Below are 55,639 nucleotides of genomic sequence, written 5' to 3'. Positions count from 1 at the left end.
GTTCACGTCGTGGCGGACGTTGCGCGGGGGGTGGGGTCGCTCGCCGGGTGCGCTCACTGTCGCGCTGGTCGGCGGGGGTGGCGATGCCGCGACTCCAGGGCGGGGTGCCCGCCCGGACATTGCGCGGATTATGTCGACCGGACCGATCAGACGGCGACTCGTCGTCGGGCCGCGCGTGCCGCGATCGACCGCTGCCGGCGCGGGGATCCACCACCGGGATCGGTTCGGTTTCGTCGTTCATTTCGCCGTTCAGTCTTTCATTCCCGGGTATGGGAAAGCTGAGAATGAGCTTTATCGGGTTGTGACATCCTGCACGATGACGGCCACGAATGCATACCCGCCGCGCGGGCTAGTCCGCTGCGGCAGCGCGGAATCCGAGGATCGCGCACAGGTTGTCGAGGTGGATGTCGAACACCTGGGCGCGGTCGGTGAAGGTCTGCGCGCCGTACATGTCGAAGACGTCGAAGCTGACCGCCCCGAACAGGCCCGTCCACACCGTCAGCGTGCGCGCCATCGCCCAGTCCGGCATCTCGAGCCCGAATTCGGCGCGGATGCGTTCGATGTCGGCCGCCAGTTCGGCCGGGGCCGCCGGGACGGGCTCGGGGGTCGCGAGTTCGCCCGTGCGGCAAGCGGTTTCGACGATGGTCAGCAGGGATCCGATCACCCGGGTGCCGGGGGCGGTGGTCTCCTGGGCGGGCGCGTCGTAGCCGGGGACGGGGGTGCCGAACAGCAGTCCGTAGCGGGCCGGTTCGGCCAGCGCCCAGTCGCGCACGGCGTGAGCCAGCACCCGCAGCCTGGCGGCGCCGTCGGCCGGGGCGCCGGCCAGGGCGGCGTCGACGGCGTCGGCCAGTTCGGTGTAGCCGTCGACGACGAGCATGGTCAGCAGTTCGTCGCGGCTGCGCACGTAGCGGTACACCGCCGAGGAGACCACGCCGAGATCGCGGGCGACGGCGCGCAGCGACAGCGCCGCGGCGCCGTGCACCGCGAGATGTTCACGGCCGATGCGCACGATTTCGTCCATCGTGCGGGCCCGGGCGCGGGATCGGGGTGTGCTCATGCTCCCAGCCTGCCATATAGAGAGCGGTGCTTACCAGAGTGATCGGCGATCTGGCGATTCCGGTCATACCCGGATCTGCACGCCGACCAGGCGAGACACCATTTAGGGGTACCGAGAGACACACCTAAAATACTCGGTAGTAGCGTTGATATTCGTCACCGGCGACACACACTCACGGAGGCCCGATGAGACACCATGCGCAGCCCGTTCCCGGGGCCGACCGGTTGCGGATGGCCCGCACCCCGCAGGAGCGGCCATGACCGCACACGACACCGATTTCGACGTCCTGATCGTCGGCTCCGGATTCGGCGGCAGCGTCACCGCGCTGCGCCTGGTCGAAAAGGGCTACCGGGTCGGCATTCTCGAGGCAGGTCGCCGCTTCGCCGACGACGAACTGCCCGAAACCAGTTGGGACCTGCGCAAATTCCTGTGGGCGCCCGCGCTGGGCTGTTACGGCATCCAGCGCATCCACCTGCTGCGCGATGTGCTGATCCTCGGCGGCGCGGGCGTGGGCGGCGGCTCGCTCAACTACGCCAACACCCTCTACGTTCCGCCGGAGCCGTTCTTCCAGGACAATCAGTGGCGCGACATCACCGATTGGCGCGCCGAGCTGACCCCCTACTACGAGCAGGCCACCAAAATGCTGGGCGTGGTGCGCAACCCGCACATCACCCCCGCCGACGAGGTGTTCAAACAGGTCGCCGACGACATGGGTGTCGGTGACACCTTCGTGCAGACCCCGGTCGGGGTGTTCTTCGGCGAGCCCGGCAAGACCGTGGCCGACCCGTATTTCGGCGGCGTCGGCCCGCAGCGCACCGGCTGCCTGGAATGCGGCGAATGTATGACCGGTTGCCGCCACGGCGCCAAGAACACCCTGGTGAAGAACTACCTGTATCTGGCCGAGCAGGCCGGAGCGCAGGTGCTGCCGCTGACCACGGCGACCGCGGTGCGGCCGCTGCCCGACGGCAGCTGGCAGGTCGACACCCGCCGCACCGGCGCGAAGATCCGCCGCTCACCGGCCTCCTACACCGCCGGGCACGTCGTCCTCGCCGCCGGCACCCGCGGCACCCAGAAGCTGCTGTTCGACATGCGCGACAAGGGAATTCTGCCCAAGTTGTCGCCGCGGCTGGGCGAGCTGACCCGCACCAACTCCGAATCCATTCTCGGCGCGGCGACCCGGACCGTCGATCCCGGCCGCGACTTCACCCGCGGTGTCGCGATCACCTCCTCCATCCACCCCACCCCCGACACCCACATCGAACCGGTCCGCTACGGCAAGGGATCCAATTCGATGGGGCTGCTGCAGACGCTGATGGTCGACGGCGGCGGCCGGATCCCGCGCTGGCTGCGTTTCCTGCTGGAGGTGCTGCGCCATCCGCTGACCCTGCTGCGCATGCTCAGCGTGCGCGACTGGAGCGAACGCACCGTCATCTCGCTGGTGATGCAGCATCTGGACAACTCCATCACCACCTACACCAAGCGGGGCGTGTTCGGCCGCAAGCTGACCTCCAAACAGGGCCACGGCGAACCGAATCCGACCTGGATCCCGGCCGGTAACGATGTCACCCGGCGTGTGGCGGAAAAGATCGGCGGCACCGCGGGCGGCACCTGGGGCGAGGTGTTCAACATCCCGCTGACCGCCCACTTCCTGGGCGGTGCGGCGATCGGCGCCGACCCCGAACACGGTGTCATCGACCCCTACCATCGCGTCTACGGCTATCCGACGCTCAGCGTCGTCGACGGAGCGGCGGTATCGGCGAACCTGGGTGTGAACCCGTCGCTGACGATCACCGCGCAGGCCGAACGCGCGGCCGCGCTGTGGCCGAACAAGGGCGAAAACGACACCCGCCCTTCGCAGGACAGCCCCTACCAGCGCATTTCCCCGATCGCGCCGCGCCGGCCCGTAGTTCCGGCCTCGGCGCCGGCGGCTTTGGTGTTGCCGATCGTCGAAATCAATCGCGACAGCGCCTGATTCATCCGCGCGCCCTCGATCCGGCCGCCGTGGCGATATCTCGCCACGGCGGCCGGATCAGTTCGCGGAGATGTGCGCGAAACCCATCGGCGAGGTCGGCGGCGGCGCGGACGTGAGCGGTGCCCGGAATTCCTGCAGCGCGGCGAGCACGTCGACGTGCCGCCCGGCATAGCAGCGCACCTGCGGTAGCGCGTGGGCGACCTCGCTGCGTTCCATCGCCTCGGCGTCGATATAGCCGATCGCGTCGAGTTCGATCCGCAACTGGGCCGCGATCCGGGTGATCGCCGCCGATTTGCGACCCCACCCGACCTCGACAGCGGCGAACAGCCCGTGCAGGCCGTGACGTTCCAATTTGTCGGTCGTCCAGGACCATTCGCCACGGCTGGCCACGGCGTGCATCACACCCCGGCCGGTCAGGGTGTGCAGCGCCCGCACCGCGTCCGGGCGTAGCGCACCACTGGTCGAATCGCAGACCACACCGTCCCACATGGTGTTGTCCAGTTCCCAGACAAGACATTTCACTGCCGGTGCTGTCATCTCGCCCCTACGGTCCACTCTCCTCAACACCCACCTCGGCCACGCCCGCGGGCACGGCCGATGGGTACACCGCCACCATCCAGGTACCGATTGTGCCGGACAAGCCCCCGCTTTCCTGGGCCGGTCCCGCGAGAGGTCATAGTAGGGATGCGGGGCCGCGCACACCAGCCCTGGCAAACCACTGGCTCGCGGCGCGGCTCACAGCGTCGGGATCACCAGCGGGACGGCTTCCACCGGATGCCCGGCCTGGATCGGCTCGCCGATCGAGGCCACCCGCCAGATGCCGCCGTCGCGATACACCTTCGCCACCACCATGCCGGTGTGTGGCCCGCCGCCGCGCAGATTGCCCCGCGCCAGCTCGGCGGTCGAGGACCCGTCGATCATGCGCCAGTAGCCGTTTCGGATGCGTTCGAAGGTGTGCCCCGCATACGAGGTGACCACGAAGACCACCGACGTCACCTGCGCCGGCAGCCGGGCCAGGTCCACGGTGATGACCTCGTCGTCGCCCTTACCGTCACCGGTCAGGTTGTCCCCGGAGTGGCGCACCGCACCGTCGCGGGAGGAAAGCTGCTGGTAGAACGCCACATCCACGAGTGTCTGGCCCACAAACAGCAGCGCCGAGGCGTCCAGGTCGATCTCGAGGGCGCGCAGCCCGCGCGGGCCGTGCACCTTCATCGGATCCCACCCGACCCCCATCTTCACCATCGACAGCTCACCCTTGCGGATCTGGTTGAGCGCCACCTCCTGGCCGGGCGCCAGCACCGCCGGGCCGCGATAGGGCAGATCGTCCGCCCCGCCGCCCACCGAGACCCCGTGCGCGGTCACCAGTGCCGCGAAGCCGGCCGGGAATCCGTGCCCGAGGGGGCGCACCTGCCAGGTGCTGCCGACACGGTCCAGATCGGCGACGATCACCGCCGGTTCCTCACCGAGGCCGTCGACGGTGTACTCGTACACCGCATTTCCGCTCGGATCGGCCACGATCAGCTGCGGCGGCGCGTGGTCACCGAAGCGATCCTGCTGATCCTCGAGCGAGGCCACGATCCGCACATGCTCGATTTCCGGTGGGAGCGAACGCAATCCGATCGACAGCTCCGGCCGCCCGGAGGCCAGGCGCACCCCGTGCGCGGCGGGCTGGTTGTAGAAGATCAGATCGGTTTCGTCACGGACCCTGCCGGCCGAATTCAGCAGCAGCGCCGAAACATCGACGGGTTCGCTGTGCCGGACGGATACGACGACCTCGTCGTGGGTCAGACGGTCCACCTGTCCCTTGGTCAACTGAGCGGCCACCCTTCCACTCTACGTCGAGTTCCCGCGGTATTCGGGCAACACGGGCGCGTCCGCCCCGCCGATTCCGGTACGCCCGGGCGTGGCGGGTAGCGTGAGCAGCGACGGTGGAGCGCGACGTCGAAAGGGACACGAATGAGGTCGGGGGCGCGACGAGCACCCGCTCGCGGGCCGCGGTGGGCCACGGCGGCCGCGGTGGTCTCGGCCGTACTCGCGGTGGCAGGATGCGGCAGCGACGACTCCGCGATCACCGAATCCGCCGGGCCCGCAACCACCACGGCCACACCGACCACCACGGCCACGCCGACACCCTCCGAGGCGCCGACCGGCCCGAGCGGCGGCGCGCCGACCACCGAACCCACCACCGATCCCTTCGCCGGCAGCCCGCTGATCGATCACACCGAATGGACCGACGATCCCGACGGCCGCCGTCTGCACGTCTACCCGACCGCCGCCGGGCGCGCCGACCAATTCCCCGCCGCCCTGGACCGCGCCTGGTCGGAGGTGCTCGCCGACTCCCCCGACGCCGATTCGCCGGGTATGTACGACCAATTCGAATGTCATTGGGTGTGGGCGCGAATGGTCGCGCCGAACAAGCCGAGCTGGAATCTGGAGCCGTGGCGCCCGGCCGTCGGCTACCAGGCCACCGTCCAGGCGATGTGCAATCCCGGCGGCCCCGATCCGGCCGGTAACTGACCGCGAAACTCTCCCGCTCCGACCACGTTCCGCGCTCCTGGACGATCGACCGGTGAAATGCGTTGTCCGCGATCGGGTTCGAAGGCCTCCGCGGCGATAGGTATCGTGGATATGGTCGCCAGCGTACGAGCCGAAGGGAGCGTCACGTTGCGGTCGCCGACCCCTCGGCCCGCGCACGCCCACCCGGCGAGCGCCCCGGCCTCCGCGCACACTCCCGCGCACACCACCGCCCGGATCCCTTCGCCCCCTGCGGGTGAACCGTCCGGCCGGGCGCACACCGAGACCGCCGCAGCGCGCGACCCGGCAGCCGTGCGCGACCTGTTCCCCGCGCTCACCGGCGACGGGCCCGTCTATCTGGACAGCGCCGCAACCACTCAGAAACCGCTGCCGGTGATCGAGGCGATCGAGGGCTATCACCGCCGCCACACCGCCAATTCCGGACGCGGCACCTATCCGTGGGCGACGACGCTGACCCGCGCGATCGAACAGGTCCGCGCCGATACCGCCCGCTTCCTGCACGCCGAGCCCGACGAGGTGGTGTTCACCGCGGGCGCGACGGCCGGCCTCAACGCGGTCGCGGTCGCCTGGGGGCTGACCACCCTCACCGACGGCGACGAAATCCTCTACAGCCCAAGCGATCACGCCTCCAACGTGTATCCGTGGCTGCAGTTGCGGGCCACGCTGGCCCATTTCGGCCGCCGGGTGCGGCTGGTCCCCTACCGGACCACCGCGCTGGGCGAGGCCGATATCGACGACATCGCCGCCAAACTCGGGCCACGTACCCGGCTGCTGACCGTCAGCCACCTCCACCACGTCTACGGTGCCCGCAACACCCTCGAGGAGTTGCGCGGCCGGCTCGACCCCCGGGTGTCGGTGTGTTTCGACTGCAGCCAGAGCGGCGGGCACATCCCGGTCGACGTGCGGGAGCTGGGCGCGGATTTCGCGGTGTTGTCGGCGCACAAGATGTTCGCCGCGCCCGGCACGGGAGTGCTGTTCTGCCACCGCCGCATCCACGACCAGCTGGGCCCGTTCCTGCCGGGCGGCAACTCCGGTGTGAGCGTGCGGGATTCGGCGCTGCTGCCGGCGCGGATGCCGCATCGCCTGGAGGGCGGAACCCACAACATCCCGGGCATCCTGGCTCTCGGGGAGGCCCTGCGGGTACTCGATTCGATCGGTATCGACACCGTCGAACAGCACAACCGGATGCTGACCCGCCGCCTCGTGGACGGTATGCGCGCACTGCCCGGGCTGCGCCTGCTGCCCGGACCCGCACACGCCCCGTGCGATACCGGATACGGCATCGTGTCGTTCACCCTCGACGGCATCACCGCCACCGACCTCGGCTTCGTGCTCTCGGAACTGGGTTTCCTCGTGCGCACCGGCGCGCACTGCGTCCCCTCCGGCGCCGCCGCCTCTACCGACGACGCCGAAGTGGTTGCGGCCGAAGTGGATTCGGTACGCGTGAGTACCCATGTCTACACCACGACCGAGGAGATCGACCGGTTCCTCGCTTGCCTCACCACCATCGCCACGGAGGTCCGATGACCACACGCCGCGAATCCGCCGCGCCCGCCGTCTCCACCGCCGATCCCCGCCCGGACTCCGGGGCCACCGTGGACACGGCGGCGGAGGGCAGCGCGTCGGATTACGATCGCCGCACCGCGTCTCGGATCCTCGCCGAACTGGCCCGTCCCGGTCTGTTCACCGCCGCCATACCCACCGCGGCGCGCACCGTCGCGGTCACCCGCACACCGTTGCGGCCCGAACCGGGCAGCCATCTGACGTTGTCGCAGCGGCTGTATCTGGAGTCGTTCATGCGTCCGTGCCGCGCCGATCAGGTCACCAGCGCCACCCATCGGGTGGTGTGGACCGACAGCGACGGCATTCCCAACACCGGCCACGTCCGCGCCGGCGGTCTCGGGCCGATCGTGCCGGTCGCGGTCCGCGAAACCGTGCTCGCCCTGTGGCACAGCCTCGACACCGATACCGCGCTGGCCGAACGGATCGCGGCGCTCGCCCCGCACGACCGCGCGGTTCTGGGCGCGACCACCACCGATCAGGATCCGATCGACGTTCTGCGCGTGGGCATCGAAGCGACCGGCCGGGCATTGGCACAGCACGCGCTGCTGGCCGAGTCCACACCGTATCGGACTGCCACCGAATTCGCTTGTGGGCTACGCGATTCCGGCATCTTCGCCGCGGTCGCCACCCGCTGGTACTGGGAGCAGCAGGCCTCCACCTATCGGCGCGGCATGATCGCGGCCGCCTTCGACAACCAGCCCGACGGCACCGTCCGCTACACCGCCGACACGATCGCCACCCTGCGCGCGATGAAGGACGCCACCATCCACGACGCCCACACCGTGATGCGCCGCGCCACGACCGAGGAGGGCCTGTCGGTGGAGGCGGCCATCGCCAGATATCACGATGAACTCGACCTGATCTCACGCCAATACGCGCTGCTGCCGCCGGGGGCGCGCCCGTCGTGCCTGGCGGCGATGCCGCATCGCGTCGACGGCGAACACTACAGTCTGCTGCCCGAGGTGGTCGATCGGTTCGTGGATCTGTTCACCCAGACCGTGTCCGGACTCGACATCATCGAAACACCCGATGCCACCGGCGATCTCGCGGGCACGGCCGGCCATCTGTTCTATGTGCCGGATATGAATTGCAAACACTGTGTGCGCACCATCGGCGGCGTACTGGAATCGATGCAGATCGCGGTGCACGAGATCGATCTGATCAGCAAACGGGTGCGCGCCGAATTCCGCAGCGCCCGCAACCGGCACCGGGCCTTCGAAGCGCTGCGCGACAGCGGTTACAACCCGACCCTCGCGGCCCCGGGCCCGGCCGAATGAGCGCACCGCCCGCGTTACCGGCGCTGCTGCATCCGCTGGTCCGCGCCTATCTCGACTGCCCGCATGCGCTCACCGCGGCCGTCGCCCGGTTCGGCACGCCGGCGCATCTGCTGTTCCCGCAGGTCTACCTCGACAATCTGCGACGGCTCCGAGCCGTAGCGATGCGGCATCGGCTGCGCCATCGAATCTGCTACGCGCACAAGGTGAACCATTCCCGGGCGCTGCTGGCGACCGCGCACCGTGCCGGAATCGGTGTCGATGTGGCCTCCGCCCAAGAGCTCGCCGCGGCCCGCGACGTGGGATTCGCACCCGCCGACATCGAGGTGACCGGGCCGAAGGGCAGGCGGCTGCTGAGCGCACTCGCCGGATCCGGTGTGACGGTGAACGTGGACAATCCGTGGGAGTTGCGCGAGCTGACGGCTCTGGCCGATCCGTCGGCACCGATCCCGGTGCTGTTGCGGCTGAGCGGATTCCCCGGCCCCGGCGGGCAGGTGGCGGTGAGCCGGTTCGGCATCGGCCCCGGCGAGGTAGCCGAACAGCTGACGCTGCTGACCCAGTGCCGGGATCGAATCAGCCTGCGCGGTTTCGCTTTTCATCTCGATTCGGGCGATATCGGTGAACGGGTGCGCGCGATGGAGGCGTGCCTGGGCTGGATCGAACGCGCCTACGCCCACGGCCTCACCCCCACGGTGCTCGACATCGGCGGCGGGTTCCGCCAGGTCTTCACCGCCGACGCCGACCGCTTCGACCATTACACGCTGGCTCTGCGGGAATCGCTGATCGGGCGCGGCGAGCCCATGAGCTGGGCAGGCAATACCTTCGGCTACACCGTCGACGACACCGGCGCCCACGGCATCCCGATCTTCCACAAATACGCCAACACGATGTCGGGGCCGCGGATGCTCGACGACCTGCTCGCCGCACCCCTGGCCGCGCACGGCGGGCAACCGCTGGCGCGGGTACTCGCCGACAACCTGCTGGAACTGTGGTGCGAACCGGGCAAGGCGCTGGCCGACCATGCCGGAATCACCGTGGCGGGCGTGGAATTCGTCAAACGCACAGTCGACGGCAGCATCGTGGTGACCGTCGACATCGGACGTGACACGATCACGCCCGCCGACCAGGAGGTGATGGTGGATCCGCTGCTGCTGCCCGGACCCGAATCCGCGGACCGCGCCGCCGACGATCCCGGCGGTCCGGTCGGGGTGTACATCGGCGGGCATCTGTGCCTGGAACGCGATCTGATCAGCAATCACAAGGTGTGGTTGCCGCGCCTGCCGCAGCCCGGTGATCTGCTGGTTTTCCCGAATACCGGCGCCTATCACATGGATTTGTCGGCAGCGCGCGCATCGATGCATCCACTGCCACCGAAGTTGGCCGTCACTTACGGCGACGACGGTTTCCACGTGGTGCCCGACGCCGACTATCGTCCCGGGAGGTCGTGATGCGCTACGACGACATCACCGGCCTGATCGGCGATACACCGCTGCTGCGGCTGGATCCGGCCGTGCACCGGCTGCCCGGGGTGGAACTGTATGCCAAGCTCGAGTTCTACAACCCGTTCGGTTCGGTGAAGGACCGCGTCGCCTGGGGCATGATCCGCGACGAGCTCGACGAGATCACCGCCCGCGGGCAGACCCTCATCGAGGCCTCCAGCGGCAACACCGCCAAGGCGCTGCGGTTGCTGGGCGCCCGCCACGGTGTGGGCCTGCACGCGGTCACCAACCGGATCAAGGTCGACGAGGTGCGCGATCTGCTGCAACTGTTCGGCACGCGCATCGAGGAGTTGCCGGGGCTGTCGGAATGCCCGGATCCGACCACCCCCAACGACGTCTACTCGGTGATCGAGACGACGATGGCGAAAAACCCCGGCGCCTACCATCATCCGTCGCAGTACACCAACGAGAAGAACATCGACGCCCACTACCACGGCACCGGGCGCGAGATCCACGACGATCTTGCCGCCGCCGGCATGGGCGCCGACTACCTCATCGGCGGACTCGGCACCACCGGATCCACCCGCGGCACCGCCACCTATCTGCGCAAACATCATCCCGAGCTGCGCACGATCGCGGTGGTGTCGCAACGCGGCGATTTCATTCCCGGTATCCGGTCGGAGACCGAGATGTGGGATGTGGGGTTGTTCCAGCCGGAGTTCTACGACCGGATCGTGACGATCGACGCGGCCCGGGCGATCGAGGCCACCCTCGAATTGGCCACCGGCTACGGCATTCTCGCCGGCCCCACCAGCGGCGCCGGATACGCCGCCGCGCTGGAGGTGTTGCGCGAGCTGCCGCCGCGACCGTCCCCGGTCGTGGCGGTGCTGATCGTGTGCGACCGCATCGAACCGTATCTGTCCTACATCAAGAAGCGGCGCCCGGACCTGTTCGGCCGCACGAGTTCCGTCGTGCCCGCACCCACCGACACGGAACTGGACGCCGTCCGCGAATTGTCCCCGGGCGAGTTGCGTGAACTCGACGCCACCGGCCGCCCGACGATCGTCGATACCCGCGGTGCGATGGCCTACCGGATCGGGCACATCCCGGGCGCGATCAACATCCGCGACGACCAACTCGACGACATGTTCGCCCACGGCGTGCCGTTCTCCCGCTCGCGCCCACTGGTTTTCGTCTGCCCCGTGGGTGATCTGTCGCGCCGCTTCGCCGCCGCGGCCGCCCGCGCGGGCTACGATGCGGCAAGCCTGGCGGGCGGCATCGTCGCCTGGCGCGACGCCGGGTTCGACCTGGAAAGCGCGGCGCCACCGGCGATCTGAGCATCGGCGTCCGGACGCTGCCCGCACACCGCCTTCCCACCGCCACCGCCCCCGCACGCGCGTGAAGGGGGCGGTGAGCACGGCTACCGTGGTTCGGTATGGCGGTGACGGTGCTGGTACCACACGAGATCGGGGTGGCGGCCCTGGCGCATCTCGACGGTGTGACCGCCTTGCGCTATCGCCACGGTGTGCTGCCGCCGGGCGCCGAGGCGGCGCGGGTGCTGATTCCCGATTTCCCGGCCCGCGCCGACACGGTCGCGCTCGCCCACCGGCTTCCGGAACTGGGTCTGGTGCAACTGCTCACCTCGGGCGCCGACGGCTGGGTGGGCGCACTGCCCGAGGGGGTGCTGCTGTCGAACGCGCGGGGCGCGCACGGCGACGGGGTGGCCGAATGGATTCTGGGCGCGCTGATTGCATTGTGCCGCGATTTCGCGGTTTTCGCCCGTGCCCGGCAGGAACGCCGCTGGGCCACCCGCCCCACCGGCACCCTGTACGGGAAGAAGGTGCTCATCGTCGGCGCCGGCGATCTCGCCCGCGCCCTGATCCGCGCGCTGGCGCCGTTCCGGACGCCGGTGACGATCGTGGCGAGGACTGCGCGGGCGGGAGTGCACCCGGTCGGTGAGCTGCCCGCACTGCTGCCCGACCACGACATCGTGGTGCTGGCGGTACCGGCGACCCCCCGCACCCGTGGGCTGGCCGATGCGAGGATGCTGGCCCGCATGCCCGACGGCGCGATTCTGGTGAACGTCTCGCACGGGCCGGTGGTCGACACCGCAGCCCTTGTCGCCGAACTGTATTCGCATCGGCTGCGCGCCGCGCTCGATGTCACCGATCCCGAACCGCTGCCACCGGATCATCCGCTGTGGGGTGCGCCGGGACTGTTTCTCACCCCGCATGTCGCGGGCGCCGGCAGTCACAGCACGAGCCGCGCCTACGCGGTGGCCGCCGCCCAGATCGAGCGGTTCCTCACCGGACGGATACCGGACAACCTGGTGAGCACACGGTAATCGGATGTCGTAAGTGGTTGCCGCGCATCGGCTTTCATCGCGGGCGCGGCCGGCGGATGTGTTCGGTCATGGCCTCGGCGATCGGCGCCGGCGGGGGCGCGGCCGGCGCGGCCTCGGTGCGGGCGTCGTGGGAGATGCGGATCAGCAGTGCCACGATCACATAGTTGGCCAGCAGCGACGATCCGCCGTAGGACATGAACGGCGTGGTCAGGCCGGTCAGCGGAATCAGCTTGGTCACACCGCCGATCACCACGAACAGCTGCCAGCCCACCGAGAACGCGAGCCCGCCGCCGAGCAGTTTCCCGAACGCGTCACGCGTGGCCAGGGCCGCGGCGAAACCGCGCACGGTGATCACCCCGAACAGCAGGATCACCGCCGTCAGCCCGAACAACCCCAATTCCTCACCGATGGTGGAGATGATGAAGTCGGTTTTGGCGAACGGCACCTCCTGCGGCCGGCCCGCCCCGAGTCCGGTCCCCCACAATCCGCCGGTTCCCAGCCCGAACAATCCCTGCGCGATCTGATAGCCGTTGGTGTAGTAGGTGGCCATCGGATCCTCCCAGACCCGCACCCGCACCCGCACGTGCGCGAACAGGTGGTAGGCGACCACGGCGCCGACCGCGAACATCGCCACCCCGATCAGCAGCCACGACGCCCGCCCGGTCGCGATGTACACCATCGCCAGCACCGTGCCGAACACCAGCAGCGAGAAACCCAGATTCTTCTCGTACACCAGCACCAGCACCGACACGAACGTCACCACCAGCAGCGGCCCCAGATCGCGCAGCCGCGGCACTGTGAAACCGAGCACCCGCTGCCCGGCCGCGCCGAACAGGTCCCGGTTGGCGACCAGGAACGCCGCCACGAAGATCAGCAGCAGCACCTTGGCGAATTCGCCGGGCTGAATCGAGAACCCGGAGAACAGGATCCAGCTCTTTCCGCCGTTGACCTCGCTGAAGCGGGCGGGTAGCACCGCCGGGATCAGCAACGCCACCACACCGGCCAGCCCGCACGTGTAGGCGTAGCGGGCGGGCTGCGTATGGTTGCGCACCACCACCAGCACCAGCGCGAACAACGCGATACCCGCTGCGGTCCAGATCAATTGGTGCGCGGCGTCCGACGACGGCGCGGCGACGCCCTGGGCTGCGGCGCTCGCGGCCTCGGCCCGGTCGAGCCGGTCGATCAGCACCAGCCCCAGCCCGTTGAGCAGCACCACGCACGGCAGGATCACCGGATCGGCGTGCGCGGCGAACTGCCGCACCGCCACGTGCGCCAGCAGCGTCAGCGCCGCGAACACCAGCAACGACCACTGCAGCGATCGGCCGTCGTCACCACCGGCGGCCGCGGACATGATCCACGCCGCGATACCCACCACGACCACCGCCGCGATACACAACATCAATTCCGTACGCCACGGCCGCCCGCGCACGATCGGTCCCGACGACATCCCGATCCGCAGCGCATTCATCGTGTCCAGTATGCGGATCACCGCCGCCGCGCGCCGCCCGGCCGTGCCGCGCCCGGACCGGCCGCGGTGCCCGGTTGCGCGAACTACCAGGATCGACTGGCACGATGAACGGGTGCATATCGCGTTCGGGGTTGTGGCCGTGCTCGCCGTGGCGGTCGCGCTGGCGGCGCTGGCCCGCCGCATCGGCATGGCCGAACCACTGCTGCTCACCGTCGCCGGGGTCGTCGCCTCCTACCTGCCGTTCGTCCCGCAGATCGACATCGATCCGGAGTGGGTGCTGCTGGGTCTGCTGCCACCGCTGCTGTACACGGCCTCGATCAGCACCTCGCTACTGGATTTCAAACCGAAGAAGGTGTCGATCACGCTGCTGTCGGTCGGCCTCGTGCTGGCCACCACCTTCGCGGTCGCGGCGGTGGTGTGGCAACTGCTGCCGGTGCCGTTCGCGGCCGCGGTCGCACTCGGCGCGATCGTCGCGCCGCCGGATGCGGTGGCCGCCATCGCGGTGGCCCGCCGGGTCGGGATGCCGCGGCGCATCGTCACTCTGCTCGAGGGCGAATCGTTGTTCAACGACGCCACCGCGCTGGTCGCGTTGCGCACCGCGATCGCCGCGATGGCGGGCAGTTTCAGCGTGTGGCAGGCCGGCGGCGACTTCGTCTACGCAGCCGCCGGTGGCGCGGTAATCGGCATCGCCGCGGCCGCGGTGCTGGTGCTGGTGCGCCGCCGCATCACCGATCCGGTGCTCGACACCGGCATCTCGTTGCTGGCGCCGTTCGCGGCGTATCTGCCCGCCGAGGCCGCCCACGCCTCCGGCGTGATCGCGGTCGTGGTGTGCGGGCTGATCCTCGGCCAGGGCGCCCCGGTGTGGCAGTCGGCGGCCTCCCGCGTGGCCGAACGCACGAATTGGCGGACCATCCAATTCCTGCTGGAGAGCGCGGTCTTCCTGCTGATCGGCCTGCAGGTCCGCCATATCGTCGACGACGCCTGGAACAGCGGACTCGACCACGCCACCATCGTGTTCACCGCGGTCGCCGTGCTGGTCACCGTCATCGTGGTACGACCGATCTGGGTTTTTCCCGCCACCTACTTCTCCTGGTTCGTCGAAAGCCGTCCTCGCGGCAAGCCCAAACCCACCTGGACCGGTCCGGCGGTGGTGTCGTGGGCCGGGATGCGCGGTGTGGTCACCCTCGCCGCGGCCACCCTGCTGCCCGACGACACCCCGCAGCTGGCGACGCTGAAACTGCTCGCTCTGGTCGTGGTCGGCGGAACGCTTCTGCTGCAAGGTATTTCGCTGCCGGCGCTGGTGCGGGTGCTGCAACTGCGCGGTCCCAGCCGCGCCGAGGACGCGCTGCAGGAGGCCGCGCTGTTGCAGCAGGCCACCACCGCCGGACTCGAGGCACTCGACGAGGCGGTCGCCCCCGAAACCCCGCCCGAGGTGGTGACGAGCCTGCGTGACCGGGTGGCGCGGCGCAGCCACGCGGCGTGGGAACAGCTCGGGCGCGCGGAATCGGTGCGCGTCACTCCCAGCGGCGAATACCGGCGGCTGCGGCTGGTGATGCTGCACGCCGAACGCGAGGCGGTGCTGCGCGCCCGCGACGGCGGCGGGATCGACCACGAGGTCCTCGAACAGGTGATGACCGCGATCGATCTGGAGGAGTCCACGATCGACCGGATCAGCGAGGCCGACGACGACGAGGCCGCGGCTCCCCTGTCCGCCCCGGTCTCCGGCGGCTGCGAGCACCTCGTCGCCGCCCCGCACACCCACACCCCCGACCACCCCGACTGCTGTTCCGAATGCGTCGCCGAGGGGCTGACGTGGGTACATCTGCGCATGTGCCTGACCTGCGGGCATATCGCCTGCTGCGATTCCTCGGTCGGCAACCACGCCACCAAGCACTTCCACGCCTCGACGCATCCGGTGATGCGCAGCGTGGAGCCCGGCGAGAAATGGCGCTGGTGTTATGTCGACGAAATCCTGGGCTGAACCCACCCGTTAGGCTCGGGACCGTGCGCACAGGTCAGGACTCCACCGACAACGACACCCGCATCTGGGGTGGTACCACGCTCACCGAGCGCCGCGAGGCGCGCCGGACCGCGTTGCTGGAGGCCGCGTTGGACCTGATCGGCGAGGCCGGGGCGGGCGCGGTCACCATGCGCGCGGTGTGCCGGCGCGCGGGGCTCACCGACCGCTACTTCTACGAAAGTTTCACCGGCCGCGACGATCTGCTGGACGTGCTCTACCGGCAGGTCGCCGACGACTTCCGGGAACCGATGACCTCCTTCGCCGCGGCCGCCGATCCCGACCGCGACCGCGAACTGGCCACGGTGCTGGTCGACAAGGTGCTCGCCGATCCGCGCAAATCGCGGCTGTTCCTGGTCGAACCGTATTCGAGCACCGGTTTGGGCCAGACCACGATCGCGGTGATGCCGACGTTCACCCGGCTCATCCAGGATCATCTGTTCACCGATATCGATGATCCGATGCGGCGGCGGATGGCCGCGGTCACCATGGCCTCGGGCAATGCCGGACTGTTCGCGGCCTGGCTCAACGGTTCGCTGCGCGCCGACCGCGATCAGGTGGTGGACCATCTGGTCGCGGTGATCGGGGCGTATCGGTCGATGTATCGCGACTGACTTCCCGCCCCGCGCCGATGAATTCCGGCCGCGGCGCTCGTCTGTCTCCGTGAGAGCCCGTGCAGGAGAGTCGAAGGAGCGACGAGATGGCGACAGTGGTGTGCGGGGCGAGTATGTCGCTCGACGGATATATCGCCGGGCCGGAGGAATCCGGATTCGAGCATCTGTTCGCGTGGTACGAGGCCGGTGACCGCGTCTACCCGAGCACCCATCCGGAGTTGCGGTTCTCGATGACCGAGGTCGACCACGACCATGTCGCGGCCTATCTCGACGCGGTCGGTGTGTTCGTGGTCGGGCGCCGGCTGTTCGACCTCACCGACGGCTGGGGTGGGACCCACCCGTTCGACCGGCCGATAGTCGTTGTCACCCACCGCATTCCGCAGCAGTGGATCGACTCGCATCCCGGGGCGCCGTTCACCTTCGTCAGCGACGGAATCGAGGCCGCGATCGAGCGCGCGGCCGTGATCGCCGGCAGCCAGGCGGTGGGCGTCAACGGTGGCACGATGGCCCGCCAGGCGCTCGAGGCCGGGCTGCTCGACGAGATCTGGATCGATCTGGTGCCGGTGCTGCTCGGCGGCGGCACACCGATGTTCGATCATCTCGGCGCCGCACCGCACCTGCTGGAGGATCCGGTTGTCGTGGCGGGCAGCCGGGTCACTCACCTGCGTTACCGGGTGCGCCGCTGAGTTCCGGGGTGCGGCGACGCGTCGGGCTCCTCCTGCGGTGCCGTGCCAGGACGGCCCAGATCGGCCGTGGGCGGCTCACCCAGGCGCGCGGCCATCCCGTCCAGGACGCAGACCAGCCCGAAGTCGAACGCCAGCGCCCGCGCCACTTCCGGATCCTGCGGTAGCGCGTCGCGGTAGTCGGCGCGCAGTTGCGGATAGTCCGCGGCCAGCTGGTCCATCGAGGCGAGCACCGATTGGTGGTCGACCTCGCCGCCGACGGCCTTGCGGTAGGTCAGTTCCGGAATCACCTGTCCCAGAATGAAACTCATCACCAGGGCGGTGGCCAGGTAGACGTCGGTGCCGGCGAATCCGGCCCGCAGGCAGGTGCGGCGCAACCGGTCGGTGAGCGCGAAGGCGTTGGGGCCGACGCTGGGCAGCTGTCCCAGCAGGCTCGCCGCCCACGGATGCGACCGGATGGTGCCGCGCAGACTGTAGGCGAAGGTGGTGAACACCTCCCGCCAGTTCGCGTGGTCGGGATCGGGTGTCTCGACCAGTCCCCACACCTCGTCGAGCGCCAATTCCAGGAGCTCGTCCTTGTTGGCCACGTACCAGTAGAGGCTGGTCGCGCCGGCGTTGAGGCGCGCGCCGAGTTTGCGCATGCTCAGTGCGTCGAGGCCGTCGGCGTCGAGCAATTCCACAGTGGCCGCGACGATCTGATCGCGGGTCAGCCCCGACCTCTTGGGCGGGCGGGCCTGCCGCGTCCACACCGAGCTGAACGGTTTGGTCACGGCACCACTGTAATTGCCTCGCACACTGTTCGAGTTTATCGTACGCTGCTCGAGTGGAATCGAACACTGTACGAGAATCTGCCGAGACGCCCTCGCGCGATCCCCGCCGCTGGTGGATCCTGGGTGTGCTCTGCCTGTCCCTGCTGGTGCTGATGATCGACGGCACCGTCCTCAACCTGGCCATCCCGTCACTGATCCGGGAACTGGGCGCGAGCCCGTCCGACATCCAGTGGATCCTCGACGCCTACGTCCTGGTCTTCGCCGGACTCCTGCTGACCGCCGGCAGCCTGTCCGACCGGTTCGGCCGCCGCCGCATGCTCATCACCGGACTCGCGGTGTTCGGCGCGGCGTCGCTGCTGGCGGTCCTGGCCAGCGAACCGTGGCAGGTGATCGCCGCCCGCGCCGCGATGGGTGTGGGCGGGTCGCTGCTCATGCCCTCGACCCTGTCGATCCTGATGACGACCTTCGAGGAGGACGAACGCCGCAAGGCGATGGCCGGCTGGTCGACGGTGTCGATGGTCGGCATCGTGCTCGGCCCCACCCTGGGCGGCTTTCTGCTGCAGCACTTCTGGTGGGGGTCGGTGTTCCTGCTCAACATCCCCGTCGCGATCGTCGCCATCATCGCCGCGGTGGTGCTGATGCCCGAAACCTACGGACAGCAACGCCCGGTCGACCTGGTCGGCGTGCTGCTGTCGATCGCGGCGCTCACCGCAACCGTCTACGTGATCATCGAACGCGAATGGAACATCCCCGTCATCGCGCTCGCGGTGGTGGCCGCGGCCGGATTCACCTACTGGGAGTACCGCTCGCCGCATCCGATGCTGCCGCTGGCGGTGTTCCGCAATCGCGACTTCACCGGCACCTGCCTGACGCTGCTGCTGATGGTGTTCGGCATGGGCGCGGTGATGCTGATGCTCACCCAGTACCTGCAGTTCGTCCTCGGATACGGCCCGATGAAAGCCGGGCTGGCGCTGCTGCCCTACGCCGTGGCCGCGACGGTGTGCAACGGCCTGGGCGCCACCCTCGGCAAGAAGCTGAGCAACAAGACCCTCATCGTCGCGGGCTTGGCGGTGATGGCCGGGGCGTTCGTCATCCTCGCCAACGCCGACAGCTACGCGTGGGTGCTCACCTCGATGCTGGTGATGGGTGTCGGGGGCGGTTTGGCCGGTCCCGCGGCCTATGCCGCGATCATGAGCGCGATCCCGCTCGAGCACGCCGGTGTGGGCTCGGCGATGAACGACACCATCCAGCAGGTGGGTATGGCGGTCAGCATCGCGGTGCTGGGCAGTGTGCTTGCGGGCGTGTTCACCTCGCACATGCCGGCCGACGTCCCGGCGGCGGCGCGGGAGAACATCGGCAACGCGTTCGCTCTCGGCTTCGGCGAACCGGCGAAGTCGGCGTTCACCACGGCCATGTCATACGGGGCGTGGATCAGCGCCGGTTTCAGTCTCGCGGCCGCGCTGCTGGGGCTGGTGCTGCTGCGCCACCGCGCCGCACAGCCGGCGCCGCAACCCGAACCGGCACAGGCCGGCTGAACCGGTTCACGCCACGGCACGCGGATCGGTCCCCGCAGCACGCGCGGGGACCGATACCGTTGGACGCGAGGCGTTGTCGGGTAGCCACCGGGAGAACCGTTCGACTACCGTCAGCGCGCCCATCCCGGCATATCCGGCCAGCACACTTTCGGCCAGCGTCATATCGTCCTCGGGCAACCCGTAGACCGAGACGAACAGGCCGCGCCGCGACCCCTGCGCGAGTGCCCCGCGGCCCGCGCCCGGCAGCACCGTCTCCTCGACCAACGCCGGACATCCCGAATGCAACACGAGCGCGGCCTGCACCCCGAGCGACAGATCGCGAATTCGCGGGCGATGCCCTGCCGCCACCGCGCCGATCAGCGAGCCCGGTAGCAACTCCGCCCCGTCCAGATACCCCGGCTCGACCGCGCGCCAGCGCTGCACGGGCGGGAAATGATCACAGTCCGGGCGACCCGACCAGCGGCGATACGCCCGCTCCAGCAGCACCTGAGTCGCGTCGCGGCAACCGGATTCGTTCGTGACCACGGCCAGCATCCGCAGTTGCCGGCACCGCAGCCGATCAGGGCGCACCCGTTCGATATCGGCGATACTCATAGCCCACCACCACCGTCGAAGTCGGAGCGCACCGATTCGGTCCGCACGGTCGAGACACGGCCCACGCGTCCGGGCGCCGCAGTGTGGGCCCGCCGCCACGCCGAGACGAACAGGGCGAAACCGCTCGCCACAGCGACGATCACGGCGAGCATCGCCAGCACCAGTGGTGTCGTCGCCGCCGCGTCGGTGCGGCCCGCGCCACTGGCGCGGATCAGCATCGCCGCGAGCAGGGGACCGAGCAGTGCCAGTCCGGCGGCGGTGAGCAGCAGGCCGCCGGTGGTCAACGCTTCCGGGGTCAGTGATGCGCGAACGGTCGTGACGGTTTTCGCACCCACCGACCCGGTTCGCGATCCCAGCAAACTCTTGCGCAACGGCATGACCGCCCCTTTCGTTCACCCGCTCGTCAGTGCATTTGAACTGGGAATTTAAAAGTACAACTCGAATCGCCACGGGTTCATCCAAAGTGATCCAACTGTCACCGGAACGTTGGCAGCAATTCAGCAGCGATCGATGCGGCGCGTCGAACTACGGGCGGTGAAACGCCGCATGCCGCCCGGGCGGACCCGAAGGACCCGCCCGGACGGCATGCGGTGCGTCCGTGCAGTCGATGCACGATCGCGGTTGTTGGCGGTCAGTGCCCCATCAGCACCGGCGCATCGGCACCTTCCTGGGGCAGTTTCGGTTTGGAGCGCGGCAGGAACGCCGCCGGGATCAGCGTCACCAGAACCAGCACCAGGGCGACGATGTAGGTGTGCGCGTAGGCGGTGGCGGCCTGGTCGAATCCGGCGTCGAGCTGCTCGGGTGGCAGCTTCTGCGCGATGGTCGGATCGAATTGCGATCCGATCGCGGCCTGTGCTAGCGGACGGTTCTCCAGCATGTTGGTCAGCAGCACCGACATGATCGCGGTGCCGATCGAACCGGCCGCCTGGTTGACGATGTTCATCAAGGTCGAACCGCGCGCCACCTGCGCGTGGGTCAGCGTCTGGATCGCGGCGGTCATGGTCGGCATCATCGTGCAGCCCATGCCCAGGCCCATCACGAACAGCGCCACACACATCAACGGCAGCGACGTATCGGCCGACAGCTGGGTGAAGAACACCATGCTGACCGCGATGACGGCCAGACCGCTCATCACCACCTTGCCGGGGCCGATCTTGTCGACCAGCTTGCCGCCGATCGGCATCGTGACCATCGCACCCAAACCCTGTGGCGCGATGAGCAATCCGGTCACCAGCGTCGACTTACCCTGCACCTGCTGCAGATAGCTGGGCAGCAGCAGACCGGAACCGAAGAACGCCACCGCGAAGAACACCGCGGTCAGCACCGCGAAGGTCAGCTGGCGATTGCGGAACAGATGCAGATCGATCAGCGGATGTTCGGTGCGCAGCGCGTGGAAGACGAAACCCACCATCAGCGCCAGGCCGATCGCGGCCGGCACCAGCACCCGCGCCGAGGCGACCGTGTGCTGTTCGGGAATCGAAGACACACCGAACAGGAACAGCGCCAATCCAGGTGAGGCGAGCAGCATCCCGAGGAAGTCGAACGATTCCGAGGGTTCGGGCCGGTCGGAGGGCAGCACCACGACCGCCAGGATCAACGCGATCACCCCGACGGGCAGGTTGATCAGGAAGATCCAGTGCCAGCTGAAACTGCCGATCAGCCAGCCACCGAGAATCGGCCCGAGGATCGGGCCCAGCAGCATCGGCACACCCAGGACCGCCATCACCCGGCCGATCCGCTGTGGTCCGGCCGCGTGGGTCATGATCGTCATACCCAGCGGCATCAGCATGCCGCCGCCGAGGCCCTGCACGACGCGGAACGCGATGAGCGACTCGATGTTCCAGGCCGTGGAGCACAGCACCGAGCCGAGGATGAAGAACGTCAGGGCCAGGATGTAGAGACGTTTGGTGCCGAATCGGTCGGCGGCCCAGCCGGTCAGCGGGATCACGCTGGCCAGGGCCAGGGTGTAGCCGGTCATCGTCCAGGCCGCGATGGCGTAGCTGGTGTCGAATTCGTGCTGGAACGTCGGCAGTGCGACGGTTACGACGGTCACGTCCAGGATCGACATGATCGCGCCGAGCACGACCACACCGGCCACCTTGAACACGGCGGCATCGAGTGAGTCGGACGCGGGATCCGACGTCGCCGCAGGAATATCCGGAGGAGAGGTCACCGCTTCAGCCTGCCAGGTGACCGATCACTTGACCAGACCCGGTTCCCAGGGGAGGCCATATCGAAACCTCCCACTTTTCGCGCCCGATTCGTCCGTTCCTGCCGTTATCTTGCCGCCCCGCGCACACCCTGCGCGCCCGCACTACATTGGTTCCCATCCCGTTCATTCGTTGTCCGGCAAGGAGTTCCCCGCGATAGAAGACCCGGTACTCGGTTCGACCGGTAGGCTCACATCGCCGATCCGGGGCGCAGGCATGCTCGGGGAGGTCCTGGTCGCGATCAGAGGGGGCACCGAGCTGTACATCGCGCGATCCACCGAAGCCTTGGACGCCGGCACCACCGTACTCGTGGTCGCGGTGCATCCCGGCCGGATCGTCGATGTCGTCGAGTGGATCCCGCTGGACTTCGCACCGGGTGGGCAGACAACGAAATAACAAGGGAGACACCAGTGCTGGGCTATCACGTGCCCGATCCCGACGAGGCCATGCTGATCAGCGGCGGCCGCGCCAAGGACAACGCCCCCTTCCGCGTCATCACCGGCCACGGCGCCTGGGTGATGCCGTTCTTCCGCAAGGTCAGCTACCTGTCGCTCGCGATGTTCGAATCCGAGATCCAGGAACGCTGCGTCACCCGTCAGGCCATCCAGCTCGACGTGCGCGCGGTCATCGCCTTCAAAGTCGCCAACGACACCCAGTCGGTGGTCAACGCCGCCCAGCGATTCCTGTCCGAACAGGAACGCGAGATGTCGGTGCTGACCGGGCGCATCTTCTCCGGCCACCTACGCTCCATCGTCGGTTCCATGACCGTCGAGGAGATCATCCGCGAACGCCAGAAACTCGCCGACGAGGTCCTGGTCGCCTCCAAGGTGGAGATGAGCAACATCGGCCTGTGGGTCGACTCGTTCCAGATCCAGTCCATCGACGACGGCGGACTCGGCTACATCGCCGCCCTCGCCGCACCACACAACGCCGCCGTGCAGCGCGACGCTCAGATCGCCCAGGCCGCCGCCGCCCAGCTCGCCGCCGAAGCCGAACAGGAATCGCTGCGCAAACAGGCCGAATATCAACGCCAGACCGCGATTCTGCAGGCCGAATACCAGCGCGACATCGACAAGGCCAAAGCCGAGGCCGGTCAAGCCGGCCCCCTCGCCGAAGCCATCGCCCTGCAGGAAGTGCTCACCGCACAGGCCGAACGCGCTCGTAAGGAAGCACAACTGCGCGAACAGCAATTGCAGGCCGAGGTCGTCAAACCCGCCCAGGCCGAAGCCGAACGCGTACGCGTGCTCGCCCAGGCCGAGGCCGACCGCACCCGCATCCAGGCCGAGGCAGCGGCCTCCAACAACCGAATCGCGTTGGACCAGTTGCTGATCGAACAACTGCCCGAAATCGTCAAACAGGCAGCGCTCGGGCTGTCCAACGCCAATCTGACCGTCCTCAACGGCCCCGACGGCGTCGGCGAATTGGTCAACGGAATGGTCGGGCAGGGATTGACGGTTTTCAACTCCCTGCAAAAGGCTCTTTCCACCGACAACCACTCCGGGGCACCGATAGAGTGACCGCACACGGACGGCAATGAGGAGCAGGTGTAGGTGTCGATCGGGAAATTGGTGTCCTTCGACAGTTCTCGGGGGTTCGGATTCATCCGCCCCGAAGACGGGGGGCCGGACGTATTCGTTCATGTGAACGACATCGGATTGGACGAGGACGAACTGCGGCAGGGGCGAGTATTCGAATTCGAGGTCACCGAGGGTGATCGAGGACCCAAGGCGGTCAACCTGACCGCGGTCGGCGGCGCACCCGCGCCACCACGGCATCGCGGCCGCGGCTCCGGCCAGCTCACCGCCGCCGAACACAAACGGCTGATCACCGAACTGTTGCTCGACGCCAGCCCCGCCCTCACCGCCGGCGAGATCATCACCATCCGCGACCGGCTCGCCGAATTCGCCGACCAGCACGGCTGGCTGGAGAACTGACCGGCAAGGGCGAATGTCCCGCGACCGCCGGCGGCGGCTCTCGGCCTACGATCATGACGACGATGCGGGCGATGAATTTCTCCCGCCCGCACCGTCGGCATGGGTGAGACCGACCCGAGGAGGATCGCGTGGACCTGCCCGTCATGCCGCCGGTGAAACCGATGCTGGCCAAATCCGCCGGCGCCCTGCCTCGTGAGGACCCGTTCCTCTACGAGCCCAAATGGGACGGCTTCCGATGCATCGTCTTTCGCGACGGCACCGATATCGAACTCGGTTCCCGCAACGACCGGCCACTCACCCGCTATTTTCCGGAAGTGGCGCGACTGCTCGACGCGGCGCTGCCCCCGCGGTGCGTTCTCGACGGTGAAATCGTCGTCGTCACCGAACACGGCCTCGATTTCGACGTCCTGCAGAATCGCCTGCACCCCGCGGCCTCCCGCGTGAACAAACTCAGCGTCGAAACACCCGCCAGTTTCGTCGCATTCGATCTGCTCGCCCTCGGCGACGACGACCTGACCACCAGGCCCTTCCACGAGCGCCGGCACCTGCTGGAATCGATCCTCGACACCCCGCACGAGGGCATCCACCTCACGCCCATCACCTCCGACCCCGACACCGCCCAGGACTGGTTCACCCGATTCGAGGGCGCCGGCTTCGACGGCGTGATGGTCAAATCCCGCGACCTGCCCTACATGCAGGACAAACGCGTCATGGTCAAGGTCAAACACGAACGCACCGCCGACTGCGTCGTCGCCGGGTTCCGCTGGCACAAGGACGGTGAGGGGGTCGGCTCCCTGCTGCTGGGCCTCTACGACGAGGACGGCAACCTGCACCACGTCGGCGTCGCCAGCAGCTTCACCGCCGCCCGCCGCCGACAACTGGTCGACGAACTGGCGCCACTGCGCGACGGCGCACTCGACAACCACCCCTGGCGCACCTGGGCCGACGCCGCCGCCCAAGCCAAGGCCGAGGGCAAGATGCCCGGCGGCATCAGCCGCTGGACCGGCGGCAAGGACCTGTCCTGGGAACCCCTGCGGCCCGAACTGGTCGCCGAGGTCCGCTACGAGCACCTCATGGCCGGGCGATTACGCCACGGCGGGCGCCTGGTCCGCTTCCGCGACGACCGCACCCCGCAATCGTGCACTTACGCCCAGCTCGAAGAGGTCGCGCCCGCCGAGCTCGCCGACATCTTCACCGCTGCGAAAGCGCAGGCCCAGCCATGAGCGAAGCCATCGACATCGACACCGACGGCGTGACCGTCCGCATCAGCAACCCCGACAAGATCTACTTCAGCAAACGCGCCGAAACCAAACTCGACCTCGTCCGTTACTACCAGGCCGTGGCCCAACCACTGCTGCGCACCATCGGCAACCGCCCCGTGCTGCTCGAACGCTATCCCGACGGCGCCGGCGGCAAATCCTGGTTCCAGAAACGCGTCCCGAAATCGGTCCCCGACTGGCTGCAGACCGTGCAAGTCTCCACACCCAACGGCACCGCCAGCGATGCCTTGGTCGCCGCCGACCTCGCCCACATCCTCTGGGCGGTCAACCTCGGCTGCCTCGGCTTCCACGTCTGGCCCAATCACGTTCCCGCAGGCGGAGTCCCGGCCCGCACCGAAGGCGAGATCGGCGACCTCGACATCAGCGACGAACTGCGCATCGACCTCGACCCCTCCCCCGGCATCGGCTTCGACGACCTGCGCCACGTCGCCGTCCTCACCCGCGAACTGCTCGCCGAACTCGGCATCGACGCCCGCGTCAAAACCTCCGGATCCCGCGGCCTGCACATCTACGCCGTCCTCGAACCCGTCTGGGACGGCTACCAGGTCCGCGCCGCCGCGGTCGCCATGGCCCGCGAACTCGAACGCCGCCACCCCGACCTGATCACCGCCAACTGGTGGAAAGAGGAACGCGGACAACGCGTCTTCATCGACTACAACCAGAACGCACCACACAAGACCGTCTTCGGCGCCTGGTGCGTGCGACCCAAGGTCGGCGCCCAGGTCTCCACCCCCATCGCCTGGGACGCACTCGATGCGATCGTCCCCGACGAACTCACCATCGCCACGGTCCCCGAACGACTCGCCACATCCGGCGACCCCTGGGCCGACCGCACCCCGCAATCGATCCAGCCGCTGCTCGAAATGTCGCGCCGCGACTTCGATTCCGGCCTGCTCGACGCACCCTGGCCACCGAACTACCCGAAAATGCCCAACGAGCCACCGCGCGTCCAGCCCAGCCGCGCCCGCACCGCCGGCTGAGGACTCACACCCGCGCGGGCACCGTCAGCGGGCCTGCTCGATCCGCGGGAAGGTGGTCTCGACCAACGCCATCAGCACATCCGCGAGCAGATGGTGCACCTGCTCACGATTCAAACTGCGGCGCGTAATCCATTCGCGCCCAGCGGTTTTCACCAAACCGCTGTAGGCGCGGACCAGGGCGCGCAACTCGTCGTCGCGCGCCGACCCGGCCAGGCCCACCATCTGCAACAACCGGTCGGCCGCCGCGTCATCGGCCTCGTCCAGGATGCGCTGCACCTCCGGATCGTCTCCGATCCCCTCGTGCCCGGTCACCTTCACCCAGGTACTGCCCAACCCACTGATCGTGTCCAGCAGCCACGACACACTCGCATCCACCCGCTCGCGCGGCGTACCGGTGGGCATCACCATGTAATCGGCGCGCGGCAACGTCACCATCCGCCGCACCACCGCCAGATACAGATCGCGCTTGTTGCCGAAATAGTGATTGATCAGCCCGCGGGCCACCCCGGCGCGCTGCGCGAGTTCGGCGGTCGACACCGCCGCATAGGGGCGTTCGCCGAACATTTCGATGGCGCAGGCCAGAATCTGGGCGCGCCGTTCGTCCGGCTCCAGCCGGCGCCGCCGCGCCGAATCGGCATCGGCCGGCACCGGCTGGGTCGTGGTGTCAGAGTGAGCGGGCAATGAGATCCTTCATCACCTCGTTGGAACCGGCGAGGATACGCAGCACGCGCGCACCGGTGTACAGCTGGGAAATGGGGTACTCCGTCATGTATCCATAACCACCGAACAGTTGCAGACAGCGGTCCACCACAATACCCAACTGGTCGGTAAGCCAGTACTTCGACATCGCAGCGGTGGGAATGTCCAGCTCACCACGCAGATGCTTGCCGATCGCATCGTCGAGGAACGTCCGGCTCACCCGCGCGATCGTCGCACACTCGGCCAGCTCGAACTTCGTGTTCTGCATCGCGAACAGCGGCTTGCCGAAAGCCTCACGACCCTTGGTGTATTCGACGGTCAACTCCACCGCCCGCTCCATCATCGACACCGCCATGATCGCGGTCACCAGCCGCTCCTGCGCCAGCAGCTGCATCATCTGATAGAAGCCCTGCCCCTCGGCCTCACCCAGCAGATTCGACGCCGGCACCCGCAAACCGTCGAAGAACAACTCCGCGGTGTCCTGCGCCTTTCCGCCGATCTTGTTGAGGATCCGGCCGCGCCGGAAACCGGGCGTCTCGTCGCTCACCTCGGCGAAGATCAGCGACACACCCGCCGCACCCTTCGTCGGATCGGTCTTGGCCGCGATGATGATGCCGTCGCACAACCAGCCGTTGGAGATGAAGATCTTCGACCCGGTGATCACGTACTCGTCACCCTCGCGCACCGCGCGGGTCTTGATGTTCTGCAGATCCGACCCCGTCCCCGGCTCGGTCATGCCGATGGACAGCACCATCTCACCACTGGCCGCCTTCGGCAGCACCCGCCGCTTGAGGTCCTCGGTCCCGAAATGATGGATGTAGGGCGCGATGATCGACGAATGCACCGGCATACCCAGTGAGCCGTCACCGGCATAGGACTGCGCCTCGATCAACGCCGCCTCGTGCGCGAAAGTGCCACCGCCGCCGCCGTATTCGGACGGAATGGCGGCGCACAGCAGACCCAGCTCACCCGCCCGGTTGTACAGTTCGCGGTCCGGATGCCCCTGCGCGACGAACTTCTCCTCGTTCGGCAGGACTTCCTTCTCGAAGAAGGTCTTCGCCAGATCCCGGACGGCCTCGACCTCATCGTCGCTCCACGCGGCGCGCGCCATCGTTACTTCCTTCGTCTCGTACCCAGGACCGCACCGGCCCTGGGCACCAGCCTGGCGCACTATTGGCGGCATGTCAACAACGCCGTCAGTGTGCCTCCCGCGCGGTATTCACCTCCGCCAGCGTGCTGAATATAGGAATCTCCGGATCCGCCACGATCCGCTGCCGCCGCAAAAACCCATCGATCAGCGACCACACCAACTCGGTGAGTTCCGCGACGAAATCCGCGCTGGTCCGCCGCGGCGCCGCCGAACCCTCCAGCCACAGATCCGTCGTCGCCACGACCACACCGACGACCGCCCGCGCCAGATAGTCCAGCCCGGCCGTCTCGATCGGCACCGCCTCCGCGATCGAGCGCGCGAGCTTCGCGAACCGCCGCGCCGCATCGCGGCCCAGATCGAACTGCAACACCGCCCCCACCGCCTCACCACCCGACCGGCTCGCCTGCGCCGTCTGCACCACCGGCGCCTGCATCAGGAAGCGAAAGACATTGGGATGGGCGAGAATTCCGGCGGCATACGCGGTGAACACCCGCCGCAGCGCGGGCCGCGGCGGCTGCAACAGCAACGTCATGTCCTGCCCCGCCGCGGCGAACGCATCGCGCGACATCCGATCGGCGATCTCGGTGTACAGATCCGCCTTGTCCGCGAACTGCCGATACAGCCGCGGCTTCGTCATCCCCGCCGCACGGGCGATGTCGTCCATACTCGGCTGCGGGCCGTCCCGATCGATCACGCGGATCGCCGCATCGACGATCTCCGCCCGCGTGACCGTAGGCGCGGCAGCTCGCCGGCCGACCCGAGACACCATGGGCACCTCCCCAGCCGAGCGAACAGTCCCGACCAGGTTAGCGTACCGCCGGTTCGAAATCGACGAGCCCGCGTCCACCAGCGAAAGTCTTGTCACTTAGGGAGATTTCCCACCGAGGCGCGCTCACGAAAGCCGATCGCGTACTGTCGGTACCGTTGACCGTACCGGCAGTACGAGCGGCTCCGTCCCGCGCTCACGAGGTAGACCGATGAACCCAGCCCGCACCCCCGCCCGCCACCGCACCGTCACCGCCCCCGGCGGCGACCTCGCCGTCTACGAATACGGCCATCCGGAGGCCGACACGATCGTCCTCATTCCCGGCATCACCGACACCCACCGCATCTGGAACCGCGTCGCCGCCGGACTCGCCGACAGCTTCCACGTGGTCACCTACGACGTCCGCGGACACGGCCGCTCCAGCGCACCCACCCGCACCCACCGCTACCGCCTGCCCCACCTCGCCGACGACCTGTTCGCCGTCCTCGACGCCGTCAGCCCCCGCACACCCGTCCACCTCGCCGGCCACGGCTGGGGCGCGATCCAGCTCTGGTACGCCCTCGGCGACCCGCGCGCCAACACCCGCATCGCCTCCGCCACCGCCCTGTCGGCACCCCACCTCGACCATCTGGCCCTCGCGCTGCGTGACCTCCGCTGCCCCCGCAGCCCCTGGTGGCGGCTGCCGCGCCTGAGCTGGCTGGTCCTCGGCCGCCGCCTCCTGCACTGGCCCCGCCTGCGCGCCCGCGTCCTCCCCCAGGCCGGCACCTGGCCCACCGACCTGCTCGCCGGCGCCCGGATCGTCTCCGCCAACCTCGTCCACCACCTGCGCCACCCGCGCCCGCAACACACCGCCGTACCGGTCCAGCTCATCCTCGACCGCGCCGACACCGCCGCCCTGCCCAGCCTGCGGACCCACATCCGCCGCGACGTCGACCGCCTCTGGCTGCGCGAACTGCCGGCCGACCCCTGGCTGCCGCTGACCGAGCCGCTGCTGGTCGTGGAAGCCATCGCCAACTTCATCGACGACCAGCACACCGACCACCGGCCCATCCACTACACCCCGCGCTGAGGAGCCCCGGCAGCTTCCACTAGCCGCGATGCGACAATAGGCGGCGGCACACACACCCCGCAGACGAAGGATCATCCGGCAGCACGATGGCTGAGCACACCACGACGACCGCGCCCACCACGTCCCTGCCGGACACCATCGATGCCGAGGAACTGGCGATCTGCCTGCGCGTCCTCGACCAGGCCGCACAGCTCGACGACAAGCACCCCGACTCCGTCGCGGTGCAGCGGGCGGTCGGGCACATGTTCAAGAAACTGAAGCGCCGCCGCCGCGATCAGGCCCGCGCCGCCGTCGCCGAAGCCGACCGGGCGGTGGTCGCCGCGACCGCCACCGGCTCCCCCCACCGCATCGACGACGAGACGGCCGGTATCCCGCTGTCCACCTCCGTCGACGGCGACGCCGCGGGCACCCTGCTGCGCGCACGGCCCTGCTACATCTGCAAACAGCGCTACACCCGCGTCGACCGCTTCTACCACCAGCTGTGCCCCGACTGCGCCGCCCGCAATCACGCCAAACGCGACGCCCGCACCGATCTGTCCGGCCGCCGCGCGCTGCTCACCGGCGGCCGCGCCAAGATCGGCATGTACATCGCCCTGCGGCTGCTGCGCGACGGCGCCCACACCACCGTCACCACCCGCTTCCCCAACGACGCGATCCGCCGCTTCACCGCGCAGCCCGACAGTGCCGAATGGCTGCACCGGTTGCGCATCGTCGGCATCGACCTGCGCGATCCGGCCCAGGTCGTCGCCCTTGCCGACGACGTCGCCGCCCAGGGGCCACTGGACATCATCATCAACAACGCGGCCCAGACCGTCCGGCGCTCGGCCGGCGCCTACGCCGCGCTCGTCGAGGCCGAATCCGCGCCGCTCCCCGCCGGTGAGCTGCCCGACACCATCACCTTCGGCCACACCACCCAGGCCCACCCGAACGCACTGACCGCCTCCCTGCACTCCGCGCCGGTACCGACCACCCTGTCCGCCGCCGAGGTCACCGATCTCGCCCTGGTCGCGGGATCCGCCACCCCCGAACGCATCGCGCGCGGCGTCGCGATCGATGCCGGTGGGCTGGTACCCGATCTCGCCCACACCAACAGCTGGGTACAGACCGTCGCCGAGGTCGACGCCACCGAACTGCTCGAAGTGCAGCTCTGCAACTCGACCGCGCCGTTTCTGCTTATCTCCCGGCTGCGGCCCGCGCTCGCTGCATCACCGGCCCGCCGCAAATACGTCGTCAACGTCTCCGCCATGGAAGGTGTCTTCAGCCGCGGGTACAAGGGTCCCGGCCACCCGCACACCAATATGGCCAAGGCCGCGCTCAACATGCTCACCCGCACCAGCGCCGGCGAGATGTTCGAGACCGACCGCATCCTCATGACCGCCGTCGACACCGGCTGGATCACCGACGAGCGCCCGCACTACACCAAGGTCCGCCTCGCCGAGGAGGGCTTCCACGCTCCCCTCGACCTCGTCGACGGCGCCGCCCGCGTCTACGACCCGATCGTGCGCGGTGAAGACGGCGTCGACCTGTTCGGCTGCTTCCTCAAAGACTACGAGCCGTCCAACTGGTGACGGGCCAGCCGCGTCGCGGCTTTTTTGAACGGGCGCTTTTGGGTTGATTGATTACATCTCGGAATGGTGACACATGTCTAGATGCGCATATCTGCGTATCAATATTGAATATTGCCAGCCATGCCCGATATGGCTTCCGATCTCCCAAGGCAATTGAATCTCTCAGTGCGACAACAGGTATCACCGCCGTCTCCTCTCCAGCGGGCCGCTGAACTACTCCCCGTCGCGGACATCGCGCATTGTTTTCTCTGTTCCGGCTGCCGGATGGTGCCCCTCCCCTCCTAATCGCCGGCGCCAGCCATGCCCGCCAACAGATTGTTGAATGCGCATATGTACGTACCAGTATCTTCAAGACGTCGAACGCCGCCCGCGATCGGAAGGCGATGGGAGGCAAAGACGTTCACGCGGGGTACACCGTGGCCGACGACGAAAATTCCGCGCGCGTGGTCGACGATCGCTTTAGTCTGGATTACGTGATGTACCGGCTGCTGGCAGATGCCACCGCGGGTGTGCATTTCCTGTTCATCGCCTACCTCGTCGTCGGCGGGTTCGTCGCGTGGCGGTGGCGGTGGACGATCTGGACCCATATCGCCGCGGTAGCCTGGGGTTTCAGCACGGTCCTCGTCGGCGTCGACTGCCCCTTGACCTATCTGGAGACGTGGGCCAGGGAACGCGGTGGCGAAGCCGGCCTGCCGTCGACCGGCTTCATCGCCCACTACATCACCGGGGTTCTCTATCCGAGCAGCGCCTTGGATCTGGTGCGCGTCCTGGTCGTGGCGCTGGTGGTGGTGTCGTGGATCGGCTTCGTCCGGCTGGGCAGGCGCCGGCGTTACCGATCGCATCACGCGGTCGCCGAATAGCAGCCGCGCCCGCTACTCCCGGCTCATCGCTCGTACCGCACGGACGACGTCGTCACCGGTCAGCTGATCACCGGCGGGAGCGATCAGCCACTGCAGCGCAATACCCTGGAACAGCGCGAAATACAGTTTGGCGACCGCGCGGGCATCGCCGGCCGACAACTCGGGATGCACCTCACGCAGCGGCTCGACGAGCCCCGCGTAGACCTCCTCGGTGGCATGGGAGAAGTACTCCTGGGATTCCGGTGAGCGCGCCACCCGCACTCCGTTCTCGAAGCTGAGGATCAGCTCGTCCGGGTGGTTCTGAATGACGTCCATCATGCCGTTCCAGGTGGCCTCCAGCGATTGCGCCAGAGTGCGCCCCTCCCCCGCGTCGCGGATGGCCTCTTCCATCCCCCGGCCGATCTCGTCACCGGTCACCTCCGCGATGGCCTCGGCGACCAATCGATCCTTCGTACCGAAGTGATAGCCGATGGCGGCCAGGCTGACCCCGGCGGCACCGGCGATATCGCGCGCGGTCACCTTGGCGAGACCGCGCTCCAGAATCGCCTTCCTCGCCCCCGCCAACAGATCCTCTCGATTACCCATAAGCCCAGGTTACAACGTCTTAGACATTTGTACTAGACAAACGTGCCAGCCATATGGCACATTTGTCTAAGACATTCGGACCAACCGATAGGAACCGTCACCATGAACACCGTCTCCCGCCCCCTGCACATCCTGGTCTCCGGCGGCGGCATCGCCGGCAATGCCGTTGCGCTGCAACTGCTTCGAGCCGGCGTCGCGGTCACCGTCGTCGAGCGTGCCACCGCTGCCCGCCCGGGCGGACAGGCGGTCGATCTGCGTGGCCCCAGCCGCGAAGTGGCCGAGCGCATGGGCCTGATGCCGGGCATCGCCGAGTACCAGCTCGAAGAACTCGGCATCTCCTACATCGACCACAAGGGCCGCAACTACGCGAACATGTCGATGGAACACTTCGAGGGCAAGGGCCCGGTCGCCGAAATCGAGATCACCCGGGGCGACCTGAACCAGGTCCTGCTCGACGCGGTCGCCGCGGCCGGCGGCGAGCTGGACTACCGCTACGGCGACTGGATCGAATCGCTGACCCAGGACGACACCGGCGTGGCGGTCGAGTTCGCCTCGGGACGCAGTGGGCGCTTCGATCTCGTCGTCGGCGCCGACGGCGTGCATTCGGCGACCCGGCGACTGGCCTTCGGCCCGGAGGAGCAGTTCAGCACGTTCCTCGGTGGCTACGCCTCGTTCTTCACGATGCCCACCCCGGAGGGGGTCACGCCCGGCTGGTTCGCCATGCAGCTGGTTCCGTCCGCCGCGGTCGGTGTGCGGCCCGACCGTGATCCCGCCACCGCGAAGGCGATTCTCACCCTGCTCGGCGAGCCCGACCCGGCGCTGCGCCGCGATACCGCCGCTCAGCAGCGGCTGATCCACGAGAAGATCGGCTCCCAGCCGCACTGGCACGCACCGACGATCCTGGCGGCCATGACCGAAGCCGACGACTTCTACTTCGACGAACTCGCGCGCATCGACATGCCCACCCTGGCGGCCGGCCGCGTGACCCTCGTCGGCGACGCCGGATACTGCGGCTCCCCGATGACCGGCATGGGCACCGCCATGGCGCTCGTCGGCGCCTACATCCTCGCCGGTGAGCTCGCGGCCGATCCCGGCGATGTGCCGGCGGCGCTGCGCCGTTACGAGGAGAAGGTCACGCCTTTCCTCGACAAGGCGAAGGAACTTCCCGGCGGCGGTATCGAGATGATGCTGTCCCCCAGCGACTTCGGCACATCACTGCGCCGGACCGCCAACCGGATCATGATGTCGAAGCCGATGCGGCCGGTGATCATGAAGCTCTTCTTCGGCAAGACCGACGAGTACGAACTTCCCACGTACGCGGCCTCCACCGCCGTGAGCGGCCGGTAGCAGCGGGTTAGAGCTGGGCCGTCGTGCCCGGCGCCAATCCCTCGGCGAGCCGCAGCTTGGCCGCCACGTCCGACAGCAGCTCGATCGAGGAGGCGGACAGTCCGGCCGCGGTGGTGAGCAGCCGCCGCAACGCCGGATCGTCCACCGCCGCCGACACCAGATCGTCCCCGGGGGCCGGATCACCCGGCCCGCCGTCGTTGAACCGGGTCGATTCCACCGCCAGCACCCTGGCCACGGTTTCGACCAGAGCTTGCGACGGGTTGTCCCGGTTGCCCGAGCGCAGCTGGGACAGATAGGTCGCCGATACCGGATGCCCGGCCTGAGTCACGCGAAAAGCCAACGCGCGATTGGTCATCCGGGTACCGTGCACCTGCTCCCACTGCGAGATGACATCGTTGAAACGGTCCGCGAATCTCACCGGCGAAACACCCCCAGGCCGCTGCGAGAAACCGCACGGACCACAACACGAGAAAATGACATGTCGAAACTACCCTCGACCGCATCGTTTCGCGCGCCGACAGGCCGGACGGGGCGAGCCGGCGGCGGGCCGTTACTCTCGCACCGTGCGGCAGACGATCATGGTGGACGTAGACACCGGAATCGACGATGCGCTGGCACTGCTGTATCTGCTGGCGGATCCGCAGCTGGAGATCGCCGGAATCGCCTCGACCGGAGGCAATGTGCCCACCGCGCAGGTCGCGGCGAACAATCTGGCTCTGCTGGATCTGTGCCGGGCGCCGGCCATCGAGGTGGCGCTGGGGGCGGCGCAGCCACTGGCGATCGCGCTGCAAACCACCGAGGACACCCACGGCCCGCACGGGATCGGCTACGCCGAATTGCCGCCTTCGCCGCGCCCGCTGTCGGATCGTTCGGCGGCGCAGCTGTGGGTCGACACCGTCCGGGCGCATCCCGGCGCGGTCCTGGGCCTGTGCACCGGGCCGTTGACGAATCTGGCCCTGGCGCTGGAGCTGGAACCCCAACTGCCGCACCTGCTTCGGCGGCTGGTGATCATGGGTGGCGCGTTCCGGCATCCCGGTAACACCACCCCCACCAACGAGTGGAATGTGCATGTCGACCCGGAGGCCGCCAAAGTGGTCTTCGACGCGTTCTCCTCCACGCCGCAGGATCGGCGACCGATCGTCTGCGCGCTCGACATCACCGAATCGATCGAGATGTTCCCCGAACATCTGCGACGGATCGCCGAACGGGCACACTGCGCGGGCGCCGCGATGCCGGCACCCGGCGATCCGCCCGGCCTCCGGTCCGAGGCCACCAATCCGATCGTGCGATTCCTGATCGACGCGGTCCGGTTCTACTTCGAGTTCCACCAGCACTACGACCAGGGGTACCTGGCGCATATGCATGATCCGTTCGCCGCGGCGGTCGCGCTCGAACCGACCCTGGCGGTGCTGCGCCCCGCCACCGTGGATGTCGAGCTGGCCGGCACCCTCACCCGCGGCAGCACGGTCGCCGACTGGGCCGGAATGTGGGGTCGCGCGCCCAACGCCGATATCGCGGTCGGCACCGATCCGGCCGCCTTCTTCGACCGCATGATCGCGCGGATCGGCGATTTCGCGGCGACGCTGTATCCGCCGGTGGCACAGGAGGTTCGGTGACGGTCGACGACGGGGACCGGGCAGCGGTCGCGCGATTCCTGAGCCGGGCGGAGCTGCCCGGAATCATCGACGTGCACACCCATTTCATGCCGGACCGGGTGCTGCGCAAGGTGTGGGCGTATTTCGATTCCGCGGGCCCGCTGATCGGGCGACCGTGGCCGATCGCCTATCGCGACGACGAGCAGGAGCGCCTGGATACGCTGCGCGGCTTCGGGGTGCGGGCGTTCACCTCGCTGGTGTATCCACACAAGCCCGATATGGCGGCGTGGCTGAACGAATGGGCCGCCGACTTCGCGGCCCGCACCCCGGACTGCTTGCACACCGCCACGTTCTATCCCGAACACGGCGCCGGAAGTTATGTGAGCGCGGCGGTCGAATCCGGAGCGCGGATCTTCAAATCGCATATCCAGGTCGGCGACTACCATCCGGGCGATCCGTTGCTGACCGAGGTGTGGGGGCTGCTGTCCGAGGCCGGGATTCCGGTGCTGATCCACTGCGGTTCGGGCCCGGCGCCGGGGACTTTCACCGGACCGGAGCCGATCGCGGCACTGCTGCACCGGTTTCCGCGACTGACCCTGATCGTCGCCCACATGGGTGTCCCGGAATACTCGCCGTTTCTCGACCTCGCCGAGCGCTACGACAACGTGCACCTCGACACCACGATGTCGTTCACCGATTTCATCGAGGAACGAAACCCGTTCCCGCGCACCGAGTACGCCCGCTTGGCGGACCTGGGTGAGCGCATTCTGTTCGGCAGCGACTTCCCGAACATCCCGTACTCCTACGTTCATGCGCTGGAAGCGCTCGAACGGCTCGATCTGGGTGCGGACTGGTTGCGCGCGGTCTGCTACGGCAACGCGGCGCGGCTGTTCCGGGTGAGGTGAGCTGTCCGGGGACGAATACTCGTCGCCCGGACGGCCGCTATTTCTCGTCGAAGGCGCGCAGCAGTTCCTCGGCCGCCAGGGCCGGGGTCAGCGAGCCGTCGCGGATCTGCTTTTCCACCTGCGCGCGAATCGCTTTCACGCCGGGACTGTCTGCCAGCCGGCGCAGCAGCTGATCGTGCACCATGGTCCAGGTCCAGTCGACCTGCTGGCGGCGGCGCTTCTCCGCGAACTCCCCCGCCTCGGTGAGCACCCGCCGGTGTTCGAGAACCGTATCCCAGAAGGTGTCCAGACCGGTGCCGTTCAGCCCGCTCATGGTGAGAACCGGTGGGCGCCACAGGGATTCGCGCGGATGGATCAGCCGCATCGCGCCCTGCAGTTCGCGCGCGGCCGCCCGCGCCTCCACCTCGTGGCGGCCGTCGGCCTTGTTGACCGCGACCAGGTCGGCCAGCTCCAGCACACCCTTCTTGATGCCCTGCAACTGATCTCCGGTGCGGGCCAGGGTGAGGAAGCAGAACACGTCGACCATATTGGCGACGGTCACCTCGGACTGGCCCACACCCACCGTCTCCACCAGGATCACGTCGTAACCGGCGGCCTCGAGCAGCACGATGGTTTCGCGGGTCGCCTTGGCGACACCGCCCAGTGTGCCCGCGGTCGGCGACGGGCGGATGAACGCCTCGCGCTCGACCGACAGCCGCGCCATGCGGGTCTTGTCGCCCAGAATCGATCCACCGGTGCGGGTCGAGGACGGATCCACCGCCAGCACCGCGACCCGATGTCCCTGGCCGATCAGATACATTCCGAGCGCGTCGATGAACGTCGACTTGCCCACGCCCGGAACGCCGGTGATACCGACGCGATTGGATTCGACGGCGCCACCTTCGGCCGTCAGCTCGAGCAGCAGGCGCTGCGCCGCCTCGCGGTGATCGGCGCGGGTGGATTCGACCAGGGTGATCGCGCGGGCGAGCGCGGCGCGCTGATTGTCGCGGATCGCACCTGCCAGTTCCGCCACATCGATGGTCCGGCGTCGCCCGCCGCCCTGCGACTGCGGTCCGTCCACGCGCAGCGCCGGGGGCAGGCCGCGGGCGGTGGACAGGGCCTGGGTTCCGGGCAACTCCGCGTCGGCGGGCAGCCCGGCCCCGGCGGGCGCATCGCCCGCCGGAGTCCGGTCGGCGTCGCTCATTCCGCCTCGGCTTGTCCGCCGATCTCGTGGCCGAGTTCGGCCGCCAGCTTCTGCAGTAGCCCGATCGCGGCGTCGGCGATCACGGTGCCCGGCGGGAAGATCGCCGCGGCGCCGGCGGCATACAGCTCGTCGAAATCACCGGGCGGGATCACACCGCCGACGATGACCATGATGTCGGGGCGTCCGACATCGGCCAGTGCCTGCCGTAGAGCGGGCACCAGCGTGAGGTGACCGGCCGCCAGCGAGGAGACACCGACGATGTGCACGTCGTTGTCGGCCGCCTGCTGGGCCACCTCTTCCGGGGTCTGGAACAGCGGGCCCACATCGACGTCCATGCCGAGGTCGGCGAAGGCGGTCGCGATCACCTTCTGACCGCGGTCGTGCCCGTCCTGGCCCATCTTGGCGACGAGGATGCGGGGGCGGCGGCCCTCGGCCTCGGCGAATTCCTCGACCAGCTCGATGGCCCTGCTGATGTTGGTCACCTTGCCGGCCTCCTCTCGGTAGACGCCCGACAGTGTGCGGATCTCGGCCTGGTGGCGACCGTACACCTTCTCCAGCGCGTCGGAGATCTCGCCGACGGTGGCCTTGGCGCGGGCGGCGTCGATGGCCAGGGCGAGCAGGTTGTTGCCCATCCCGCCTTCGGAAGATCCTGCGGCCCTGGTCAATTCGGCCAGCGCCCGCTCGACCTCGGCGCTGTCGCGCTCGGCGCGCAGGCGGCGCAGTTTCTCGTTCTGCTCGGCGCGCACGCGCGAGTTCTCGACCTTGAGGACCTCGATCTCCTGGTCCTCGGTCACCTGGTACTTGTTGACGCCGATCACCGGCTGCGCGCCGGTGTCGATGCGTGCCTGGGTGCGGGCCGCGGCCTCCTCGATGCGCAGCTTCGGGATGCCCTCCGAAATCGCCTGCGCCATACCGCCGTGCGCCTCGACCTCGGCGATGTGGGCCCGGGCCCGCTCGGCGAGCTGGTGGGTCAGCCACTCCACATAGTAGGAGCCGCCCCACGGGTCGATCGGGCGCGTGGTCCCCGACTCCTGCTGCAGCAGCAGCTGAGTGTTGCGGGCGATGCGGGCGGAGAAGTCGGTGGGCAGCGCCAGCGCCTCGTCGAGGGCGTTGGTGTGCAGCGACTGGGTGTGGCCCTGGGTCGCGGCCATCGCCTCGACACAGGTGCGCGCGACGTTGTTGAACACGTCCTGCGCGGTCAGCGACCAGCCCGAGGTCTGCGAGTGGGTGCGCAGCGACAGCGACTTCTGGCTCTTGGGCTCGAACTTCGACACCAGCTCGCTCCACAGCAGCCGGCCCGCGCGCAGCTTGGCGACCTCCATGAAGAAGTTCATGCCGATGGCCCAGAAGAACGACAGCCGCGGCGCGAACTGATCGATCTCCATCCCCGCGTCCAGGCCGGCGCGGATGTATTCGACACCGTCGGCCAGGGTGTAGGCCAGTTCCAGATCGGCGGTGGCCCCGGCTTCCTGGATGTGGTAGCCGGAGATGGAGATCGAGTTGAACTTCGGCATCTTCGCGGAGGTGTAGGCGAAGATGTCGGAGATGATCCGCATCGAGGGCTTGGGCGGATAGATGTAGGTGTTGCGGACCATGAACTCCTTCAGAATGTCGTTCTGAATGGTTCCGGCCAGCTGTTCGGGCTTGACGCCCTGTTCCTCGGCGGCGACGACGTAGAGCGCCAGGATCGGCAGCACCGCGCCGTTCATGGTCATCGAGACCGACACCTGGTCCAGCGGAATCTGATCGAACAGTTCCCGCATGTCCAGGATGGAGTCGATGGCGACACCGGCCATACCGACGTCACCGGTGACGCGCGGGTGATCGGAGTCGTAGCCGCGGTGGGTGGCCAGGTCGAAGGCGACCGACAGACCCTTCTGGCCCGCGGCCAGGTTGCGGCGGTAGAAGGCGTTGGAATCGGCGGCGGTGGAGAAACCCGCGTACTGGCGGATGGTCCACGGCTGATTCACGTACATGGTCGGGTACGGGCCGCGCACGAACGGCGCCACGCCGGGCACGCTGTCGAGCGGATAGCCTTCGGCGACAACGGCATCGCGGTCTGCCTTGGTGTACACCGGCGCGACGTCGATACCTTCGGGGGTCGCCCAGACCAGTTGTTCGGGCGCATAGCCGTTGGCGGCGGCCGATTCGGCGACGAACGCCTCGAAGTCGCCGCCACCGCTGCGCCCGACCGTCGGTTCACCCAGCGGTACCTCGGCGAAGCTGCCGATCACGTGGTTCACATCTCGAGTAGTCATTACGCTCCCAGCTTCTCCAGCAGGCCGGACAGGGTCGCCACCGCGTCCATGCGGGCCGTGAGGAATCCGTCCGGCCGCTGTGTGCCGCTCACCTCGGCCACCGCCTTCTCCGGTCCGGCCAGCAGTACCGTCGTCACGCCGGCGGCGCGCAACTGCTGCACGGCGGCCGCGGCCTCGGTGCCGTAGCGGGCGTCGCTGCCGCACAGCACCGCCATCGTCGCTCCGGATTCCGCTGCGGCCGAGCCGATCGCGGACGTCTCCAGCGCTCCCGGGTTCACCGTTTCGATGCCACCCGAGGCAAGCACATTCGCGGTGAAGGTCACGCGCACGTTGTGCTCGGCGACCGGGCCCAGCGGCACCAGCAGCGCACGCGGGCGGCGGCCGTGGGCGGCGAGGTAGGCATCCGAACGATTGCGCAGCGCCTCGAAGGCCGCGCCGTAACGCGCCACCGCATTCGTCGCACGCGCGGCCTCGGACAGCGGTTCCTCGGCGAGGTTCGGGAATTCGTTGACACCGGTGACCGCGGTGCGGCGGTGGGCGATATCGGATTCGCGGCGGGTCCGGGTGTCGGCGATGCGCTCGGCCAGCAGGCCGGACTCCAGGGCGGCGAGGTATCCGCCGGCGCGTTCGAGTTCCTGCATGAACGCCCACGCCGCACCGGCCACATCGGCGGTGAGACTCTCCACATGCCAGGAACCCGCGCCCGGGTCCTGCACATGTCCGAGATGCGACTCCTCGAGCAGCAGCAGCTGGGTGTTGCGTGCCATGCGTTCCGAGAACGCTTGCGACACACCGAGTTCCCCGGCCGGCAGGGCCGCGTCGAACGGCAGAACGGTGACCAGGTCCGCGCCGCCCACGCCGGCACCGAAAGCGGCCAGGGTGGTGCGCAGCATGTTCACCCACGGATCGCGCTGGCTCAGCATCGCCTCCGAGGTGACGGCGTGCTGCGGCGCGTTGCCGAAGTCCGGCGCTCCCGCCTCGTGCGCCACCCGCGCCCACAGCCGCCGGGCGGCACGGAATTTCGCGATCGTCTCGAACTGATCGTCGGTCGCCGCCAGCTGGAAACTCACCTGATCCAGCGCGTCGGCGATATCGAGGCCGGCGTCGGTGAGTGCGCGCAGGTAGTCCAGGCCCGCGGCGACGGCCGCGCCGATCTCCTGGGCGTCGGAGGCGCCGGCGTTGTGGAAGACCGTGCCGGATACCGTGATCGCACGGACGGTCTCGGTGCGGCCGGCGGCGGTGCGTGCCAGCTCGACCGCGGCGTCGAGGTCGGTGTCGGCCAGTCCGGCGAAGCGGCTGGTCAGCGGCGCCGCGCCGAGGAAGACGTGGATATCGGAGCGGTCGGCCACCTCGTAGCCGTCGAGCAGGGCCAGCACCTCGGCGGCGGCGGCCGGAGTGTCCGCACCCGCCCGCAGGCTCAGCGGAGCCAGCTCGAACAGCAGACCGCGCAGCGTGTCCGCCAGTCCCGCCACCGGGACGCCGTTATCGCCCACACCGAGCCAGACCGAGCTGACGCCGTTCTCCAGGACGGCGAGAATCTCCTCGTTCACGGCGGCCGGATCCGTTCCGCCGATGCGGGCGCTGACATGCCAGCCGCGGTGCACGTCCCGGGTGCCCTCGTTACCGCGCACGAACGGGAACTGTCCCGGCAGCGGTTGTTCGGGCAGTTCGTCGCGACGGGTGTACAGCGGCGCGACGGTCACTCCGTCGTAATTGGTGACCTCGAGCAGGCGCTCCGGCTCGTCACCGAGTTCGGATGCCTCGACCTTGCGGGATTTGGCCAGTACTCCGGCCACGCCCTTGCGCCATGCGGCGTATCCGGGCACGGTGTCCGCACCCGGATCTGAACCAATCGGCATCGCTGCTGTACCTCTTCCACTCGACTCCGATACTTCACTCGTACCGGATACCTACGCTGGGACCCAACTCTTCGCAGCGCCTTCGCAACCGCCTGTGTGACCCCTTCACAGTGCGACGGGCGTGCGATATCGGCAGGTCGACGACCAGTTCGGTTAACGATCATTCATCAACCTTCATTCGATGCTAGCCCGGTGTTCGCATACTCTTCGCACAGCCTCGCCATACCGACCGGTAACCTGTCGCGGTGCCGAGGACGACGGATGTGGCGTTGCGACTACTGCGCAATCGACGGGTCGTGATGCTGGTGATCCTCGCAACCGCCCTGGTCGCGGTCGCCCTGCTGGCCCCGCATCCGGCCCCGCAACAGATTCGGGACTGGGCCGATTCGGTCGGCCCGGTCTTTCCGCTGCTGTTCTTTCTCGTCCACGCGCTCGTAACGGTGGCGCCGTTTCCGCGCACCGTGTTCACACTGAGCGCCGGACTGTTGTTCGGGCCGATTCTCGGCATCACCCTCGCGGTCGCCGCGACGACGGTCAGCGCCGTGCTGGCTCTGCTGCTGGTCCGGGCGCTGGATCGGGATCAGGTCGCCGCGCGGTTGACCCATCCGGCGGTGCGGGCGGTGGATCGGCGGCTGGCCCGGCGCGGCTGGCTCGCGGTCGGCTCGCTGCGATTGATCGCACCGGTGCCGTTCTCGGTGATCAATTACTGCGCCGGACTGTCCTCGGTGCGGATGATGCCCTATCTGCTGGCCACCTTCGTGGGCATCATTCCCGGCACCATCGGCGTCGTCGTCCTCGGCGACGCGCTGACCGGCCGGACGAACCCGGGTCTGCTGGTGCTGTCGGGGGCGTGCATCACCATCGGCGTGATCGGGCTGGTCGTCGACGCCCGCTGGGGCGCAGAGCAATTCGCGGCCGTCGCCACCGACGCGGCCGAGGAGCCGGCGCCGCACTGACCCCGACACCGCCGCGGCCGCTCAGCGCGCGCGCAGTGCCAGTCCGGCCGGAACCGCCTCGAAGGCCTCGCGCACTCTGTCGGTCAGCGCGTCCCGGCCGCCGCGGCCGTCGGCGCGGACCCATTCCCGACCGGCCACGCTCCACGCCGAGGTCACCAGTTCGGCCAGGATGTGCAGTCGCAGATCGTCCGCGGGCAGTTCCAGGCGGTCGGCGAGGATCGTGACCGCATCGGCCTTCACGCCGTGGCGGTGGTACTCGACGTAGGCCAGTAGCGCCGGTGTGGTGCGGATGAGCCGGCGCGTCGCGACATATCGGCGATCCCACTCCGGTTCCAGATCGGCGACGGCCGCGGTCAGCGTCTCTCGCATCCCGTCCAGCACCACCCCGGTCAGCGGACGATTCACCAGCGCCGCGAGATATGCGGACCACAATTCGGCCTCCGCCTCGATCGCGGCCGCCTCCTTGGCCGGGTAGGTGCGGAAGAAGGTGCTGCGCGACACCTCGGCCTCGTCCACGAGTTCGTCGAGTGTCGTCGCGTCGAATCCGCGTTCGGTGAACAGCCGCAGGGCGGCGTCGGCCAGAGCGCGGCGGGTGCGCAGCCGTTTGCGCTCGCGCAGCGGCAGCGTGCGGTCGGATGCTGGATCGGGCATGCCGAGATGCTATCCGAACCCGGGTCCCAGGCACGTAAGAAATTGAGAATCGAATGAGACTTGCGCTCGTATGGAACTCAGTGTCAGAATTGGCGCATCGTCTCGTAGTCAGGAGTCCGCCATGTCCCCCGTCACCCTCGATCCGTCGGTCATCGGCCAGGCCGAAAAGCATCACAACGCGCTTCTGCATCGAGTCCTCGCCGGTACCGGCGTCGACGAGGCGCAGTGGATCACTCTCAGCCAGGCCGCGGCAGCAGGCGGCACCGTCGACCGCGAGCGGCATATCGCCACTCTCGCCGCGAAGACGACCTGGGCGCCCACCGTTGTCGCGACCGCCGCGACGCGGCTCACCGAGCGTGATCTGATGCGCGAGGCGCCGGACGGTGAACTCATGGTCACCGAGTCGGGCGCTCACCTCGTCGCGGACATCCGCTCCCGTACGAGCGCGGTGCTCGGCCGCGTCTACGGTTCGGTCCCGGCGGCCGACCTCGCGGTCGCCGGGCAGGTTCTCAGCATGATCACCGCCGGTCTGTCCCGCGAATTGGAAAGCTGACGATGACCACACCCGCCGCGTGGGAACGGAATTCCTGCGCGGCGCGCATCGTCGCCGGTACCGGAACGAGATAAAGCTCGTCCTCGCTCGGTAATGATGGGCGGCCGGGAGTATCGACGGCCGTAATAGGGCGGCCCGAACAGTGATCGGCTCTCGCTGCGCACAATCATTGTGTCGCGTCCCCGTCCGGACCAGAGTGCCTGTATCACTTTCGGTCCCGGCAGGAGGATGTATGGCCGCCACCGATGAACCGCGTTCGGGCGCTCGCGCCGTCGATCGTGCGATCGCGGTCCTGAACTGCTTCGACGGCGACGACCCCGAGCTGTCGGTCAGCGAACTGGCACAGCAGACGGGTCTGCCCGTCAGCACCACGCACCGACTGCTGCAGGCCCTCGTCCGCGGGCGACTGCTGGAACAGGACCATGCCAACGACCGCTACCGCATCGGGCACGGGCTCGCGTCGCTGGCGCGGCCGGCGCTGACGCGACTCGGCCTCGATTCGGCAGCGCCGCACCTCTACGCGCTGGCGGCGAATATCCGCATCTCGGTCAGTCTCAGCGTGCCCGACTCGCGCGACGCGCTGACCGTCTTCCAGGCGCGGCCCCCGGTCTCGTTCTGCCCCAACCAGATTCCACGGCCACGACGCCCGTTGCGATCCAGCGCCGCCGGGCACGCGCTGCTGGCGTTCTCCCCCGGCGACCGCCTGATCGAGACCTACGCCGGCCGCCACGAATCCGATCCGCCGGCGTCGGCCGATCTCGACCGGGTGCGCCGCGCCGGATTCGCGGTCGAGGTGATCGACAGCGACGATCCGATCCGTTCGGTCGCGGTGCCGATCGTCGGCCGTGGCCGGCAGGTACGCGGCGCGCTCTGTGTGCAGGCCCGGTCCGCACGCCTCGACGCCGACCTGATGCGCTCGATCCTGCCCCCGATGCGCCATATCGCGAACCGGATCGGCCCGCTGCTGCACGCCGAACCCGACGCCGCGGACACATCCTCGTAAGCCCTTCGCGCGCCCCGCATTTCGGCTGCGGAATTATCCTCACGCTGATTTCCACACTGTGAAAACACCGTTGCTCACCAGCACGGACAGCCGCACCATGTGATCAACGCAGGTTGCTGTGATCCGCATCGCCGGTCCGAGCACTTTCCGAGAAGGCATCCGATGAACGTCTCCCGACTCTTGACGCGCCGCCGTACGGTGGATCTCATGCGCGTCCCGCACGGGATCTGTCGCGCCTGAGCCCGGGCGCCATTGCCGTCGCCGAAAGTCCCGCCAGGCAATTCGTTTCGCCGATCTACCGGTCGCCGCCCCCGATGTGCGCGTGGCCGCAGACGCATCCAGTGAAAGAACCGATCATGTCGTTCAGACGACCCCGGGTGGTGCGCGCCCTCGCCGCCGTCCTCGCCCTGCCCGTACTCGCCGCGCTCGCCGCGGGCTGCTCGAGTTCCGGCGCCGGTACCACCGCCGACGGTAAGACCATCCTTCGCTACCAGGGCCAGGCCGGCTCCGTCACGCCCTACGAACTGGCCGCCGACCTCGGCTACTTCTCCAAGATCGAGCTGAAGTGGGAGGGCGACACCACCAGCGGCCCGGCCAATATTCAGGCCGCCACCACCAAGCAGATCGAATTCGGCAGCGCGTTCAACGGCGCGGTCGTCAAGCTCATCGCCGGCGGCGCACCGGTCACCTCGGTGCTCAGCTCCTACGGCGCCGACGGGCAGAGTTTCACCGGCTACTACGTCCGCGACGATTCGGGCATCAAGACCGCCAAGGACCTGATCGGGAAGAAGGTCGGCGTAAACACTCTCGGCGCCCATCACGAATTCATCACCCGGCAGTGGTTGCACGATCAGGGTCTGACCGACGACGAGATCAAACAGGTGCAGCTCGTGGTCCTTCCCCCGGTCAATACCGAGGACGCGCTGCGCAAGGGGCAGATCGACGTGGCGGCGCTGGGAGGCCCGCTGCAGGACATCGCGCTCGCGCACGGCGCCATCCACCCGCTCTACACCGACAAGGGCCTGTTCGGCGAATTCGACTACGGCACCTACGTTTTCCGCAACGACTACATCGCCGATCATCAGGACGCGGTGGCCGACTTCGTCCAGGGCACGGCCCGCGCGACCCGCTGGCTGCAGATCACTCCGCACGATCAGGCGGTGGCGCGACTGGCCGACATCATCCACAAGCGCGGCCGCAACGAGAACACCAAACTGCTCGACTCCTACAAGTCGTCCGGCATTCCGGTGCCCGGCGCGGTGATCCAGGAGCGAGAGCTGCAGATCTGGATCGACTGGCTGGTCCGCAACGGTGAGCTGCCGGCCGGGAAGTTCGCGGCCAAGGATCTCTACACCAACAAGTTCAACCCCTACGCCAACGGCAAGTATCCCGCCGAGAGCGGGCCGACCGGAGAGGTGGTGGCCGCCAAATGAACGTCACGGCAATCAAACTCGCGCTCGACGGGGTACGCAAGGAGTTTCCCGCGCGCGGCGCCGGAACTCCGTTCACCGCCCTGGAGAACATCACCGTGGACGTGCGCGACGGTGAATTCCTCGTGCTGGTCGGGCCCAGCGGTTCGGGTAAGTCGACCCTGCTGGACCTGCTGGGCGGGCTGACCCGGCCGACCCACGGCCAGATCCTGCTCGACGGCCGGCCGGTCACCGGCCCCGGACTCGACCGGGGGATCGTTTTCCAGCAGTACGCGCTGCTGCCGTGGCGCACCGCGCGCGGCAATATCGAATTCGGCTTGGAGGCCAAGCGCATCCGCCGGCGCGAGCGCCGCCGGATCGCCGACGAGTACCTGGAGCTGGTCGGCCTGACCGGCTTCGGCGACCGTTACCCGCACGAGTTGTCCGGCGGCATGAAACAGCGTGTGGCCATCGCGCGCAGCCTCGCCTTCGATCCCGAGGTGCTGCTGATGGACGAGCCGTTCGCCGCGCTCGACGCCCAGACCCGCGAATCGCTGCAGGACGAGCTGCTGCGCATCTGGCGCACCACCGGCAAGACCATCCTGTTCATCACCCACGACATCAACGAAGCCGTCTATCTGGGACAGCGGGTGGCCGTGCTCACCTCGCGGCCGGGACGGGTCAAGGCGGTGGTCGAAATCGATCTCGACCGCGACACCGACCCGGACGCCGACATCCGCTCCAGCGAACACTTCAGCGAAGTCCGGCATCGGATCTGGTCGCTGCTGCACGACGAGGTGGCCCGCGCACAGGGTCTCGAGCAGGCCGACCTCGCGGCCACCGACAGGAGGTAACACCATGTCCACCACATTGCCCGCCACCGCCGAACCCGTGCTGGTGTCGAAGAAATCCTCCGTCTCGACTGTGAGTGCGGCCGAGGCTCCCGCTCGCTCCACCGCCGGCACAGGGCGGCAGCTGGCCGCCCTGGCCGGTCGCTGGGGCTGGCGGCTGTTCAAGCCCGTCCTGGTCATCGGCCTGTTCCTGGCCTTCTGGGAGCTCGCGCCCCGCTTCGGCCTGGTCGATCAGATCTTTCTGCCGCCGTTCTCCACCGTCGTGCAGCGCGGAGATGAGCTGATCCGCAACGGCCAGCTCTGGGACAACACCTCCGCCAGTCTGGGCCGATCCCTGGTCGGCTTCGCGATCGCGGTGGCGTGCGCCGTTCCGGCCGGCGTCGCCATCGCGTGGTACAAGCCGGTGGCCGACTTCGTGAACCCCCTGCTCGAGCTGTTCCGCAACACCGCGGCGCTGGCGCTGCTGCCGGTGTTCATCCTGATCCTCGGCATCGGCGAGACCTCCAAGGTCGCGATCGTGGTCTACGCGGGCTTCTTCCCGATCCTGCTGAACACCATCAGCGGTGTTCGATCGGTCGACCCGCTGTTGATCAAATCGGCTGTGTCACTAGGCTTCTCGCCGCTGCGGCTGTTCCAGAAGGTCATCCTGCCCGCCGCGGTCCCGACCATCTTCACCGGCATCCGGATGGCGGCCTCGGCCTCGATCCTGGTCCTGATCGCCACCGAGATGTCCGGTGCGCGAGCGGGACTCGGCTATCTCATCACCGCCGCACAGCAGAATTTCCAGATCCCCGACATGTATGTCGGGATCGTCGCCATCGCGATCGTCGGCCTGGTCTACAACGCCGTACTCGTCGCGATCGAACGCCGCCTCACCCGCTGGCGCCCGCAAACCGATCGCTGAAGCACTACACCGAAGGGACGACGACGCTCGATGTCGCCATCACCGAAAACCTTTCATCTCAACGCCTTTCTGATGGGCGTCGGTCATCACGAGGCGGCCTGGCGCCATCCGCGCACCGAGGAACGGCGCGTGCTCGACGTGAAGCATTTCCAGGAATTGGGCCGCATCGCCGAGCGCGGCAAACTGGATTCGGTCTTCTTCGCCGACGGTCTGGCGGTGGGCCCGCGCATTCAGCGCAATACGCTCGCGGTGTTCGAACCGGTGACATTGCTGTCGGCCATCGCCGCGGCGACCGAACATATCGGTCTCATCGCGACGGCCTCGACGACCTATAACGAACCGTTCAATCTGGCCCGCAAATTCGCCTCGCTCGACCACATCAGCGGCGGTCGTGCCGGATGGAACATCGTCACGTCCGGCAGCGTCGACGAGGCCTACAATTTCGGCTACGACGCCATTCCCGAACATGCTCGGCGATATGAGCGCGCCACCGAATTCGTCGATGTCGCTTTGCAGTTGTGGGACAGCTGGGAGTCCTCGGCCATCGTGCTCGACCCCGAGGCCGGTGTCTTCGCCGACCCGGACAAGGTGCACACCATCGACTACGACAGCGACCGGTTCCGGGTGCGCGGCCCGCTGAACTCCCCGCGCGGACCGCAGGGCCGGCCACTGCTGGTGCAGGCCGGATCCTCCGAGAGCGGAAAGGAATTCGCCGCCCGCTACGCCGAGGCGGTGTTCACCGCGCAGCGCACCCTGGAGGAGGGGCAGCGCTTCTATCGCGATCTGAAATCACGGCTGCCGAAGTACGGCCGCGGTGCCGACGAGCTGAAGGTGCTTCCCGGTCTGGTGCCCTACATCGCCGATACACCCGCCGAAGCCCTGGCACTGGAGCAGGAGTTCACCGATCTCATCTCCCCCGACTACGCGTTGCGCCAGCTGTCCACGCAGCTGGGCATCGATCTGACCGACCATCCGCTGGACGCGCCGCTGCCGCCGCTGCCGGTGGAAAGCGAGATCGAGGGCAACAAGTCCCGGTTCACGCTGGTCAAGGAGCTGGCCACGCAGGAGCAGCTGACCGTGCGCCAGCTGATCGGCAAACTCGGCGGCGGGCGCGGACATCGCAGCTTCGCCGGCACGCCGGAACAGATCGCCGACGAACTGCAGACGTGGTTCGAGGCGGGCGCGGCGGACGGATTCAACATCATGCCGCCGTATCTGCCCGGCGGACTCACCGATTTCGTCGACCGGGTGGTGCCGATCCTGCAGGAACGGGGCCTGTTCCGCACCGAATACACCGCCGACACCCTGCGCGGGCACTACGGACTCGCGCCGGTGGAGAGCCGGTTCGCGGCCGGAGCCGCGATCAGCGCCTGACCGGCGGATACAACGCGACAGGCCCCTTCCGGGTAGATCCGGGAGGGGCCTGTCTGCACGCTGTGTATGCGGACGAACCGCGGGCGGAGGCGAACCTTACAGGTTGGCGCCACACACCGGCCAGGCGCCGGGGCCCTGGCTGGCGAGCACGTTCTCCGCGACGCGGATCTGCTCGGAGCGGCTGGCGTTGGCCGGGTTGCCACTGCCGCCGTTGGCGTTCCAAGTGCTCTGGGTGAACTGCAGGCCGCCGTAGAAACCGTTTCCGGTGTCGGCGCCCCAGTTGCCGCTGGCCTCGCACTGCGCCACCGCATCCCAGTCGTGGCCGCCGTCGGCAGACGCGGTAGCGGTCAGGCCGAAGGGGACGGCGACGATGGCGCCGGCGACGGCGGCGAAGCCGAGTGCGCGAGTGCTGAACTTACGGTTACGAGACATGTGGTTTTCCCTGCCTGCGCCCAGCCGGCCCGATGGTGACGATTACGGGTCCCTGTCCCCAGGTATGTCGGGGTCGAACTCGAACCGCGGGACAGGGTTGCCGGTGTTCAGCGATTCGAGCGTCAGCCCGGAATTCCGAGCTGCAAACGACCGTAACGGAGAAATCTCGATACATCACGTTGCGATAACAACCGAACTGTCTCAACCCATCGTGGAGGATATTCACGTTTACGCAGCGCATGGTGCGATAAACGCGCGTTACATAACTGTAGTTATATAAACGTTATGTGGTCGAGATCACTGAGATATAGTGATCCCCGTCGCATGACAACGCCCGAAATCGGTCATTTCACCCACCCGAATCACCTACAGACACCCAAAGGTGCCGGTCAGAGGGCTAACGCTCGGACACGGTGACGGGCCACCGGTCCACCGTCTCCAGCGACGTGAGCTGGGCATTCTCCAGTGCATGCGCGACACGCCGACCGTAACGAGATGCCAGGGCGGGAGTCCGGCCCACCCCGCCGGGACGGCGCCGCTCGGCATAGGCCAGCCAGCCCGAGGCCTGACGCAGGATCTCGCCCGTGCTCAGCGGCCCCGCGAGCAGCAGACCGCCGTATTCGGGCACGACCGCCACCGCACTGCCCAGATGCTGCAGGCACCGGCAGATTCCCAGTTCGTGCCCGAGATCGCGGTAGACGGTCAGCGCCAGCAGCCACCAGCGCATCGCGCGCCGGGGCTCCCCGCGCATCCACCACAGCAGCCCCAGCGTTTCGAACGTGTGCGCCCGGCCGGACGGGTTGCGTCCGCCGCGGGTCAGGGTTTCGGCCAGCTCGAGACGGTCGCGGGCGGCATCCAGGCGGCCTTCGTGCATATGTGCGATGGCCAGGTCGTTCAGCGCACAGACCTCGGCGGCGATATCGCGCCGTGGCAGCAGCCACCACGCACGCTCGAAACCGGCCACGATGTCGGGCAGTGGGTACTCGCCACCCGGCAAGCGGTCGAAATCGCGCATCGCCTCGGCATGCGCGCGCCGGGCGTCCAGGCCCGTACTCCGGCGTGGACGGTTGCGGCGCCGCTTCCGGAGCGGACGCGGCCATCCCCGGCGTGTCGCGGTATCGAGCGCGAGATCGCAGCGGATCGATGCCAGTTCACGGATCTGCGGATGCGCCGGGCCGCTCAACGCCAGCATCGCCCGCGCCGCGGGGCCATCGGAAGGGGCCCCGATCCGCGCGTACCAGAGGTCGAGCGCGTCGGCGATCCGAGCCAGGGCCGCAATGTCGAGTTCGACGCCGTGATCGCAGTCGGCGCATGCGCGCACCAGCTCGGCCAGCCGGTCCGCGGTGCCCGTGAACCACCGATGCGCGCCGGCGCCGAGCCGATCCGAATCCAGGGCCACCGCCCAGCGCGTCGCCCGGTCGGAGTAGTGCCGGATCAGCGCGGGCCACGCGGCCCGCCACTGCGGTGTGCGGCGGACGACGGCGCGATCCGGCGATGTCGTGGTCTTCGCGACGGCGAATCGATCGTGTCCGTCGTGGACGATCACGCCGTGGGCGGCGAGCCGGATCAGAACCTCGCCGGTCGTACGCTGAACCACCGCCCGCTCTCCCGGCAGGACCGTCGCGGAGTCGAGCATCGCGGTCACCGTGTCGTAGAGCGCGGCGGCCTCGTAGTCGGTGAACGGCAGTGCCCGCAGGACGACGGCGACGACCGCATCGGTCGCGTCCAGCGGCTGCGTCCGGGCCGGCGCGAGCGCGGGCAGCGCCGCGACGGTCCGCTCGACCACGGGTGGCGGCTGCACCAGGTCCGCGGTGAGATCCAGTTCCCGCCGGACACGCGCGCCCTCGCGCATATCCATCGTCTTGCGCCACAGCACATACAGCGCGGCGGCCGCCACCACCGCGACCGCCACCCAGCGCAGCACCCCCGCCAGCGAGTTCAGCACCCGGCTCTGCCCGACCGAACCCTCCAGCAGTTTCGCCACCACCTCGAGCAGCAGCGACGACGACATCACCCACGCGGCACCCAGAAACCCTTGCCAGACAGAGGATTTCGGGGTGGCGATGAGCTGCGACGCGATGTCGTGCTCGGGCCGGTGCGAGTGGCCGCTCATCGCACGATCCCGCCCGTCAATCCCGGAACCAGGAAGCGGCGCCAGGTCATCAGCAACAGCAGTACCGGTGGGACCGTCGACAGCAGCGCCCCGGCCGCGAGATGGGCGGCGTTCTCCTGGAATTGCCGCGCGTCGCCCCACAGCAGCAGCGACCACGGACTGACATCGGCGCCGCTGACCATCAATCCGATGAAGAAGTCGTTCCACACATGAATCAGTTCGAGCACCGCGACCGCGCCGACGGCGGGCCACGCGGTCGACACCACGCGGCCCAGCACGGCCCACGGTTTGGCCAGACCGTGCAGGGCGTCGGCGGCCGGACCGTCCGAGGGCGCGAGCAGCGCTCCGCGCAGAATCAGGATCGCGATGGGCAATCCGATCGCGGCGTGCACCACGATCAGCGAGGAGAACGACGTCCCGGTCAATCCCATCCGCTCGATGACGCGCCGGATCGGCCCGACGTAGAGCTGCGCGGGCAGCACGGTGAACACCACCAGCACCACCACCGCGATCCGCGAACGCAGCGCATCGGCGGGCAGCGCGGCGAGCTGATGGGCGACCGGGAACGCCGCACCGATGACGAGAACGGTGGCCCACACCGCCACCCAGCCCGTATTGGCCATGGCATGCAACAACTCTCGGTGCTGCCACACCGATCCGGCGCCGGCGAGGGCGGGCCCGTCGGCGCCCACCCAGCTGAACACCACCAACGCCAGCAACGGCCCCAGCGACAGCGACGAGACCGCCACGAGGCGAAGGACGCCGCGCGCGGTGCGTCGCGTGCGCACCGGATCGGCGCTCGGACGGCGCATCCAGCCGACGCGGTGGCGGCGCACGTCGGTCTGCAGAATCCACGCCGCCGAGCCGATCAGCACCGCCAGCGGCAGCGAATAGGCCGCGGCCACACCGGGATCGGCATCGGGATCCGAGACCAGCCGCCACCAGTGCACGGTCGCCGAGTCCAGCGAATACTGCAGCGATCCCGGCACCGCGATCAGAATGATGTCGAAGATCCGCGCCGCGGCGACGGCGACGACGAGGCCGAGGATCAGGAAGACCGGGCGTACCAATTCGAACAGCCGGGCCCGGGTCCGGCCCGCGCCACGCGCGTCCTCGAGGTAGCCGCGCCGCACCGGATCGGCCTCGATGGCGGCGATCGCGGCGCGGAACAGCGCGAACAGCGCACCCAGCCAGCACCAGACGAAGGCCGCGATCAACAGGGTCATCAGCCACACGCGCTGGCCGGCCACGCCCGGCACCGGCATCCGGTAGTCGGGATTCTCGGCCAGCAGGCGCAGGGCCAGTCCGGCGACGAACGCGGAAACGCCGAACGGCAGGATCAGCGGTGGCCACGGCCACCAGCCCCGGCGGCCACGCCAGGCCAGTTCCAACGCCAGGACCAGCACGGCCAGCGCGCACAGCACCCACACGAGCGTCCGCACATAGGCGCCGCGCCCACCGGGCCCCAGTTCGACGCCGATTCCCCGAATCGTCACCACGAGCGCGACCACCACGACGGGCCACCACAGCGAACGCCACCGAATCCGTGCGACGAGGCGCGCGCCGTCCGGCGCCTCGCGGCGAAACACGGTCGGCCACAATCGATGGCGCAGCAATGTCCAGCGACCCCGCACCGCCGCCGCCGCGAGCGCGCGCACCGCGTCGTCGCGGCGCCACAGCAGCGTGCCCGCCGCGACCAGTACCATCAGCAGCGCACACCAGCCGACCATCGCCCACTGTGCGCGGATCGCGGTCCACACCGTGGTGGCGGCCGGCCCGACCAGCAGCAGCAGGATCAGCACCAGCGCCGGCAGCTGCGCGGGCCACATCGACCACCGCCGAGGGTGGCGTCCCGGGATCACCGGACCGGCGATGCGTGTGAGCGCCGGCTCCAGATCCAGTCCGTGCGCGTGGATGTGGCCGGCCGTCATCGCGCTCTCCGTTCGAACTCATCGAGTGCGCGCACCGCGTGATCGACCGCCGCGTCGAGTCGGTCGGCGTGGCCGTCGCCGACGGTGACGAGCAGGTCGGTCAGCACCCGCCACAGGCCGTCGCGCCGCCCGGCGGCGCCGATGAGATCGGCGAAATCGAACGCCGACCACGAATGCAACTGACCCGCAACCGGATCCAGCATCGGCGCGTGGTCCGGGACGGTGCGCGGACTCGGTGCCAGGAAGCCGCCGTAGTCGCCGATCCAGGCCGAGACGGCGCCCGGCGCGGTCAGTGCGCCGAGCACCGGCACCGCATCGTGGGCCCCGGCGGCGGTCGCGACGATCACGTCGCCGCCGCCGATGGCCGGGCGCGGGCCCCCGGGCGCCACCGCCGGAAAGGGCATGACGCCCACGGCGTCCGCGGGCCGGCCGGCCCGGCGCAGGCAGCTACGCACGATCGGTTCCGCGAAATCGGGGGCCACCACCATCGCCGCGGTGCGCCGTTCGAACACCTCGCGCACCGATTCCGGAAATTGCCGGGTCAGGGTGGCGGCGATACCGCCCGGGAAGGTGCCACGCGGCGCCCACATGGTGCCCAGCCGGTACAGGGTCGCCCGCACCGCGTCGCGATCCCATTCTCGCGGACGGTCCGGCTCGCCGGCGGCAGCCAAATCCTCGTAGTCCCAGGCGGATTCGCCGTAGAGAATGTTGCCGAACAGGTCGGCCAGCACCCAGCCGTCGGCGCCGCCCAGCGCCAGTGGACGGCGGGCGGTCGCCTCCGCGATACGCTGCGGCCACTGCGAGACGGTCCAGTCGCGCGGGTCGTCGCGCGGCCGGTCGCCGCCGAAGGCGTAGCGGTCGTACCACACCAGCGACTTGTCGGCCGCCTTGAACGGAATGCCGTAGAGCGCACCGTCTTTCCACAGCAGCGAGCGCCACCGATCCGGATAGCGCGGTCCCGCCGCGTCGTGCCACAGTGTGGGCGGCAGTGCGCGCAACACCCCGCCCGCCAGCTCACCGATCCGTCCGACCTCGGGCAACATCACCAGATCGGGGGCGGAACGGCCGCGCGCCTGCAGGGCCGTATCGATGTCGTCGCCGAGCGGTAACACCGCGACCGTGGCACCCAGCCCCGCATCGTCGAGCACCCGGCGGAACGCGGCGAGCTCGGATCCGCTCCAGGGCACCGCGATTCGCACCGAGGCGGGATGGCCGAACAGCACTCCGGGGGCGCATGCGGTGAGCATCGGCGCCAACGCCGCGGCACGCAGCACCGCCCGCCGTGTCGCCATGCCCACCCCCGAGTCCGCGTGCCCTGCACCGACATTCGAATGCCGGTCCGCGTGATT

50 protein-coding genes and 1 pseudogene are annotated in these 55,639 nt (G+C 68.5%); 29 read left to right on the top strand and 22 right to left on the bottom strand.

Annotated elements, in window-relative coordinates:
• Positions 1–241 (bottom strand): annotated as a pseudogene (locus RJ03_RS38075) (hypothetical protein); the annotation flags it as partial.
• A gap of 108 nt (positions 242–349) precedes the next feature.
• Complete coding sequence (locus RJ03_RS11590) at positions 350–1,057, bottom strand: TetR/AcrR family transcriptional regulator (protein ID WP_036501133.1); 708 nt, start codon at positions 1,055–1,057, stop codon at positions 350–352.
• A gap of 256 nt (positions 1,058–1,313) precedes the next feature.
• Between RJ03_RS11590 and RJ03_RS11585 the strand changes: the two genes are divergently transcribed.
• Positions 1,314–3,029 (top strand): GMC oxidoreductase, encoded by a 1,716-nt coding sequence (locus RJ03_RS11585; protein WP_036501132.1) that lies wholly within the window; start codon positions 1,314–1,316, stop codon positions 3,027–3,029.
• 57 nt (positions 3,030–3,086) lie between these two features.
• Here the strand turns inward: RJ03_RS11585 and RJ03_RS11580 are convergent, their stop codons facing one another.
• Positions 3,087–3,566, bottom strand: coding sequence for an HAD-IIIC family phosphatase (locus RJ03_RS11580; protein ID WP_036501131.1), 480 nt, complete (start codon positions 3,564–3,566; stop codon positions 3,087–3,089).
• A gap of 198 nt (positions 3,567–3,764) precedes the next feature.
• Positions 3,765–4,853 carry a TerD family protein gene (locus RJ03_RS11575; RefSeq protein ID WP_036501130.1) on the bottom strand — a complete coding sequence of 363 codons (1,089 nt, stop codon included), beginning with the start codon at positions 4,851–4,853 and terminating at the stop codon, positions 3,765–3,767.
• A gap of 132 nt (positions 4,854–4,985) precedes the next feature.
• Between RJ03_RS11575 and RJ03_RS11570 the strand changes: the two genes are divergently transcribed.
• The 6 genes from RJ03_RS11570 (at position 4,986) to RJ03_RS11545 (ending at position 12,184) form a co-directional block, all read left to right on the top strand.
• Positions 4,986–5,546 carry a DUF2599 domain-containing protein gene (locus RJ03_RS11570; protein WP_051024575.1) on the top strand — a complete coding sequence of 187 codons (561 nt, stop codon included), beginning with the start codon at positions 4,986–4,988 and terminating at the stop codon, positions 5,544–5,546.
• 147 nt (positions 5,547–5,693) lie between these two features.
• Complete coding sequence (locus RJ03_RS11565; RefSeq protein ID WP_245552247.1) at positions 5,694–7,091, top strand: aminotransferase class V-fold PLP-dependent enzyme; 1,398 nt, start codon at positions 5,694–5,696, stop codon at positions 7,089–7,091.
• Positions 7,088–8,404, top strand: coding sequence for a heavy-metal-associated domain-containing protein (locus RJ03_RS11560; RefSeq protein ID WP_245552246.1), 1,317 nt, complete (start codon positions 7,088–7,090; stop codon positions 8,402–8,404). The genes RJ03_RS11565 and RJ03_RS11560 overlap by 4 nt, the downstream gene beginning before the upstream one ends.
• Complete coding sequence (locus tag RJ03_RS11555; protein WP_036501128.1) at positions 8,401–9,849, top strand: type III PLP-dependent enzyme domain-containing protein; 1,449 nt, start codon at positions 8,401–8,403, stop codon at positions 9,847–9,849. Before RJ03_RS11560 ends, RJ03_RS11555 begins: the two co-directional genes overlap by 4 nt.
• Positions 9,849–11,177, top strand: a complete 1,329-nt coding sequence (locus RJ03_RS11550; protein ID WP_036501127.1) for a pyridoxal-phosphate dependent enzyme — start codon at positions 9,849–9,851, stop codon at positions 11,175–11,177. Before RJ03_RS11555 ends, RJ03_RS11550 begins: the two co-directional genes overlap by 1 nt.
• A gap of 98 nt (positions 11,178–11,275) precedes the next feature.
• The gene (locus RJ03_RS11545; RefSeq protein WP_036501125.1) at positions 11,276–12,184 is read left to right on the top strand and encodes a 2-hydroxyacid dehydrogenase; all 909 of its coding nucleotides are present in this window, start codon (positions 11,276–11,278) and stop codon (positions 12,182–12,184) included.
• A 34-nt stretch (positions 12,185–12,218) separates the two neighbouring features.
• Here RJ03_RS11545 and RJ03_RS11540 read toward each other — a convergent pair whose 3' ends face one another.
• Entirely contained in the window at positions 12,219–13,652 is a 1,434-nt protein-coding gene (locus RJ03_RS11540; RefSeq protein ID WP_083870756.1) for an FtsW/RodA/SpoVE family cell cycle protein, read from the bottom strand.
• Positions 13,653–13,764: 112 nt separating this feature from the next.
• On the opposite strand from RJ03_RS11540, the gene RJ03_RS11535 reads away from it, so the two are divergent.
• The 3 genes from RJ03_RS11535 to RJ03_RS11525 all read left to right on the top strand — a co-directional run bounded on the left by RJ03_RS11535 (position 13,765) and on the right by RJ03_RS11525 (position 16,969).
• A complete protein-coding gene (locus RJ03_RS11535) occupies positions 13,765–15,633 on the top strand; it encodes a Na+/H+ antiporter (protein ID WP_036501123.1) in 1,869 nt (622 codons plus the stop codon).
• 23 nt (positions 15,634–15,656) lie between these two features.
• Positions 15,657–16,283 (top strand): TetR/AcrR family transcriptional regulator, encoded by a 627-nt coding sequence (locus RJ03_RS11530; protein WP_051024573.1) that lies wholly within the window; start codon positions 15,657–15,659, stop codon positions 16,281–16,283.
• 86 nt (positions 16,284–16,369) lie between these two features.
• The gene (locus RJ03_RS11525; protein WP_036501121.1) at positions 16,370–16,969 is read left to right on the top strand and encodes a dihydrofolate reductase family protein; all 600 of its coding nucleotides are present in this window, start codon (positions 16,370–16,372) and stop codon (positions 16,967–16,969) included.
• On the opposite strand, the gene RJ03_RS11520 is transcribed toward RJ03_RS11525, so the two are convergent.
• Positions 16,951–17,736, bottom strand: coding sequence for a TetR/AcrR family transcriptional regulator (locus RJ03_RS11520; RefSeq protein WP_083870755.1), 786 nt, complete (start codon positions 17,734–17,736; stop codon positions 16,951–16,953). The genes RJ03_RS11525 and RJ03_RS11520 overlap by 19 nt on opposite strands.
• Before the next feature lie 53 nt (positions 17,737–17,789).
• Between RJ03_RS11520 and RJ03_RS11515 the strand changes: the two genes are divergently transcribed.
• Entirely contained in the window at positions 17,790–19,271 is a 1,482-nt protein-coding gene (locus RJ03_RS11515) for an MFS transporter (RefSeq protein ID WP_036501119.1), read from the top strand.
• Positions 19,272–19,277: 6 nt separating this feature from the next.
• Here RJ03_RS11515 and RJ03_RS11510 read toward each other — a convergent pair whose 3' ends face one another.
• The 3 genes from RJ03_RS11510 to RJ03_RS11500 form a co-directional block, all read right to left on the bottom strand.
• Positions 19,278–19,865 carry a hypothetical protein gene (locus RJ03_RS11510; protein ID WP_036501117.1) on the bottom strand — a complete coding sequence of 196 codons (588 nt, stop codon included), beginning with the start codon at positions 19,863–19,865 and terminating at the stop codon, positions 19,278–19,280.
• Complete coding sequence (locus tag RJ03_RS11505; RefSeq protein ID WP_036501115.1) at positions 19,862–20,242, bottom strand: hypothetical protein; 381 nt, start codon at positions 20,240–20,242, stop codon at positions 19,862–19,864. The genes RJ03_RS11510 and RJ03_RS11505 overlap by 4 nt, the downstream gene beginning before the upstream one ends.
• A gap of 254 nt (positions 20,243–20,496) precedes the next feature.
• Complete coding sequence (locus RJ03_RS11500; RefSeq protein WP_036501113.1) at positions 20,497–22,038, bottom strand: DHA2 family efflux MFS transporter permease subunit; 1,542 nt, start codon at positions 22,036–22,038, stop codon at positions 20,497–20,499.
• On the opposite strand from RJ03_RS11500, the gene RJ03_RS39240 reads away from it, so the two are divergent.
• The 5 genes from RJ03_RS39240 to RJ03_RS11475 all read left to right on the top strand — a co-directional run bounded on the left by RJ03_RS39240 (position 21,932) and on the right by RJ03_RS11475 (position 26,269).
• The gene (locus RJ03_RS39240) at positions 21,932–22,471 is read left to right on the top strand and encodes an NfeD C-terminal domain-containing protein (RefSeq protein ID WP_506330093.1); all 540 of its coding nucleotides are present in this window, start codon (positions 21,932–21,934) and stop codon (positions 22,469–22,471) included. The two genes, RJ03_RS11500 and RJ03_RS39240, sit on opposite strands and share 107 nt — an antisense overlap.
• A 14-nt stretch (positions 22,472–22,485) precedes the next feature.
• Complete coding sequence (locus tag RJ03_RS11490) at positions 22,486–23,592, top strand: SPFH domain-containing protein (protein ID WP_036501112.1); 1,107 nt, start codon at positions 22,486–22,488, stop codon at positions 23,590–23,592.
• A gap of 33 nt (positions 23,593–23,625) precedes the next feature.
• Positions 23,626–24,009, top strand: a complete 384-nt coding sequence (locus RJ03_RS11485; RefSeq protein WP_036501111.1) for a cold-shock protein — start codon at positions 23,626–23,628, stop codon at positions 24,007–24,009.
• Positions 24,010–24,137: 128 nt separating this feature from the next.
• On the top strand, positions 24,138–25,232 hold the full coding sequence (locus RJ03_RS11480) for an ATP-dependent DNA ligase (protein ID WP_218000949.1): 1,095 nt from the start codon (positions 24,138–24,140) through the stop codon (positions 25,230–25,232).
• Positions 25,229–26,269 (top strand): DNA polymerase domain-containing protein, encoded by a 1,041-nt coding sequence (locus RJ03_RS11475; protein WP_036501110.1) that lies wholly within the window; start codon positions 25,229–25,231, stop codon positions 26,267–26,269. Before RJ03_RS11480 ends, RJ03_RS11475 begins: the two co-directional genes overlap by 4 nt.
• A gap of 24 nt (positions 26,270–26,293) precedes the next feature.
• Here the strand turns inward: RJ03_RS11475 and RJ03_RS11470 are convergent, their stop codons facing one another.
• The 3 genes from RJ03_RS11470 to RJ03_RS11460 all read right to left on the bottom strand — a co-directional run bounded on the left by RJ03_RS11470 (position 26,294) and on the right by RJ03_RS11460 (position 28,887).
• Positions 26,294–26,950 (bottom strand): TetR/AcrR family transcriptional regulator, encoded by a 657-nt coding sequence (locus RJ03_RS11470; RefSeq protein WP_051024572.1) that lies wholly within the window; start codon positions 26,948–26,950, stop codon positions 26,294–26,296.
• On the bottom strand, positions 26,934–28,079 hold the full coding sequence (locus RJ03_RS11465) for an acyl-CoA dehydrogenase family protein (RefSeq protein ID WP_036501108.1): 1,146 nt from the start codon (positions 28,077–28,079) through the stop codon (positions 26,934–26,936). The genes RJ03_RS11470 and RJ03_RS11465 overlap by 17 nt, the downstream gene beginning before the upstream one ends.
• An 85-nt stretch (positions 28,080–28,164) precedes the next feature.
• A complete protein-coding gene (locus RJ03_RS11460; protein WP_036501107.1) occupies positions 28,165–28,887 on the bottom strand; it encodes a TetR/AcrR family transcriptional regulator in 723 nt (240 codons plus the stop codon).
• 208 nt (positions 28,888–29,095) lie between these two features.
• Between RJ03_RS11460 and RJ03_RS11455 the strand changes: the two genes are divergently transcribed.
• The 3 genes from RJ03_RS11455 (at position 29,096) to RJ03_RS11445 (ending at position 32,381) form a co-directional block, all read left to right on the top strand.
• Positions 29,096–29,953: an alpha/beta fold hydrolase gene (locus RJ03_RS11455; RefSeq protein WP_051024571.1), complete on the top strand. Its 858-nt coding sequence runs from the start codon at positions 29,096–29,098 to the stop codon at positions 29,951–29,953.
• Positions 29,954–30,039: 86 nt separating this feature from the next.
• Positions 30,040–31,521: an SDR family NAD(P)-dependent oxidoreductase gene (locus RJ03_RS11450; protein ID WP_051024570.1), complete on the top strand. Its 1,482-nt coding sequence runs from the start codon at positions 30,040–30,042 to the stop codon at positions 31,519–31,521.
• A 476-nt stretch (positions 31,522–31,997) separates the two neighbouring features.
• Entirely contained in the window at positions 31,998–32,381 is a 384-nt protein-coding gene (locus RJ03_RS11445) for a DUF2784 domain-containing protein (protein WP_371507068.1), read from the top strand.
• Positions 32,382–32,393: 12 nt separating this feature from the next.
• On the opposite strand, the gene RJ03_RS11440 is transcribed toward RJ03_RS11445, so the two are convergent.
• A complete protein-coding gene (locus tag RJ03_RS11440; protein WP_036501106.1) occupies positions 32,394–32,966 on the bottom strand; it encodes a TetR/AcrR family transcriptional regulator in 573 nt (190 codons plus the stop codon).
• A gap of 102 nt (positions 32,967–33,068) precedes the next feature.
• Between RJ03_RS11440 and RJ03_RS11435 the strand changes: the two genes are divergently transcribed.
• Complete coding sequence (locus RJ03_RS11435; RefSeq protein WP_036501105.1) at positions 33,069–34,313, top strand: FAD-dependent monooxygenase; 1,245 nt, start codon at positions 33,069–33,071, stop codon at positions 34,311–34,313.
• Between the two features lie 7 nt (positions 34,314–34,320).
• Here RJ03_RS11435 and RJ03_RS11430 read toward each other — a convergent pair whose 3' ends face one another.
• Positions 34,321–34,731, bottom strand: a complete 411-nt coding sequence (locus tag RJ03_RS11430) for a hypothetical protein (RefSeq protein WP_051024569.1) — start codon at positions 34,729–34,731, stop codon at positions 34,321–34,323.
• Between the two features lie 145 nt (positions 34,732–34,876).
• Between RJ03_RS11430 and RJ03_RS11425 the strand changes: the two genes are divergently transcribed.
• Both RJ03_RS11425 and RJ03_RS11420 read left to right on the top strand, forming a co-directional pair.
• Positions 34,877–35,929 carry a nucleoside hydrolase gene (locus RJ03_RS11425; protein ID WP_269750140.1) on the top strand — a complete coding sequence of 351 codons (1,053 nt, stop codon included), beginning with the start codon at positions 34,877–34,879 and terminating at the stop codon, positions 35,927–35,929.
• Positions 35,926–36,813, top strand: a complete 888-nt coding sequence (locus RJ03_RS11420) for an amidohydrolase family protein (RefSeq protein ID WP_051024568.1) — start codon at positions 35,926–35,928, stop codon at positions 36,811–36,813. The genes RJ03_RS11425 and RJ03_RS11420 overlap by 4 nt, the downstream gene beginning before the upstream one ends.
• Before the next feature lie 37 nt (positions 36,814–36,850).
• Here the strand turns inward: RJ03_RS11420 and meaB are convergent, their stop codons facing one another.
• Genes meaB through RJ03_RS11405 form a run of 3 tightly spaced genes read right to left on the bottom strand, consistent with a single transcriptional unit; the run spans position 36,851 to position 42,113 of the window.
• On the bottom strand, positions 36,851–37,996 hold the full coding sequence (meaB, locus tag RJ03_RS11415) for a methylmalonyl Co-A mutase-associated GTPase MeaB (protein WP_083870753.1): 1,146 nt from the start codon (positions 37,994–37,996) through the stop codon (positions 36,851–36,853).
• Positions 37,993–40,254: a methylmalonyl-CoA mutase gene (gene scpA, locus RJ03_RS11410; protein WP_036501103.1), complete on the bottom strand. Its 2,262-nt coding sequence runs from the start codon at positions 40,252–40,254 to the stop codon at positions 37,993–37,995. Before scpA ends, meaB begins: the two co-directional genes overlap by 4 nt.
• Positions 40,254–42,113: a methylmalonyl-CoA mutase family protein gene (locus tag RJ03_RS11405; RefSeq protein ID WP_083870752.1), complete on the bottom strand. Its 1,860-nt coding sequence runs from the start codon at positions 42,111–42,113 to the stop codon at positions 40,254–40,256. The genes scpA and RJ03_RS11405 overlap by 1 nt, the downstream gene beginning before the upstream one ends.
• A gap of 299 nt (positions 42,114–42,412) precedes the next feature.
• Here RJ03_RS11405 and RJ03_RS11400 point away from each other — a divergent pair, with 299 nt between their 5' ends.
• Positions 42,413–43,069: a TVP38/TMEM64 family protein gene (locus tag RJ03_RS11400; RefSeq protein WP_051024576.1), complete on the top strand. Its 657-nt coding sequence runs from the start codon at positions 42,413–42,415 to the stop codon at positions 43,067–43,069.
• Between the two features lie 21 nt (positions 43,070–43,090).
• Here RJ03_RS11400 and RJ03_RS11395 read toward each other — a convergent pair whose 3' ends face one another.
• Positions 43,091–43,720: a TetR family transcriptional regulator gene (locus RJ03_RS11395; RefSeq protein ID WP_036501101.1), complete on the bottom strand. Its 630-nt coding sequence runs from the start codon at positions 43,718–43,720 to the stop codon at positions 43,091–43,093.
• A gap of 121 nt (positions 43,721–43,841) precedes the next feature.
• On the opposite strand from RJ03_RS11395, the gene RJ03_RS34970 reads away from it, so the two are divergent.
• The 6 genes from RJ03_RS34970 (at position 43,842) to RJ03_RS11365 (ending at position 49,814) form a co-directional block, all read left to right on the top strand.
• Complete coding sequence (locus RJ03_RS34970) at positions 43,842–44,273, top strand: hypothetical protein (protein ID WP_051024567.1); 432 nt, start codon at positions 43,842–43,844, stop codon at positions 44,271–44,273.
• A gap of 232 nt (positions 44,274–44,505) precedes the next feature.
• A complete protein-coding gene (locus RJ03_RS11385) occupies positions 44,506–45,276 on the top strand; it encodes an IclR family transcriptional regulator (protein ID WP_036501100.1) in 771 nt (256 codons plus the stop codon).
• A gap of 356 nt (positions 45,277–45,632) precedes the next feature.
• A complete protein-coding gene (locus RJ03_RS11380) occupies positions 45,633–46,709 on the top strand; it encodes an ABC transporter substrate-binding protein (protein ID WP_036501135.1) in 1,077 nt (358 codons plus the stop codon).
• Entirely contained in the window at positions 46,706–47,539 is an 834-nt protein-coding gene (locus tag RJ03_RS11375; RefSeq protein ID WP_036501098.1) for an ABC transporter ATP-binding protein, read from the top strand. The genes RJ03_RS11380 and RJ03_RS11375 overlap by 4 nt, the downstream gene beginning before the upstream one ends.
• 4 nt (positions 47,540–47,543) lie before the next feature.
• Entirely contained in the window at positions 47,544–48,440 is an 897-nt protein-coding gene (locus RJ03_RS11370; protein ID WP_036501096.1) for an ABC transporter permease, read from the top strand.
• A gap of 30 nt (positions 48,441–48,470) precedes the next feature.
• Positions 48,471–49,814: an LLM class flavin-dependent oxidoreductase gene (locus RJ03_RS11365; RefSeq protein WP_036501094.1), complete on the top strand. Its 1,344-nt coding sequence runs from the start codon at positions 48,471–48,473 to the stop codon at positions 49,812–49,814.
• 96 nt (positions 49,815–49,910) lie between these two features.
• On the opposite strand, the gene RJ03_RS11360 is transcribed toward RJ03_RS11365, so the two are convergent.
• From RJ03_RS11360 to RJ03_RS11345, 4 genes are all read right to left on the bottom strand, one after another.
• Positions 49,911–50,246: a transglycosylase family protein gene (locus RJ03_RS11360; RefSeq protein WP_036501092.1), complete on the bottom strand. Its 336-nt coding sequence runs from the start codon at positions 50,244–50,246 to the stop codon at positions 49,911–49,913.
• Between the two features lie 397 nt (positions 50,247–50,643).
• Positions 50,644–52,359 (bottom strand): hypothetical protein, encoded by a 1,716-nt coding sequence (locus RJ03_RS11355; protein ID WP_036501090.1) that lies wholly within the window; start codon positions 52,357–52,359, stop codon positions 50,644–50,646.
• On the bottom strand, positions 52,356–54,290 hold the full coding sequence (locus RJ03_RS11350; protein WP_036501089.1) for a hypothetical protein: 1,935 nt from the start codon (positions 54,288–54,290) through the stop codon (positions 52,356–52,358). The genes RJ03_RS11355 and RJ03_RS11350 overlap by 4 nt, the downstream gene beginning before the upstream one ends.
• On the bottom strand, positions 54,287–55,639 hold a 1,353-nt coding region (locus tag RJ03_RS11345), incomplete at its 5' end, for an ABC transporter substrate-binding protein (protein ID WP_306304671.1). The genes RJ03_RS11345 and RJ03_RS11350, both read right to left, overlap by 4 nt.

This window comes from Nocardia aobensis NBRC 100429 (genome assembly GCF_000308375.1).
GTDB classification, from domain to species: Bacteria; Actinomycetota; Actinomycetes; order Mycobacteriales; family Mycobacteriaceae; genus Nocardia; species Nocardia aobensis.
Note: the sequence above shows the minus strand (reverse complement) of the source record. Positions and strands in the feature narration are given on the sequence as shown.

Coding starts and splice junctions, on each gene's coding strand:
- RJ03_RS11590 (WP_036501133.1), bottom strand. CDS start 1,057: ATGAGCACACCCCGATCCCGCGCCCGGGCCCGCACGATGGACGAAATC.
- RJ03_RS11585 (WP_036501132.1), top strand. CDS start 1,314: ATGACCGCACACGACACCGATTTCGACGTCCTGATCGTCGGCTCCGGA.
- RJ03_RS11580 (WP_036501131.1), bottom strand. CDS start 3,566: ATGACAGCACCGGCAGTGAAATGTCTTGTCTGGGAACTGGACAACACC.
- RJ03_RS11570 (WP_051024575.1), top strand. CDS start 4,986: ATGAGGTCGGGGGCGCGACGAGCACCCGCTCGCGGGCCGCGGTGGGCC.
- RJ03_RS11560 (WP_245552246.1), top strand. CDS start 7,088: ATGACCACACGCCGCGAATCCGCCGCGCCCGCCGTCTCCACCGCCGAT.
- RJ03_RS11555 (WP_036501128.1), top strand. CDS start 8,401: ATGAGCGCACCGCCCGCGTTACCGGCGCTGCTGCATCCGCTGGTCCGC.
- RJ03_RS11550 (WP_036501127.1), top strand. CDS start 9,849: ATGCGCTACGACGACATCACCGGCCTGATCGGCGATACACCGCTGCTG.
- RJ03_RS11545 (WP_036501125.1), top strand. CDS start 11,276: ATGGCGGTGACGGTGCTGGTACCACACGAGATCGGGGTGGCGGCCCTG.
- RJ03_RS11540 (WP_083870756.1), bottom strand. CDS start 13,652: ATGAATGCGCTGCGGATCGGGATGTCGTCGGGACCGATCGTGCGCGGG.
- RJ03_RS11525 (WP_036501121.1), top strand. CDS start 16,370: ATGGCGACAGTGGTGTGCGGGGCGAGTATGTCGCTCGACGGATATATC.
- RJ03_RS11510 (WP_036501117.1), bottom strand. CDS start 19,865: ATGAGTATCGCCGATATCGAACGGGTGCGCCCTGATCGGCTGCGGTGC.
- RJ03_RS11505 (WP_036501115.1), bottom strand. CDS start 20,242: ATGCCGTTGCGCAAGAGTTTGCTGGGATCGCGAACCGGGTCGGTGGGT.
- RJ03_RS39240 (WP_506330093.1), top strand. CDS start 21,932: ATGATCGCGCCGAGCACGACCACACCGGCCACCTTGAACACGGCGGCA.
- RJ03_RS11475 (WP_036501110.1), top strand. CDS start 25,229: ATGAGCGAAGCCATCGACATCGACACCGACGGCGTGACCGTCCGCATC.
- RJ03_RS11465 (WP_036501108.1), bottom strand. CDS start 28,079: ATGGCGCGCGCCGCGTGGAGCGACGATGAGGTCGAGGCCGTCCGGGAT.
- RJ03_RS11460 (WP_036501107.1), bottom strand. CDS start 28,887: ATGGTGTCTCGGGTCGGCCGGCGAGCTGCCGCGCCTACGGTCACGCGG.
- RJ03_RS11455 (WP_051024571.1), top strand. CDS start 29,096: ATGAACCCAGCCCGCACCCCCGCCCGCCACCGCACCGTCACCGCCCCC.
- RJ03_RS11450 (WP_051024570.1), top strand. CDS start 30,040: ATGGCTGAGCACACCACGACGACCGCGCCCACCACGTCCCTGCCGGAC.
- RJ03_RS11445 (WP_371507068.1), top strand. CDS start 31,998: ATGTACCGGCTGCTGGCAGATGCCACCGCGGGTGTGCATTTCCTGTTC.
- RJ03_RS11440 (WP_036501106.1), bottom strand. CDS start 32,966: ATGGGTAATCGAGAGGATCTGTTGGCGGGGGCGAGGAAGGCGATTCTG.
- RJ03_RS11435 (WP_036501105.1), top strand. CDS start 33,069: ATGAACACCGTCTCCCGCCCCCTGCACATCCTGGTCTCCGGCGGCGGC.
- meaB (WP_083870753.1), bottom strand. CDS start 37,996: ATGAGCGACGCCGACCGGACTCCGGCGGGCGATGCGCCCGCCGGGGCC.
- scpA (WP_036501103.1), bottom strand. CDS start 40,254: ATGACTACTCGAGATGTGAACCACGTGATCGGCAGCTTCGCCGAGGTA.
- RJ03_RS11405 (WP_083870752.1), bottom strand. CDS start 42,113: ATGCCGATTGGTTCAGATCCGGGTGCGGACACCGTGCCCGGATACGCC.
- RJ03_RS11400 (WP_051024576.1), top strand. CDS start 42,413: ATGCTGGTGATCCTCGCAACCGCCCTGGTCGCGGTCGCCCTGCTGGCC.
- RJ03_RS11395 (WP_036501101.1), bottom strand. CDS start 43,720: ATGCCCGATCCAGCATCCGACCGCACGCTGCCGCTGCGCGAGCGCAAA.
- RJ03_RS34970 (WP_051024567.1), top strand. CDS start 43,842: ATGTCCCCCGTCACCCTCGATCCGTCGGTCATCGGCCAGGCCGAAAAG.
- RJ03_RS11385 (WP_036501100.1), top strand. CDS start 44,506: ATGGCCGCCACCGATGAACCGCGTTCGGGCGCTCGCGCCGTCGATCGT.
- RJ03_RS11380 (WP_036501135.1), top strand. CDS start 45,633: ATGTCGTTCAGACGACCCCGGGTGGTGCGCGCCCTCGCCGCCGTCCTC.
- RJ03_RS11375 (WP_036501098.1), top strand. CDS start 46,706: ATGAACGTCACGGCAATCAAACTCGCGCTCGACGGGGTACGCAAGGAG.
- RJ03_RS11370 (WP_036501096.1), top strand. CDS start 47,544: ATGTCCACCACATTGCCCGCCACCGCCGAACCCGTGCTGGTGTCGAAG.
- RJ03_RS11365 (WP_036501094.1), top strand. CDS start 48,471: ATGTCGCCATCACCGAAAACCTTTCATCTCAACGCCTTTCTGATGGGC.
- RJ03_RS11360 (WP_036501092.1), bottom strand. CDS start 50,246: ATGTCTCGTAACCGTAAGTTCAGCACTCGCGCACTCGGCTTCGCCGCC.
- RJ03_RS11355 (WP_036501090.1), bottom strand. CDS start 52,359: ATGAGCGGCCACTCGCACCGGCCCGAGCACGACATCGCGTCGCAGCTC.
- RJ03_RS11350 (WP_036501089.1), bottom strand. CDS start 54,290: ATGACGGCCGGCCACATCCACGCGCACGGACTGGATCTGGAGCCGGCG.